47 protein-coding genes (2 of these 47 running past the window's edge) are annotated in these 57671 nt (G+C 70.5%); 20 read left to right on the forward strand and 27 right to left on the reverse strand.

Annotated elements, in window-relative coordinates; translation table 11 throughout:
- Both ACQP2E_RS22600 and ACQP2E_RS22605 read right to left on the reverse strand, forming a co-directional pair.
- Nucleotides 1–50: the beginning of a response regulator transcription factor gene (locus ACQP2E_RS22600; RefSeq protein ID WP_433824926.1), read on the reverse strand. The gene continues 700 nt to the left of window position 1, outside the view; 50 of the gene's 750 nt are visible here — the first part of the coding sequence; its start codon is at nt 48–50; its stop codon lies beyond the left edge, outside the window.
- A 41-nt stretch (nt 51–91) separates the two neighbouring features.
- The gene (locus tag ACQP2E_RS22605) at nt 92–1423 is read right to left on the reverse strand and encodes an efflux RND transporter periplasmic adaptor subunit (RefSeq protein ID WP_433824927.1); all 1332 of its coding nucleotides are present in this window, start codon (nt 1421–1423) and stop codon (nt 92–94) included.
- 184 nt (nt 1424–1607) lie between these two features.
- Between ACQP2E_RS22605 and ACQP2E_RS22610 the strand changes: the two genes are divergently transcribed.
- Nucleotides 1608–2255: a hypothetical protein gene (locus ACQP2E_RS22610; RefSeq protein WP_433824928.1), complete on the forward strand. Its 648-nt coding sequence runs from the start codon at nt 1608–1610 to the stop codon at nt 2253–2255.
- Between the two features lie 110 nt (nt 2256–2365).
- On the opposite strand, the gene ACQP2E_RS22615 is transcribed toward ACQP2E_RS22610, so the two are convergent.
- Nucleotides 2366–3247 carry an alpha/beta hydrolase family protein gene (locus tag ACQP2E_RS22615; RefSeq protein ID WP_433824929.1) on the reverse strand — a complete coding sequence of 294 codons (882 nt, stop codon included), beginning with the start codon at nt 3245–3247 and terminating at the stop codon, nt 2366–2368.
- 189 nt (nt 3248–3436) lie between these two features.
- Here ACQP2E_RS22615 and ACQP2E_RS22620 point away from each other — a divergent pair, with 189 nt between their 5' ends.
- Complete coding sequence (locus ACQP2E_RS22620; RefSeq protein ID WP_433824930.1) at nt 3437–6076, forward strand: LuxR C-terminal-related transcriptional regulator; 2640 nt, start codon at nt 3437–3439, stop codon at nt 6074–6076.
- On the opposite strand, the gene ACQP2E_RS22625 is transcribed toward ACQP2E_RS22620, so the two are convergent.
- From ACQP2E_RS22625 to ACQP2E_RS22635, 3 genes are all read right to left on the reverse strand, one after another.
- Nucleotides 6071–6487 (reverse strand): hypothetical protein, encoded by a 417-nt coding sequence (locus ACQP2E_RS22625; protein WP_433824931.1) that lies wholly within the window; start codon nt 6485–6487, stop codon nt 6071–6073. The genes ACQP2E_RS22620 and ACQP2E_RS22625 overlap by 6 nt on opposite strands.
- A gap of 81 nt (nt 6488–6568) precedes the next feature.
- A complete protein-coding gene (locus ACQP2E_RS22630; protein WP_433824932.1) occupies nt 6569–7129 on the reverse strand; it encodes a histidine phosphatase family protein in 561 nt (186 codons plus the stop codon).
- 84 nt (nt 7130–7213) lie between these two features.
- Nucleotides 7214–7522, reverse strand: coding sequence for a hypothetical protein (locus ACQP2E_RS22635; protein WP_433824933.1), 309 nt, complete (start codon nt 7520–7522; stop codon nt 7214–7216).
- A 637-nt stretch (nt 7523–8159) separates the two neighbouring features.
- Here ACQP2E_RS22635 and erm point away from each other — a divergent pair.
- A complete protein-coding gene (erm, locus tag ACQP2E_RS22640) occupies nt 8160–9137 on the forward strand; it encodes an ErmE/ErmH/ErmO/ErmR family 23S rRNA (adenine(2058)-N(6))-methyltransferase (RefSeq protein WP_433824934.1) in 978 nt (325 codons plus the stop codon).
- An 87-nt stretch (nt 9138–9224) separates the two neighbouring features.
- On the opposite strand, the gene ACQP2E_RS22645 is transcribed toward erm, so the two are convergent.
- Both ACQP2E_RS22645 and ACQP2E_RS22650 read right to left on the reverse strand, forming a co-directional pair.
- Nucleotides 9225–9815: a class I SAM-dependent methyltransferase gene (locus ACQP2E_RS22645; protein WP_433824935.1), complete on the reverse strand. Its 591-nt coding sequence runs from the start codon at nt 9813–9815 to the stop codon at nt 9225–9227.
- Nucleotides 9816–9854: 39 nt separating this feature from the next.
- Nucleotides 9855–10409 carry a cysteine hydrolase family protein gene (locus ACQP2E_RS22650; RefSeq protein WP_433824936.1) on the reverse strand — a complete coding sequence of 185 codons (555 nt, stop codon included), beginning with the start codon at nt 10407–10409 and terminating at the stop codon, nt 9855–9857.
- A 77-nt stretch (nt 10410–10486) separates the two neighbouring features.
- Here ACQP2E_RS22650 and ACQP2E_RS22655 point away from each other — a divergent pair, with 77 nt between their 5' ends.
- A complete protein-coding gene (locus ACQP2E_RS22655; RefSeq protein ID WP_433824937.1) occupies nt 10487–11455 on the forward strand; it encodes a LacI family DNA-binding transcriptional regulator in 969 nt (322 codons plus the stop codon).
- A gap of 375 nt (nt 11456–11830) precedes the next feature.
- Here ACQP2E_RS22655 and ACQP2E_RS22660 read toward each other — a convergent pair whose 3' ends face one another.
- Nucleotides 11831–12436 carry a GNAT family N-acetyltransferase gene (locus tag ACQP2E_RS22660; protein ID WP_433824938.1) on the reverse strand — a complete coding sequence of 202 codons (606 nt, stop codon included), beginning with the start codon at nt 12434–12436 and terminating at the stop codon, nt 11831–11833.
- A gap of 325 nt (nt 12437–12761) precedes the next feature.
- Here ACQP2E_RS22660 and ACQP2E_RS22665 point away from each other — a divergent pair, with 325 nt between their 5' ends.
- Nucleotides 12762–13031, forward strand: coding sequence for a DMT family transporter (locus tag ACQP2E_RS22665; RefSeq protein ID WP_433834014.1), 270 nt, complete (start codon nt 12762–12764; stop codon nt 13029–13031).
- On the forward strand, nt 13028–13573 hold the full coding sequence (locus ACQP2E_RS22670) for a TetR/AcrR family transcriptional regulator (RefSeq protein WP_433824939.1): 546 nt from the start codon (nt 13028–13030) through the stop codon (nt 13571–13573). Before ACQP2E_RS22665 ends, ACQP2E_RS22670 begins: the two co-directional genes overlap by 4 nt.
- Here the strand turns inward: ACQP2E_RS22670 and ACQP2E_RS22675 are convergent.
- The gene (locus ACQP2E_RS22675) at nt 13559–14149 is read right to left on the reverse strand and encodes a TetR/AcrR family transcriptional regulator (protein ID WP_433824940.1); all 591 of its coding nucleotides are present in this window, start codon (nt 14147–14149) and stop codon (nt 13559–13561) included. The two genes, ACQP2E_RS22670 and ACQP2E_RS22675, sit on opposite strands and share 15 nt — an antisense overlap.
- 30 nt (nt 14150–14179) lie before the next feature.
- Here ACQP2E_RS22675 and ACQP2E_RS22680 point away from each other — a divergent pair, with 30 nt between their 5' ends.
- Nucleotides 14180–14632 carry a cupin domain-containing protein gene (locus tag ACQP2E_RS22680; protein ID WP_433824941.1) on the forward strand — a complete coding sequence of 151 codons (453 nt, stop codon included), beginning with the start codon at nt 14180–14182 and terminating at the stop codon, nt 14630–14632.
- Here the strand turns inward: ACQP2E_RS22680 and ACQP2E_RS22685 are convergent.
- Nucleotides 14595–15182, reverse strand: coding sequence for a putative glycolipid-binding domain-containing protein (locus ACQP2E_RS22685; RefSeq protein ID WP_433824942.1), 588 nt, complete (start codon nt 15180–15182; stop codon nt 14595–14597). The two genes, ACQP2E_RS22680 and ACQP2E_RS22685, sit on opposite strands and share 38 nt — an antisense overlap.
- A gap of 107 nt (nt 15183–15289) precedes the next feature.
- Between ACQP2E_RS22685 and ACQP2E_RS22690 the strand changes: the two genes are divergently transcribed.
- Entirely contained in the window at nt 15290–16249 is a 960-nt protein-coding gene (locus tag ACQP2E_RS22690; RefSeq protein ID WP_433824943.1) for a serine hydrolase domain-containing protein, read from the forward strand.
- A 13-nt stretch (nt 16250–16262) separates the two neighbouring features.
- On the opposite strand, the gene ACQP2E_RS22695 is transcribed toward ACQP2E_RS22690, so the two are convergent.
- Nucleotides 16263–16601: a hypothetical protein gene (locus ACQP2E_RS22695; protein WP_433824944.1), complete on the reverse strand. Its 339-nt coding sequence runs from the start codon at nt 16599–16601 to the stop codon at nt 16263–16265.
- Nucleotides 16602–16621: 20 nt separating this feature from the next.
- Entirely contained in the window at nt 16622–21514 is a 4893-nt protein-coding gene (locus ACQP2E_RS22700) for a DUF6531 domain-containing protein (protein ID WP_433824945.1), read from the reverse strand.
- 131 nt (nt 21515–21645) lie between these two features.
- On the opposite strand from ACQP2E_RS22700, the gene ACQP2E_RS22705 reads away from it, so the two are divergent.
- Nucleotides 21646–21939, forward strand: coding sequence for a pyrophosphorylase (locus ACQP2E_RS22705; protein ID WP_433824946.1), 294 nt, complete (start codon nt 21646–21648; stop codon nt 21937–21939).
- A 52-nt stretch (nt 21940–21991) separates the two neighbouring features.
- Here ACQP2E_RS22705 and ACQP2E_RS22710 read toward each other — a convergent pair whose 3' ends face one another.
- From ACQP2E_RS22710 to ACQP2E_RS22720, 3 genes are read right to left on the reverse strand one after another with little or no spacing between them, the layout of a single operon-like run.
- Nucleotides 21992–22174, reverse strand: a complete 183-nt coding sequence (locus ACQP2E_RS22710; RefSeq protein WP_433824947.1) for a hypothetical protein — start codon at nt 22172–22174, stop codon at nt 21992–21994.
- Nucleotides 22171–26925, reverse strand: coding sequence for a DUF6531 domain-containing protein (locus ACQP2E_RS22715; protein ID WP_433824948.1), 4755 nt, complete (start codon nt 26923–26925; stop codon nt 22171–22173). The genes ACQP2E_RS22710 and ACQP2E_RS22715 overlap by 4 nt, the downstream gene beginning before the upstream one ends.
- Before the next feature lies 1 nt (nt 26926).
- Nucleotides 26927–27376, reverse strand: a complete 450-nt coding sequence (locus ACQP2E_RS22720; protein WP_433824949.1) for a hypothetical protein — start codon at nt 27374–27376, stop codon at nt 26927–26929.
- A 154-nt stretch (nt 27377–27530) separates the two neighbouring features.
- Between ACQP2E_RS22720 and ACQP2E_RS22725 the strand changes: the two genes are divergently transcribed.
- The 4 genes from ACQP2E_RS22725 to ACQP2E_RS22740 are packed head-to-tail and all read left to right on the forward strand — an operon-like array spanning nt 27531 to nt 30873.
- Nucleotides 27531–27815 carry a pyrophosphorylase gene (locus tag ACQP2E_RS22725; RefSeq protein WP_433824950.1) on the forward strand — a complete coding sequence of 95 codons (285 nt, stop codon included), beginning with the start codon at nt 27531–27533 and terminating at the stop codon, nt 27813–27815.
- 28 nt (nt 27816–27843) lie between these two features.
- A complete protein-coding gene (locus tag ACQP2E_RS22730; protein WP_433824951.1) occupies nt 27844–29496 on the forward strand; it encodes a protein kinase domain-containing protein in 1653 nt (550 codons plus the stop codon).
- Between the two features lie 2 nt (nt 29497–29498).
- The gene (locus ACQP2E_RS22735) at nt 29499–30029 is read left to right on the forward strand and encodes a DUF6529 family protein (protein ID WP_433824952.1); all 531 of its coding nucleotides are present in this window, start codon (nt 29499–29501) and stop codon (nt 30027–30029) included.
- A gap of 19 nt (nt 30030–30048) precedes the next feature.
- Nucleotides 30049–30873, forward strand: a complete 825-nt coding sequence (locus ACQP2E_RS22740) for a hypothetical protein (protein WP_433824953.1) — start codon at nt 30049–30051, stop codon at nt 30871–30873.
- Nucleotides 30874–30978: 105 nt separating this feature from the next.
- Here the strand turns inward: ACQP2E_RS22740 and ACQP2E_RS22745 are convergent, their stop codons facing one another.
- Both ACQP2E_RS22745 and ACQP2E_RS22750 read right to left on the reverse strand, forming a co-directional pair.
- On the reverse strand, nt 30979–31593 hold the full coding sequence (locus ACQP2E_RS22745) for an FMN reductase (protein ID WP_433824954.1): 615 nt from the start codon (nt 31591–31593) through the stop codon (nt 30979–30981).
- The gene (locus ACQP2E_RS22750) at nt 31590–32696 is read right to left on the reverse strand and encodes an LLM class flavin-dependent oxidoreductase (RefSeq protein ID WP_433824955.1); all 1107 of its coding nucleotides are present in this window, start codon (nt 32694–32696) and stop codon (nt 31590–31592) included. Before ACQP2E_RS22750 ends, ACQP2E_RS22745 begins: the two co-directional genes overlap by 4 nt.
- Before the next feature lie 177 nt (nt 32697–32873).
- Between ACQP2E_RS22750 and ACQP2E_RS22755 the strand changes: the two genes are divergently transcribed.
- Complete coding sequence (locus ACQP2E_RS22755; RefSeq protein ID WP_433824956.1) at nt 32874–33134, forward strand: hypothetical protein; 261 nt, start codon at nt 32874–32876, stop codon at nt 33132–33134.
- A gap of 978 nt (nt 33135–34112) precedes the next feature.
- Here ACQP2E_RS22755 and ACQP2E_RS22760 read toward each other — a convergent pair.
- Nucleotides 34113–35846, reverse strand: coding sequence for an ABC transporter ATP-binding protein (locus ACQP2E_RS22760; RefSeq protein WP_433824957.1), 1734 nt, complete (start codon nt 35844–35846; stop codon nt 34113–34115).
- Between the two features lie 52 nt (nt 35847–35898).
- On the opposite strand from ACQP2E_RS22760, the gene ACQP2E_RS22765 reads away from it, so the two are divergent.
- Both ACQP2E_RS22765 and ACQP2E_RS22770 read left to right on the forward strand, forming a co-directional pair.
- Nucleotides 35899–36468 (forward strand): TetR/AcrR family transcriptional regulator, encoded by a 570-nt coding sequence (locus tag ACQP2E_RS22765; protein WP_433824958.1) that lies wholly within the window; start codon nt 35899–35901, stop codon nt 36466–36468.
- Nucleotides 36469–36517: 49 nt separating this feature from the next.
- A complete protein-coding gene (locus ACQP2E_RS22770; RefSeq protein WP_433824959.1) occupies nt 36518–40735 on the forward strand; it encodes an FtsK/SpoIIIE domain-containing protein in 4218 nt (1405 codons plus the stop codon).
- A 494-nt stretch (nt 40736–41229) separates the two neighbouring features.
- On the opposite strand, the gene ACQP2E_RS22775 is transcribed toward ACQP2E_RS22770, so the two are convergent.
- The 7 genes from ACQP2E_RS22775 to pgi all read right to left on the reverse strand — a co-directional run bounded on the left by ACQP2E_RS22775 (nt 41230) and on the right by pgi (nt 50492).
- Nucleotides 41230–42243, reverse strand: coding sequence for an alpha/beta hydrolase (locus ACQP2E_RS22775; RefSeq protein ID WP_433824960.1), 1014 nt, complete (start codon nt 42241–42243; stop codon nt 41230–41232).
- Between the two features lie 5 nt (nt 42244–42248).
- Nucleotides 42249–44024, reverse strand: coding sequence for a CHAT domain-containing protein (locus tag ACQP2E_RS22780; RefSeq protein ID WP_433824961.1), 1776 nt, complete (start codon nt 44022–44024; stop codon nt 42249–42251).
- 4 nt (nt 44025–44028) lie between these two features.
- Nucleotides 44029–44919: an adhesin gene (locus ACQP2E_RS22785; RefSeq protein WP_433824962.1), complete on the reverse strand. Its 891-nt coding sequence runs from the start codon at nt 44917–44919 to the stop codon at nt 44029–44031.
- Nucleotides 44920–44944: 25 nt separating this feature from the next.
- Complete coding sequence (locus ACQP2E_RS22790) at nt 44945–46180, reverse strand: hypothetical protein (protein WP_433824963.1); 1236 nt, start codon at nt 46178–46180, stop codon at nt 44945–44947.
- Nucleotides 46181–46349: 169 nt separating this feature from the next.
- A complete protein-coding gene (locus ACQP2E_RS22795) occupies nt 46350–47684 on the reverse strand; it encodes a carbohydrate-binding protein (protein WP_433824964.1) in 1335 nt (444 codons plus the stop codon).
- 60 nt (nt 47685–47744) lie between these two features.
- Complete coding sequence (locus ACQP2E_RS22800) at nt 47745–48815, reverse strand: winged helix DNA-binding domain-containing protein (protein WP_433824965.1); 1071 nt, start codon at nt 48813–48815, stop codon at nt 47745–47747.
- Between the two features lie 48 nt (nt 48816–48863).
- Nucleotides 48864–50492, reverse strand: a complete 1629-nt coding sequence (gene pgi, locus ACQP2E_RS22805) for a glucose-6-phosphate isomerase (protein ID WP_433824966.1) — start codon at nt 50490–50492, stop codon at nt 48864–48866.
- A gap of 141 nt (nt 50493–50633) precedes the next feature.
- On the opposite strand from pgi, the gene ACQP2E_RS22810 reads away from it, so the two are divergent.
- From ACQP2E_RS22810 to ACQP2E_RS22825, 4 genes are all read left to right on the forward strand, one after another.
- Nucleotides 50634–52616: a glycosyltransferase family 39 protein gene (locus tag ACQP2E_RS22810; RefSeq protein ID WP_433824967.1), complete on the forward strand. Its 1983-nt coding sequence runs from the start codon at nt 50634–50636 to the stop codon at nt 52614–52616.
- 27 nt (nt 52617–52643) lie between these two features.
- Complete coding sequence (locus ACQP2E_RS22815; protein WP_433824968.1) at nt 52644–53360, forward strand: PH domain-containing protein; 717 nt, start codon at nt 52644–52646, stop codon at nt 53358–53360.
- Nucleotides 53361–53559: 199 nt separating this feature from the next.
- The gene (locus tag ACQP2E_RS22820) at nt 53560–54792 is read left to right on the forward strand and encodes an SWIM zinc finger family protein (protein ID WP_433824969.1); all 1233 of its coding nucleotides are present in this window, start codon (nt 53560–53562) and stop codon (nt 54790–54792) included.
- Entirely contained in the window at nt 54789–57545 is a 2757-nt protein-coding gene (locus ACQP2E_RS22825) for a DUF6493 family protein (protein ID WP_433824970.1), read from the forward strand. Before ACQP2E_RS22820 ends, ACQP2E_RS22825 begins: the two co-directional genes overlap by 4 nt.
- 42 nt (nt 57546–57587) lie before the next feature.
- Here ACQP2E_RS22825 and ACQP2E_RS22830 read toward each other — a convergent pair whose 3' ends face one another.
- Nucleotides 57588–57671: the 3' portion of a LacI family DNA-binding transcriptional regulator gene (locus ACQP2E_RS22830; protein WP_433824971.1), read on the reverse strand. The gene runs 942 nt beyond the window's last position; the window shows 84 of its 1026 coding nt (coding positions 943–1026); the start codon falls outside the window, past its right edge; the stop codon is at nt 57588–57590.

The following is a 57671-nucleotide window of genomic DNA, read 5'->3' on the forward strand; positions in this document are numbered from 1 at the left end:
CGCGCCGCGGGGTCACTGACAGTGGCGGAAACACGGGTCTCGGAGAGCACGGGAAAGAATTAGCAACCGAGTCTTTGAGCCAGCTATGAACTCACCATGACTTGGCGACCACGTCGCCCTCGGCCAGGCCTGACGTGATCTCGGTGTATTGATCGCCACGAAGGCCCAGCTTCACCTGCGTCTGGACGCCGTCCTTCGAGACGGTTCCGATGGATCCGCTGACGTCGTGCACCGCGGTGCTGGGCACCCGCAGCACGTCCTCCTTGCTGCCGGTCGTCACCCGGACGTTCGCGCTCTGCCCCACCAGCAACTCCTCGGGGGCGTCGTTGAAGCTGAGCACCACGCCGAACCGGGTCAGCGTGCCGTCGCTGGTGCCGACCGGGTCGACCTGCACCACTGTCGCGTCGAAGTTCTGCCCGGCCTTGTCGGCGAGCGTGATCACGGCCTTCTGGCTGACGTCGAGATGGTCCGCGTCGGCCTCCGGGAAGTCGGCGCTGATCTGCATGTCGTACACGTCGGCCAGGCTGATGAACGCCGAGCCGGAGCTGACCTGGCTGCCCACCTTGCCGCTCACCGAGAGGATCTTGCCGGCGATCGGCGCGGTGATGGTGGCGCCCTCCAGGGCCTCCTCGGCCTCCTCCAGGTTCACCTCGGCCTGGTTCACCCGCTGCTCAGCGGTGAGGATCGCGTCCCCGCTGGAGCTGCTGCCGCCCTGCTGGCCGCCGCTGCTGCCGCTCCCGCTGCCACTTCCGCTCCCGGAGCTGCTGCCGCAGCTTCCGGACGAGCCTCCGGACGAGCCTCCGGTGGTCCCGCCGCTGCCTCCGGGGACCTTGGTGGTGGGAGACGTCGCTGCCTTCGAGGTACGCGTGGACGACGGCGCAGCGGTGGCCGTAGCCGTGGCCGTGGCCGAGGCGGTGGCCGTCGGAGAGGCCGTGGCCGACGCGGTGGGCGACGCCGACGCCGACGCCGATGCGGCCGTGGTGTACGCGGCGGCCACGTCACACCCGGTGGTCTCGGTCGACGTGGTCGCCGACGCGTTCTCCTCGGCCTCGTCGAGGTTGTCCTGCGCCTCGTCGAGGGCGTCCGCGGCGTCATCGACCGCCTCGGCCGCGTCCGTGTCGTCGACGGTCGCGAGGACCTGTCCCGCGGTCACCGTCGAGCCGGACCGCACCTTGATGGTCTCGACAGTGCCCTTGACCGAAAATGACAAGCTGCGCGTCTGCGCCGCCTGCAGCGTGCCGGTCGTGGCGACCTCGGTGGTCACCGCGCCCTTGTCGACCGTGGCGGTCTCGGCCGCCTTCGTCTTGTCGTCCGCGGCGCCCGCCGTCAGCGCACGCACCACGCCGAAGGCGATCAACGCGAGCACGACGGCCGCCACGAGGAGCCAGATCAATCGCCGGCGACCGGCCAGTGCAACACCCATGGCCGAGGAGTCTGGCGAGTCCAACTCGCCGGGGCCTCGGTCCCGCCTCGGAGTTCGCTAGGAGCTCGACCGGCGGCTCTTAGGTAATTCCTAGGGTCGTCCGACGTTGCGCACAGCTCGGGCCGCTTTCCTCTGATCCGGGCTTCCCCTCACATTCTCGCCTTGCATCGACAGGAGACTCAACGTGCCGGTAGTCAGTTCGAAGACGCGCCGCCGGGCGGGCGCTCTGCTCGTGGCTTCCGTGGCCGTGCTGTTCACGGCGGCCTGCGGTGGCGGCTCGGACGACAGCAGCAGCACGAGTGGCACCAGCAGCGAGCAGGGCGGCGGCAACTCGGCGTTCGCCGCGTACATCAGCTGCCTGAACGAGAACGGCGTGCCCATCACGATGCCGTCCGGCGGCGCCGGCATGGGCAACGGCGGCACCCGGCCGTCCGGAGCACCCGGCGGCGTCATGCCGTCCGGCGGTCCCGGCGGCGGTGGCCAGCCCGGCGCGATGCCGTCCGGCCAGCCCCGGCCCTCCGGCAGCGCCGGCCAGCGCGGCGGAGGCGGCTTCCCCGGTGGCGGCGGCATGTTCCAGCAGCCCGACGGCGTCGACGACGCGACCTGGGAAAAGGCACAGACCGCGTGCGCCTCGGTACGCCCCAGCATGGGCGCGGGCCGCGGCAACGGCGGCGGCAACAACGCCGGCGGTGGCGCGGACGCGGCGTACACGAACTGCCTCAAGGAGAACGGCGTCACCGACACCGCCAACCTCGACGAGTCCGACGCCACCACGAAGAAGGCCGTGGCGACCTGCTCGGTGCTGAAGCCGGCCGCAACCGCAACCTCGTAAGCGCAGAAAGCTCCGTGCCGGCGTCGCGCTGCCCCCCGTTGTAGCGACGCCCGGCACGGCCAGTGCGGGCCGGCGGTCGGTTGACCGCCGGCCCACACCGTTTCCGCGGGTCAGATCAGCGGGCAGCTGCTCCGGTAGTCCGAGATGGAGACGCTGCTCGGGCCGGGGCAGATGAACTGGTCGTACCGGGTGTCGTTGTCGACGAAGCGCTTCAGCCAGGACACCGCCTGCACCGCTGTCCACGTGTCGGTGCTCTGCGGGAAGAAGTGACTGGCGTTGTTGAGCTCCACGTACGACTTCTCGGCCGACGCCGGGATGCTGTTGTAGAACGGGATCGAGTGTGACGACACCGGCGCGATCGTGTCCGACTCGCCGCCGATGATCAGGGTCGGCACCTGGAGCTCGGACCAGGTCTTGTCGGTGTTCCACGGCGCGAGCGGGATGGCCGCCTGCAGGGACGGCCGGTCGCTCGCCGCTTCCAGGCTGCCGCCGCCGCCCATCGAGTGCCCGGCCACCGCGAGCCGGCTCGCGTCGATGCGGGTACGCACCGAGCTGGACCGGGTCAGGTAATCCAGCGCCGCCAGGAGCTGGGTGCCCCGCGACGCCGGCTGGTCAGCAGTGGAGTTCGTCTCGATGCCGATCACCACGAAGCCGTGCGAGGCCAGGCGCGGGCCGAGCCAGGAGATGCTGGACCAGTACGCGGTGAAGCCCGGCGAGATCGCGATCGCCCCGAACGTGCCGGAGCTGGTCGACGTCGGGTAGTAGATCTCGCCGCCGCCGAACCCGCTGACCGCGAGCCGGGAGACCGAGGTCTGCGAGACGGCGAACGGGCCACGGGAGGCCTGCAGCGCGCTGAGCGTCGGGGCCGGACCCCGCTCATAGGGATTGTCGGCGGCCTGCGCGGCGGTCACGCCCACCCCTGCGGTCAGGGCGAGGGTGGCGGCGACGGTGAGCAGGAAGCGTCGGGTGCGAGAGGGAACGGATGACTTCACGTCGATTCTCCTTTGACGGGGGAATGGATCGACGAGCGTCAGTCTCAGCTGGTGCGGGACGGTCAGGCATCGGCGAAATCACCGGTGTTGTCATCAGTCGGCAATGTCCCGGAAATTTCATCAACCGAAATGGCCCTTTCGCGAAGCCGTCCGGCAGGCCAAACTCGCCCCATGTTTGCTGCACCGTTAGTGCAAAAACTTCCGCCGTCCGTCGCGCGTCTGCTCGCCGGCGCCGAGGCCGGCCACCGCGGCGCGCTCGTCGTCCAGGGCCTCCCCGGCGCGGGCCGCACCACGCTCGCCCGCGCGGCGGCGGCCTCGGCCCACGACTGGACCGTTCTGTCCGCCTCCGGCCACGGCGACGAGTCCGATATCGCGTTCGCCGGCCTGCAACGCCTCCTGACCGGCGATCTCGGACGCGCGCTCAGCGCGGCGTCACCGCAGGTGGAGCGCCTTGCGCTCGGCCTTTCCCTGCAAACCAGCCTGGGTACGCTCACCGCACAGCGACCGCTGCTCGTCGTGATCGACGACGCGCACCTGATGGACGAGCCGTCCTGGCACGCGGTGCTGTTCGTGGCGCGGCGGCTCACTCGGTTCGCACTGCTGGCGACCATGCCGGCCGGCGCCGATCCCGATGGGCTGCCGGTGTTCCCGCTCGACCCGCTCCCCCGGGACACCGCCCGGGACCTGCTGGCCCGGCACGCGCCGGACCTGGCCCGGGAGGTCGCCGACGCGGTGATCGACCTGGCCGGCGGCAACCCGGCCGCGCTGATCGAACTGGCCGGGGCACTGTCGCCGGAGCAGCGCCGGGGGTACGCGCCGCTGCCGCGGACGCTGCCGCCGGCCAGTCCGCTGCTGCGCCGGCACCGCGCGATCCTGGAGTCGTTGCCGGCCGTCACCCGGGATCTGCTGCTGCTCGCGGCGGCCCGGCCGGCCGTGCCGCTGCCCGATCTCCTGGCCGCCCCCTTCTCGCCGGCCCCTGCCTCCCTCGACGACCTCGCGCCTGCCGAACGGGCTGGGTTGATCGTCATCGACGGCACGGCTGTCCGGTTTGGATCACCACTGGCGCGCGATTGCGCGTACTCGGGAGATGTGGTGAGCCGCAGGCGGGCCGCTCACCTCGCGCTGGCGCGGGTTCTGGAGGCGGGCGGGGACCGGCTGGCGGCGCTGCTGCACCGGGCCGCGGCCGCGACCGGGCCGGACCCCGCGCTGGCGCGTGACCTGACCTGGGCCGCGCGCACCGCCGAGCCGGAGGCCGCCGCCGAGGCGCGCCGATGGGCCGCCGAGCTGTACCGGGACCCGGGTGATCGTGGTGAGGCGCTGCTCGACGCGGCCCGGTTCGCCTGGCTGACCGGGCGGCCGCACGACGCCGGGCTGATGATCCGCAGGATCCCGCGGGCGGCCGGCCCGGCCCGGGTACGCGCCCGCGGCCTGACCGCCGAGATGGGTCTGCCGGACGGCCGGCCCGGCGCCCGTGACCTACTGCTCGACGTCGCCACCGAGCTGGCCGACAGCGACACCCCGACCGCCCTGGAAGCGCTCGCCCTGGCCGGCGAGGCCGCCGCCCGCCCCGGCGAACAGGGCCGGTACGCCGGCGTCGCCCGCCGCGTCACCGCACGTCAGCGCGGCGACGAGCCGCCCGCCGTCACCCTGTCGTTCCATCACGTCGCCGGACTGGCCCGGATGGCCGACGGGGACGAGCCGGCCGCGTTCGCCAGGTTCCGCCGGGCGCTCGACGCGGCCGACCGGGTCACCGACCCCGGAACCCTGGTCCGGGCCGCCACGGCCGGCATCCTGGTCGGCGACGTCCGCCGGGCCGCCGCCGTCGCAGGGCGCGCCGCCGTCCTGGCCCGCGAGTCGGGCGCGACCGTCCTGGTCCCGCAGGCCCTGGAGATGGCCGCCACCGCCGAGCTGGCCTCGGGCGCGTACGCGTCCGCGCACACCGCCGCCCTCGACGGCGCCGCCATGGCCCGCGCCACCGGGCAGCCGGCCCTGGCCGCCGTGCACAGCGCGGTGCTCGCCGTGCTGGCCGCGCTCGTCGGCGACCGGGAGACCGCGCTGACCCGGATCGCTGCGGCCGGTGGCGGACCGTCCCGGGCGCTCTGCGACTGGGCGCTCGCCCTGCTGGACCTGGTGGGCGGGCGCGCTCCCGCCGCCGCCGAGCGGCTGGGCCGGGTGGTCACCGCCTCACCGGGGTACGGGTCGGCGTTGCTGCAGGTGGCGGTCGTCCCGCATCTGCTGGAGGCGGGCGCGGGTTCTCCCGGTTCGGCCGCCCAGGCGGGCGCCGGGTCGCTGGGGCTCGATGCGGTGGCGGCCGGTTTCGACAGGTGGGCCGGGCGCACCGGGCAGCCCGTCTGGCTGGCGCTGCGGGATCGCTGCCGGGCGCTGCGGGCCGACGACGCCGAGGCGGCCGAGACACATTTCCGGGAAGCGTTGCGGCACACCGGCGAGGCCGGGTTCCCCCGGGCGCACACCGAGCTGTTGTACGGAAAGCTGCTGCGCCGGCGGCGGCGGCACGTCGAGGCGCGTACCCATCTGCGGCGGGCGGCGGAGACGTTCCGGATGCTCGACGCGGAACCGTGGGCGGCGCAGAGCGTTCGCGAGCTGCGCGCCGCCGGTGAACGCGTCGAATCCCGGAAGATGTCCCTGGACGGCCTGGAGCTGACCGCGCAGCAGGAACGGATCGCGGCGCTGGTCGCGGGCGGCGCCACCAACCGGGAGGTGGCGCAGGAGCTGCACCTGAGCCCGCGGACCGTCGACCATCACCTGCGCAACGTCTTCGCCCGGCTGGGCGTGCGGTCGCGCACCGAGATGGCCCGGAAGCTTTTATAGAATGGCTTCGATGTGATCCCAGCGCTCGGCCAGCTGGCGGCGGCGCACCGCAACCAGGTGGCCGGCCAGGATCGCCGGGTGGCCGCCGCGCACGCAGACGTCAGCCCCGGCGGTGAGCACGCCGGAGACCAGCTCCACCGCGGCCCAGTCGTCGATCAGCGCGACGATCCGGGTCTCGGACGGCAGCACCGCGCGGGCCACCCGCACGTCGTGCACGGTGGCGCCGCTGAGCACCACCAGTTCGTCGGGCCGCACCTCATCGAGGCCGGCCGCCAGCCGCATCGACCAGCCCGACGGCAGGTGCGCCGGAAGGCTCGCCACCCGGCTCCGCTGCCCGAGCACAACAACGACCGGGTGCGGCGCCGGGGCCGGCGCGGATTCTGGGTTGAGCTGCGTGAGCATGGTGGTCATCCCCTCATTGGGTCCCTCGTGTAAGTCCACGATTGGCCCCGCGCCTGTGGGTCACCATGTGCCGTGCCTGTGTGTTGGATGTCAGGCGTTCCAGGTGCTGATCACCGGATCCACCGTGTGCTCGAATCCCAGGGTGGAAAGGGTGCCGGTGTCCAGTTTCAGCACGCCGCCGGCGCTCGGCGGCAGGCCGACCCAGCGCGCACCGGTCACCCGCAGGGTGTGCCCGTGCGCGACCAGGGCGACATCTCCTTGGTACTCCTTCGCTTTCGCCAGAACACGATCGATTCTGGTCTTCATCTGCTCCGGGGACTCACCGCCCGGGCAGCCGTCGGTCCAGAGCGACCAGCCCGGCCGGGTCTCGTGGATCTGCTTGGTGGTGATGCCCTCGTACTCGCCGTAGTTCCACTCGGCCAGGTCCTCGGTCACCTCGGTCACCGTGAGACCGGCCAGCTCGGCGGTCCGCAGCGCCCGCTTGCGCGGGCTCGACAGCACCGCGGCGAAAGTGCGGCCGGCCAAACGCGGGGCGACAGCCTGGGCCTGCCGCTCACCCTCGGCGGTCAATTCGAGATCCGTGTACGAGGTGTGGCGCCCGTTGGCACTCCACTCCGTCTGCCCGTGCCGGATCAGCACTATCTCCGCCATCGGCGCTCCTTGGTCGTCACCTGATCGTTGTACCCATGATCTTTGTACTCGGTGACGTTGGCCGATTCCCTCATTTGCCGGTCTTTATGACCAAGCTCCTGGCCGGTCGTCCCATCGCAGGATGAGCGGGTGGCGTTGCTCGTCACGGGCCGCCAGGTTCTCCAGTGCCCGAAGGTACTGCCGCTGGGAGATCTCCCCACTCAGGAGCTGGCCGGCCAGGATGCCCTCCAGAGTGGCCGGTCCGGCGGACGGCTCGGCATGGCTGCCGGGTGGCTTCACCGGCGCCGAACCGCGGAAGCGCTGCGGGGACCGCGGCTTCTCCGAGGAGAGCGGCCAGAGGGCGAGAACCGCGGCCAGGAGCAGGCCGACCACAGCCACGAACAGAACCATCATCACAACCACCCCCTGGGTGACATCTTCGCCACACGCACGGCTGATCACGAGTCGACCGGATGAAGTTTCGCCCGCGTCCCCAGCATGAGCAGGCCTTTTGATCGTGTCAGCGACCCGACTCAGTTCAGATGGCGCGAGATCGACCACGCAACGTTTACGACTGCTCAATGACCGTCGATGCCTCATAGGACTTTCGGCCCGGGGACCGGCGTCCTCAGGCACCGGTCTCCTCCTCGGGGCCTTCCTCCGCATCTGGGCCTTCCTCCGCATCTGGGCCTTCCTCCGCATCTGGGCCTTCCCTCGCGGAGTAGCCGGCTCGGATCCCTCGGCAGGACGCCGGGCGACGGCTTGCGGGGGCCGCCTTCGTGTCTCGCGGGCCCGGAAATTCGGGTGACCGCGTGGCCGGGGCGGATTACGGTTCGGGCCATGCTTACGACGCACGCTCTCCTCGCCGCGGTGCTGACGCCCGCGCGGGGACCGCTGCACGCGATCCGTCTGCGCGCCGGGCGTCCTGCCCTGGCCTGACGCCGATCTGATCAGTCGCTGATCGCCAGGGCCCGGAGTCCTCTTCCGATGCGGACGGGCCACGATGCCGCCTGTCCGTTGTCGCCGCACCACGCGGCAGACAGGACCAGCCATGGCGCACCGCAATACCCCACGCCCAGCAGGCCATTCCCGGCCGCACAAATCCTCAGCGCATCCACCGGCTCCGGGCGGACGCCAGCAGCCGGGTCCGGGTCCGGGTCCGGGTCCGGCTCCGGCTCCGGGTCCGGGTCCGGGTCCGGGTCCGGGTCCGGGTCCGGGTCCGGGTCCGGCTGGAGCTCGACAAGCTGTTCCCGCCGCGGCGGGGCATTCGCGGCGGGAGCATGCGCGGGCCCGGCGCGTCTACGGGCAGAACTTTCTCGCTGACCCGGCCGTCGCCAGGCGCCTCGCCGGCATCGCCGTCGCCGACCCGGAGATGCTCGTTTACGAAGCGGGAGCCGGACGCGGCTCGCTCACCAGGGAACTCCTGGGGCGTTGCCGGCGCGTGGTCGCGTACGAAATCGATCCTGATCTGGCGGGCGCCCTGCCGGTGGATCGGCGCCTGACCGTGCGCACCGATGATTTTCTGGCGGCGAAGCCGCCGGTGGAGAGCTTCGCGGTGGCGGGCAACATTCCTTACGGGCTGACGTCTCCGGTGATCAACTGGTGCCTGCGATCGCCAGGGCTGCGGCGGGCGACGCTGCTGACCCAGTGGGAGTACGCCCGCAAGCGGGCCGGCGACTACGGCCGCTGGAGCCGGCTGACCGTGCTGACCTGGCCGGAGTTCAGCTGGAGCCTCGCCGGGCGGGTACCGGCCCGGGCGTTCCGCCCGGTACCCCGCGTCGACGGCGGGATCCTGGTGATCAAGAGGCGGCGTGTGCCGCTGGTCGGGCCGGACCGCCGCCGCTCGTATCAGCGCCTGGTCGAGCTGGGTTTCACGGGTACGGGTGGATCGCTGTTCGCCACCCTGTCCCGGGAGCATGGCCGGCAGAGGGTGTCCGCCGCGTTCCGGGCGTGTCGCCTGAATCCGGATATGCCGGTCGGAGAGGTCTGGCCGGAGCAGTGGCTGACCCTGTTCCGGTTGCTGACCTGACCCGGCAATCTCGCCAACCCGAGCCGGCCCCGTTCCAAACCCGGCCTTGCCCAAGGCCGGCGCAACCCGGGGCCGGCGCAACCCGGGTTACTCCGGGCGGAGCACGGCGACCAGGAAGTCTGCGTCCGGGGTCCGTGGCCTCAGGTCCCAGGTGCTCAGCAGCAGGTCGGGCCGCAGACCCACGCCGGACGCGTCCGTCAGGAAGTCGTCGAACTCGTAGCCTCGGCCGGCACCGAAGCCCACGACCGCGCGGCCTCCGCCGGCGAGGTGCTCGCGGAAGCGGCCGAGGATCTTCGCTCGGCTGGACGGGCCGGCGAACGTCATCACGTTTCCGGCGCACACCACGACGTCGAAGGTCTCGCCCAGCGACAGCTCCGACAGGTCACCCACCTGCCACCGCACGCCCGGGTGGTTTCGCCGTGCCTCCTCGATCAGCTCCGGGTCGAGGTCGACGCCGGTGACGGTGTGCCCGCTCGCGGCGAGGCGGCCACCGACCCGGCCGGTGCCGCAGCCGGCGTCGAGGATCCGAGCACCCCGGGGCACCATGGCGTCGATCATGCGGGCCTCACCGGCCAGATCGTCACCGCGGGCGGCCATCTCCCGGAAGCGGTCGATGTACCACTGGGAGTGGCTCGGGTTTTCGGCGATCTTGCGAAGCCACAGGTTGTCGGTGCTCATCCGGCAACCTTACGAACCCCTGCCCGGGCCCGCGCACGATCACCCCGTGAAGGAGACCTTCGCCGTCTCCTCGGTCCCGGCGGTACGCCCCGGCGCGCTCTGCCACTGCCAATACAGATTCGTGTGGGCGATGACCTGCTCGGGGGCGGGAGCACCGTACGCAGAAAGGTCCTCGGTGGTGTGCGCATCGGTGACCAGGGTGACGTCGTAACCCCGGACGAACCCGCCGTGCAGGGTCGACCTGATGCACGCGTCGGTCTGCGCCCCGGTGACCACGAGCCGGCCCACCTTGCGCTCGGCCAGCTGCTCCTCAAGGTCGGTGGCCTCGAAGGAGTCGCCGTAGTTCTTGTGGATGAGCGGCTCGCCGTCGCGGCGTTTCAGCTCCGGAACGTACTGCCAGGCCTCGCTGTCGCGGGTGAGGCCGTCGTCGGAGTGCTGCACCCAGATCACCGGCACATCCTCGAGACGCGCCCGGTCGAGCAGCGCGTTGATGTTCGTGATGACCTCGTCACGGTTCGGCGAACCGGCCACCACACCGTTCTGCACGTCGATGATCAGCAACGCGGTGTGAGGCCGATCGGTCAATGTCGTCATGCTCCGCACAGTAGACCGACCCCCTGACAAAAACTCGGCGGCGGAAATTGTCGTACCCGGGGAGGAAGATGCGGAGCATGACAGCGAATCCCGCCCTCGCCGATGTGGCCCGCCGCGCCGGCGTCTCCACCGCGACCGCCTCCCGGGTGCTCTCCGGGCGGGGCCCCTCCTCCCCGGCCAGCCGCGACGCGGTCCGCCAGGCGGCCATCGACCTGGGTTACGTGCCGCACCCGGTCGCCCGCAGGCTGGCCCGGCAGTCCGGCACCCGCATCGTGTTCGCGGTCCGTGACGAGCGGGCCGACATCCTGCGCGACCCGTTCGTCAGCAGAGCGGCCGCCGCCATGGCCGCCGCGACCGAGCCGGAGGGCCTCGGCATGGCCCTGCTCCGGCTCCCGCTGCACGCCACCGCCGAGCTCGAGCGCTTGGCCGCCGACCGCAGCGTGGCCGCGCTGGTGCTGGCCGGCCACGACCGTGACCTGATGCGCGGCCTGCCCGCCGGCCTGCGGGGCCGCACCGGCATGATCGGCGCGGGCGGCAGCGACGTCGACAGCGCCGCCGGTGTCGGGGCGCTGCTCCAGCACCTCCATCGCACCGGTCGCCGCCGCATCGCCCTGGTCGCGGGTCCGCGCTGGCTGGCCGCGTCCCGCGCGCCGCTGGCGGCTTACACACGGTTGATGCGCGAGGCCGGCCTTCCGGCGCGGGTGGTGCACGGCGACTTCACGACGGTACGGGGCAGGGCGGCCGCCCGCGAGATCCGCCGGCGGTGGCCCGGCACCGACGCGATCGCCACCGTCAGCGACGCCATGGCGCTCGGGGTGTTGCAGGCGCTGACGGCCGACGGTGTCCGAGTGCCGGACGACGTCGCCGTGACCGGGTTCGATGACAGCCCTCTCGCCGACGTTGTGCACCCGGGCCTCACCTCGGCCACCCATCCGGTCGAGCTGATCGCGATCTCGGCAGTCCAGGCAGCGCTGGGCGTTCCGGCAACGGGCCGCCTCTTCCCCAGCCGCCCGGTGCTGCGGAGATCCTGCGGCAGCTCACCGTAACCGTGGCGGCTCCCGGAGCAGGCCGGCCGTGGTGGAAGACCGCCCGATCAGCGAGCCGTCTGCCGCAGGTGACCGTTCTGCCGCATGGGCCCGAGCCGCGCGGCGCCGGAGAACGCCACGGGATTCCTCAGAAACGAGCCCGACCTGGGACGCGCCGACCTGGGACGGCCCGACGTGGCCTGGCCCCGCTTAGCCTGGCCCCGCTTAGCCTGGCCCCGACTTGGCCCGGCCCCGCTTAGCTTGGCGCCGCCTGGCTTGGCTTGGCCCGGCTTGGCCCGGCTTGGCGCCGCCCGGCTTGGCCCCGCCCGGCTTGGCCCCGCTTGGCTTGGCCCCTCCTGGCCCGGCTTGGCTTGGCCCTGAGCCCGGGCCTACCGCCTAGGAGGTGGTGCTGGTTCTGATGCCTAGATAGGTGATCGGTCCCGGGTCGGGGACCGGGAGTTCGGAGAAGCCGAGCCTGTCGTAAAAGGCTCTGGCCTTGACGTTCTCGGTCAGCATGCCGACGTGGACGCCCGGTGACGGCACTACGGACAGGAACCGCTCGATGAGGCGGCGGCCGTGGCCCTGGCGCTGATGAGGCGGCAGCAGGTCGATGTGCAGGTGCGCCGGAAAGCCGTCCAACCCTGCGACGATCATGCGCTCGGGGTTGTGGTGCAGGGCGTGCATGTCCTGTTCGGCAGTGCGCGGCGGAGGCGGCGGGACCGGGTAACGGCCGGCCAGGAGCGGGATCCACTCGGCTCGATAGCGGTGGGCGAACTCGGTCGTGTCGGCGGTTCCGACGACATAGCCGACCGCGTCGCCGTCGTCGTCCAGCACGAACGCCAGCTCCGGCGCGAGGTGGACGTAAGGGGCGGCGAACAGGTCGCCCATCAGGGCATCGGTCGAGTAGTGACCGCGGGCATCCTCGCCGGCGGCCGCGGTGCGGACACAGATGTCGTAGAGCGCGGGCAGGTCAGCGGGCTGATAGGCACGGAGCTCAGGCACGGCTGGACCCTAGAACGTGGAAGCGGTTCCACCGCAAGGATCACGCGACCACACTGCTCCGGCGCTCCGGGCCGAACCCGGGCACCCGATCTCGGCGCGGGCCACCTGAAGACGGGGTCCAGTCGGAACTGCACTGCCCACCCGGCCGTCGAACCCTGTTCGTGACAGCTCCAACGCCGTTTACGCGTACCCAAAAGAAGCGCCTGGCAGGCGCCGCGCTTGTTCTTGTACGATCGTACAAGTACGAACGTACAAGAGAGGTCCACCCGTGCCCTACTTCTATCTGTTCACCGCCATCGCGGCGGAGCTCATCGGCACCAGCCTCATGAAGGCGACCGAGGGCTTCACCCGCCTGTGGCCCACCGCTGCGTGCCTAGCCGCCTACGGAGCGTCATTCGTGCTGCTCTCGCAAGCCGTCAAGGGCATTCCGGTCGGGATGGCCTATGCGATCTGGTCCGGGGTCGGGACGGCGGCGATCGTGGCGATCGGCGCGGTGTATCTCGGCGAACCGGTCACAGCGGCTAAAGTGGCCGGAATTTCGCTGATCATCGCCGGAGTCGTGATGCTGAATCTGAACAGCGGGACGGCGCATTGACCGGGCGCCGCACCCGCGATCCGGAAGCCCGGCGCGCCGCGCTCGCCGCCGCCACCATGGAGGTGATCGCGGAGGCCGGCGTCGGGCGCACCACGCACCGCGCGGTCGCCGCCAAAGCCGACCTGCCGCTGGGCGCGACCACCTACTATTTCCCGACTTTGGATGATCTGATCGCGGCCGGGCTCCGGCACGCGGTCGCGACGCTGCAGACCGATTTGCATCAGTGGCAGGACCGGCTCCGGGACGCGCCCGACATGGCCGTGGCGCTCACCGAGCTGGTCAGCGACTACCTCACCGACCGCCGGCAGGTGCGCCTGGAGTACGAACTGTGTGTCGCCGCAGCCCGGGATGCGGCCCTGCGGCCCCTCGCCGACGTCTGGATGCGCGGACTGCCGGAGATCCTGGAGCCTTACGTCGGTGCGGACGCCGGCCGGGACATCTGCGCGCTGATCGACGGCATCATCCTGCTGGCGCTGACCACCGAGACCGATGTCGACGAGCCCGGACTGACGTCGGCGATCCGGCGGCTAGCCCGCGACTAGCGCGCGGACGCCGTTCACGTACTGCGTCCGGTCCATGTTCCCGATCAGGATGCGCTGCAGGATGTAACCCTGGATCAGCCCGAACAGCGCGCCGCCCACACCGACCGGATCGGCCTCGGCGGAAAGCTGCCCGCCGGCCTGGGCGCGCTCCGCGATGTGCACGGCCCGTGACCGGACTCGCCCATAGATCTCAGCGACAATTGCGGCCACTTCCGGATCGTGCACGGCCTCGCCCCAGACCTGCACGGCGATCCGCACCGGCCCGCCGCCGTCGATCGACCGGTCGACGAGCGCGAGAACCCGGTCGACGATCTCCGGCACCGGCGGCATCGGATCCGCTTCGAGGACAGCGTCGAGTACCGAGGTCACCTCGCCGATCTTCTCGCCGGCGATCGCAGTGATCAGCTCGTTCTTGCTCTTGAAGTACCGGTAGAAGGCGCCGACCGAGAGGTCTGCCTCCTTGATCACGTCCTGCATCGAGGACTGGTGGAAACCCTTGCGGACGAAGCACCGCACTGCGGCATCGATGATCTGCTGGCGGCGGGCGGCGAGATGAGCTTCGGAAACGCGGGGCACACGCCCATCGTAAGTTTAGGATCAGCCCCCATGACGAACAGGCCGCCGCTGGCGGAGCAGCTGGACATGGAGCCGCACCCCGAGGGTGGCTGGTTCCGCGAGACGTGGAAGTCGCCGATCACGTTCGAACCGGACGGTTACGACGGCCCGCGCGCCTCGGCGACCGCGATCTACTTCGCGCTGCATCCGGGCGAGGAGTCCGCCTGGCACGTGGTGCGCTCGGACGAGTTGTGGTTCTGGCACTCCGGCGGCCCGATCGAGCTGCGACTGGGCAATCCCGGTCAGGAGACGTCGGTCCTGCTGGGTGCGGACATCGCCGCCGGTCAACGTCCGCAGGTGCTGGTCCCGGCCGGCGTCTGGCAGACCGCACGCCCGGCCGGCGATGAACCGGCGCTGGTGAGCTGCGTGGTCGCGCCCGGTTTCGAATACGCCGACTGGCGGCTGCTCACCGAACCTGACGCAGCTGACCCGGCTGATAGGTGACCATGCCGGAGTCGTCCAGCTCATAGGTCCCGGCCGGCCCGTCGCCGGTCACCCGCAACCTGTTCGCGCTGACCAGGTGGCATGTGATCGGTCCCGTGGAGATCGCCAACGACGGCACCGCCACCCGGATCGCGGTCACCTTCACCGGCCCCGACTCGATGGTCAGCCCCAGGTGCCGCACCGCCCAGAACAGGAAGATCGGCGACCCGGCCAGCAAGATCAATGCGGACGGCTCCAGCTCGGCGGGTGGCGGGCCGGCTTCGCCGAGCCCTTCCGCGGTGGTCACCCATCCGTCGCCGGTGCGGCGCATTTCGAGGGTACGCGTCCAGCCGGCGCCCCTGCAGCTCGCGGCAAATTCGGTCACAGCCGAGTCGTCGTCGAGGCCGGCCCGCCAGTCGAGGGTGTACGGGTCAGCGCCGGTGACCACGGCGGTGCCGCCCGCACCGGCCGTCCCGGGGAACACCAGTTCGGTGCCGACCGCGCTCGTACGCTGCCAGGCCACCGGGCCGGTCAACGCGATCCCCGGCGCACGGGTACCGATTGTGGTCAAGACGCCTCCTTTGCCGCGTCTCATCCTGGCATCCCGTAAACGCCGTTACCACCCATTCGTCCGTACGCGGTGATCGTGGCCTTGTGCGGATTACCCATCATGGGGCTATGACCGATCTTGAGCAGACCGTGGCGAAGCTCGCGACCGGCCGGAACGGCGTCGTGGTCGCCACGATCACCGGCGACCGGGTCGAGGTACGCGGAACGGCCGGCCTGGACGCGTCCACCCGGTTCGAGATCGGCTCGGTCACCAAGGTCTTCACCGCTCTGACCCTGGCCCGCCTCGCCGTCGCGGGCGTCGTCGCGCTCGACGAGCCGCTGAGTGATCTCGGTTTCACGGTGCCGTCACGCGGCGGTGTGCCGATCACGCTGCGGCACCTGGCGACGCATACGTCGGGGCTGCCGCGGCTGCCCACCGGGATGCTGCTGGGCGCTCTGCTGCATCCGTCAAAGCCTGATCCGTACGCTGGCTGCTCGTCTTCGATGTTGGAGAAAGCCCTGGAACGCACGCGGTTGAGCGCGGTGCCGGGGCGCAGGTTCCGGTATTCGAACTTCGGGGCCGGGCTGCTCGGGCTGGCGCTGTCGCGCCGGGCCGGCCTAAATTACGAGGCGCTGGTGGCACGGGAGATCAGCGGCGTCCTGGGGTTGACGGCCACGTCGGTGGCCGGTGGCGTCACCCAGGGCTATCGGAAGGTGGGCCGGCCTGTCCCACCGTGGGATCTCGCTGACCTGGCGGGCGCCGGGGGTCTTCGTTCCACGGTCGCTGACCTGGCTGCCTTCGTGCGGGCACAGTGGGATCCGGAGAGTGAGCTGGCGCCGGCGGTGCAGGTGGCGCTCGGAGTGCAACACCGCGTCAACCCGTTCCTGACCGCGCGGCTCGGGTGGTTCTCTCGGCGGGTGAAGGGCGGGCCCGCGCAGTTCTTCCACAACGGCAGCACTGGTGGGTTTGGTGCGTTCGCGGGGTTTGATCGGGAGCGGAGGGTGGGGGTGGTCGCGTTGAGTGACACGCGAAGGTCGGTGGACGGGGCTGCTTTCGAGCTGCTGACCGCCCTCCAGTCGCATCGCTAGCGTCAGGTTGACCTTACCTGCGCCGTTCCTGCTCAATCTGCGCCCGGATCTCCGGTGGGATGTCCCTGGAGAGCGGGCGCACGGGCCTATCGTCCGGTGGCGGCCCCCAGGGAGTGGGCAACAGCCCCTCGCGCTGCATCTGCCGTGTGGTGCGGGTGTTGAGAAACTCCGGCGGTATCTCATCGAGCGAGATCGACTCGCCCGTGGACCTCCGCTTGGCCGCCAGAATCGTCATCAACGGGCGTTGCTTGCTTGGCCCCCGCTCAGCCCACTCCGAAAGTGGCATGTCGATGTCGGCCCACGGATGACTGATGGTGACCGTGATGTCGTCGAAGTCGGACACATCGATCATGATTTCTCCGCTCAGCTCCTCTAGAAGGGGTTCGGTCTGGTCCACACGTGATAATCGGCGAGATTGCCCGGATAGAACAGTTGCTCCCCTTCCAATTGGGATAATTCATAGTCCGGGTTGACCAAGCGGTCCCGCGGGATACGGAAGAGGCTGAGGTCTGGCGCCCGACGGTGGTCCATCCCATGTCCTCCATTGATGATGCTGCTCAGATCGGGATCTGTCGTGGCAGCCGCGGCGAAGGGATCGGTGGTGACACTCACGAACGGGCTGTGGGTCTTGAAACCGTCGGCATGATCGACGGCCATCTCGTCAAGGAGCCCGGGGTTGTGCTCGAACTCCCACTCATAGATCTTCTGCGTTGCCGGTGACTCTCGGGATAGGTTGGATCTCAGGCTTTCGGGGTCGGCGGCGTCGTGGAATCGATAGGCATCGACAAGGTCATCACCTGGTGGGCCGCCTCCCACACTGGCACCAGGCGCCGGAATTGCACCGCCGCTGAGCAAATCGGTGGCCATCGCCCGAGGATTGAAGACTCCTCCGCCGGTGAGGCCGCGCTCAACACCACCGCCGACCACAGATTCGGCACCGTTGACGACCAATTCGCGGACCAGCGGATTGCTTGCAGCCACCCGGGCAGATCCGGCCAGCGCAGCCGCCGATCCAGCGCCCAACCCGCCCGCCACGCCGCCGATCAACGCTGTCTTGCCCACCTCCGCCCAGTTGACCTCGCCTTTGCTGAATTTCTGCACCCCCGCGCTGAGACCGCCGGCAAACAGTCCATTCGCGGCTGCCATCAACGCAAACCCCGCCGGCCCACCCACCCCGGTGAACATCAGCGCCACCCCGCCGACGACCATCGCGCCCGCGGCCAGGTACTCCCAGTTCTCCCCCACCCAATCGGCCGCGTCCTCGAAGAACCCGCTGCCCATCCCGTCGCGATAGGCAGCCATCTCCGCATCGGTGATCGGCCGCAAACCCGACGGATCCGCCCGCCCCAGCGGATCGTTGCCGGCGTAGTGGTACGGATTTCCCGACCACGCGGTCCCCGGCACCGGCGGCAGCGGATCCGGGCTCAGGAACGCCCGCGACGACGGGTCGTAAACCCGGTTGCGCAGCCAGGTCAGCCCGGCGAACTCCAGCTCACCGTGAAACCCGATCCCCGGCTCCACCAGCGCCGGCGCACCCCACTCATCGCGAGCCGGACCCGGCGCTCCCCACTCATCGCGAGCCGGACCCGGCCCTCCCCACTCATCGCGAGCCGGAACCGCCCCACCCCACTCGTCGCGAGCCAGACCCGGCGTTCCCTGCCAATCGGGTTCCAGCCGCGTCGATCCGGCCTGCCACGGCACGCCCGGCCCGGCCACCGCCCTGCCGCCCAGCCAGCACGGCGCACCGTCCCAGAGCACCGCCTGCCCGTCCACCTCGGCAAGCTCACCGGTCGCGTCCACCCGGACCGAAACCCGCCGATCGCCCACGGTCACCGCGGTGAGACGCCCAAACCCATCCCATTCGTACGATCGTGCAGGGTCCCGAAGTCGCCTCCCGGATCCGTCGTATTCAGCGTCGTCGAGCTGTCCCGCGGCGTCGTAGCCGTAAGCCGCTGATCCATCCCGGACAAGCCGACCGGCGGCGTCGTATGCGAGCTCCCTCTCACCCGCCGCAACCAGCTGACCAGCCGCGTCGTATTCGAAGGGCTTCTCCCCCACCGCCGTGATCCGGCCGCCGGCGTCGCGGGTCAGCCTCGTCGCGCGGTCCCCGAACGCATAGCCGACGAGTCGCCCGTCCGCGTAATCCCAGGTGGCGCGTCTGCCGTCGGCCGCGTCGACGCTGACGATTCGTCCCAGGGCGTCCCGTGTGACAGCGAGATGACCGAGCAGCGGGCTTGTCACACCGGACAAAAGCCCGCCGTCGTCATAGCTGTAGGACGTGGTGGAACCGTCCGGCAGGATCAGCGCGGTCCGTTCACCGTCCGGGCCGTAGTCGCGGCCCAGAACGAGCCCGTCGCGGTCGCGGGCGACGAGACGGCCGGCCTGGTCCCAGACGAGGCGTTGCCGGTGCGGCCCGTCGTCGATGGCGACCGGGCGGCCGAGCGTGTCCCGCCGGAGAGTCACGGTCGAGCCGTCACCCGCCGCCATCGTGACGACCCGCCCGGAGACGTCGTGACGCCAGGTGACCCTACGCCCGACACCGTCGGTACGGCTGATCAGGCGACCCGCGGCGTCCCAGCTGAACGTGGTGATCCGGCCCAGCGGATCCGTCTCCGCGACGACCCGGCCCATCTCGTCGTGACGGCGGGTGACCACGCCGCCGAGCGGATCGGTGATCGTGGTGAGCCAGCCGCGCGGGTGGTACTCGTAGGTGGTGCGATGACCCAGCGGGTCGACAGCGACCACCACCCGGCCGGCGAGGTCCCGCTCGTAGCGGCGGGTCCCGCCCATCGGATCGGTCACCGCCACCAGGCGCCCGACCGCGTCGTAGGCGTACGAGGTGCCGTCCCGCTCCACCAGTCGCCCGGCGCCGTCGTATCGGAAAGTGACGAACTGACCGGAAGGCCCAGCGCCCTCCGTGCCGTTGCCGGCAGGCACATCGGCGCGCGACGGGGCAGCTCCGGCGGCGATCATCGCGCCGTCCGCGTCGTAGCGGAACTCGATCCGCCGGCCCGCCCCGTCGGCCCGGGCCACCCTCCGGCCCGCCGCGTCGTATTCGAAAACGGTCACCCGGCCGCCCGGGGAAACGAGCCGGCGGATCCGGCCGGCCGGGGTGTACTCGACCCGCGTCACCCCGCCGACCGGGTCGGTGATCGAGATCCGGCGGCCGCACCTGTCGTACCCGGCTCTTGCCTCCGTGCCGTCCGGGCGCAGGTGGGCGACCGTGCGGCCGAGCTGGTCGTAGGCGAACGTGCTGCCGGTCAGGCCGTCACTCAGCCCCGCGATCCGGCCGGTCGCATCGACGGTCACGGTGCGGTGGACGCCGGCCGGGTCGACGGTGCCGATCGGATTGCCCTCGGCGTCGTACTCGCGCAGCCAGGTCGCGCCGGCCGGGTCGGTCGTGCCGGTCAGCCGGGACAGCGCGTCGTAGGTGAAGTCCCACTTCGCGCCGTCCGGGGCGATCAACCGGATCAGATTGCCGGTGTCGTCGTAGCGGCGGCCGGTGATCTCGCCGAGCGGGCCGGCCGTCTGCTCGACCGCGCCGTGCTCGCCGTAGCTGGTCTCGCGACGCGCGCCGGTCGGATCAGTAACGGACATGATCCGGCCGCCGGGCGAATAGGCGTAGCGCCACACCCCGCCGCCGGGGTCCTCCCGCTCGACCAGGCGGCCATTGCCGTCGTACCGGAAAAGGGTCTGACGACCGAGTGGGGTGACCGTCGCGACCAGCCTGCCTTCGTCGTCGCGGCGCAGGAGCGCGGTGTTGCCGATCGCGTCGGTCGCCGAGATCAGGTCGCCGGCCCGGTCGAAGCCGAAGGTGATCGTGACCCCGTCAGGATCGGTCACCTGGTGGATGAGGCCGTCGCGCACGTCGAACCGGGTCACCCCGCCCTCGGCATCGATGATCTCGGCCGGCGTCCGCTCGTCCCCGAGGTATCGATATCGGACGGCCGCGTCGCCCGCTGCAACTTCGAGGACGCGTCCGGCATCGTCGTAGCGGTAGTCGACGACCTCGCCTGCCGGCTGGCTTCGGCGCAGCAGCCGGCCACGGTCATCCCAGCGCGAGGTGGTCACCGCGCCCTTGCGGTCGGTCACCGTGACCGGATTTCCCCACTCGTCATAGGTACGGCTCAACCGCTCCCCATGACCGTCGGTGACCGACAACAACCGGCCATACTGATCATGCACATAGGTGTTGGTGACCCCGGTGAAATCCCCGTCGCCGACGACCGTGACCCGGCCGGGCAAATAGACGTACCGGGTACGGCGACCGAAGGACGACACCTGCTCGATCACCCGGCCACTGGTGTCGTAGCTGTTCCGCGCCTCAGCCACCCCATCGGCATCGATCACCGCCAGGACCCGGGCATACTCATCCACCTCGTAACGGTGGTCACCACCCGCGACCAGAACACCGTCCGCATAGGCGAAGCCCACCTCGCCGACAGCCGTGATCCGATCGCCGGTCCAGGCGACCGCAACCGTACGGCCACCACGGCCCGTGACGCTGGACAGCACGCCATCGGCGTAGCCGAACATGAGCGTGTCCGCTTCCAGCAGCCGCCCCACCACGTCGAAAATCCACACCCGGCCGTCGAACCAGCGCAACTCCAACCCGCCGTCATCCCGCGGCGCCACCTCGGCCGCGATCCCGACCACCCGGCCATAACCCGCGCCCTGCCGGGGAAACACCGCCCGCTGCCCGTCCGGACCGGCGTAAGCCGCGCCCTCGGACGACGCCCGCAGCCGGCAATCCGCCCACGACGACCAGCCCGGCCCGAAGGCCCCGGCATCCGTCGAACGACTGTTGTAGATCCGGCGCCACTGACGAGAATCGGTCACCGCGATCAGGAAATTGCCGGTGGCCGTATTCACCGGATCATCGGCGAAACCACTGGTCGGCGGGAAGCCGTACCCGATGGGGTCGTCGAAAGTCACCGACGAGCGACCACCGCCCAGGCCCGCAGCCCGCAGGGATGCGCTGATCGCCGCATCCGGGAGGGTCGCGAGATCGCCATTGCCGCCGGCCCCGCGGAAGGCCTGGGAAATCTGTGCCACCCATTGGGAGTCGACGTCGTTCAGATCCAGGTATTGACCCAGAGCATTGATCAGCGACGTCGCGTCGAGCCGGCCCCAGCCGGTGCCGTCCTGAAATTCGCCGTAGGCGGCCCGCAGCCTGGCAAGACGCCCGCGCAGCTCGTCGTCGGCCGCGCGATTGCCACGGACGAACGCGTCCAGATCATCCGGCCGAGCCGAACTCGTCGCCACCTCACACCCGGCCAGACATATCGATCATCGCCATCCCCCGAATCTGGCAAGTGATTGCGATGATAGGCCGGATGTGCGGACAATGTCAGTCCGGAATGAGCTGCGTCGAATTCGATCAACGATTGCGGGGAATGGTCACGATGGCGGCACGGGTACTCTCGACCGATCAGGCGAAGACGTCGATTCAGCAGGTCCAATCGATCATCAACGGCGGTCTCACCGACCAGATCGCCCAGCTCGACGCCCAGGGAAAAATGCTCTCCAACCCGGACGTGTGGGACGGTCCGCTCGCGCAACAATTCCGCGACCAGACCTGGCCGGAGACGAAAGCGGCCCTCGACAAGGCGAAACAGGAATTGGATCAATTGCGCGACCAGCTGCAGAAGATCGCCCAGAATATCATGACCGCAGGCGGCGGTTACTGATCGCTATCGGCCATAATGAAAAGCCGGGATCGCCTGTCGCGACCCCGGCCTTTCACTGCGGCCGGAAATAGATGATCTCCCAGTAATCCTTGCCGTCGGCATGGCGGCCCCGATTCAGCCGGATGTCCTCGTCCGCCGGAGTCAGGCCGGCCCGGTCCTTCCACGCCTCGAACTGCCGGATCGCGTCCTCCCGCGTCCGGGCCAAGGCCACCCGTTCCCAGTTCTCGCCGCTCATGGCCGGTAATACATTTCGGTCACCTCAGCAGCTGTCTCGGCTGCCGCCTCATCGTGGACGTCACCACCGCGGAACCATGTCCTGAGGTGGTAGAGCTCGTGGGAGATCGTCATCGCCGCCGTCAGCTCGTCCTGAAGCGCGGACGGTTGCAACTCCACGATGAACCTACCGTCCGGCCCGCGAACCGGCGTCTCCGTGTACGGCGGCCGGGACTCCATCCGGAAGACCGTGCTTCCGTAACCGTATTCGAAGTAGCCCGGGTCGCCCTCGCGGCGCAGACGGATGTCGATGCTGCGGGTGTCGAGGTTCTGCCGTTCGGCGGCGGCACGCGCGTCGTCAACACTGAGCACCGGTTCGCGACGGTTCAGTTCCGGATGACTGGGGGAGTCGGTGCTCGAATGGATGCGCACCTCGTCCAGCGGATCGGCCTGCCGGGTGGTCGCGCCCAGCCCGCCCGCCGGGGCCGGGGCTGCGCCGCCGGTGAGCAGGTCGGTGGCGATGGCTCGCGGGTTGAAGACGTCGCCGCCGGTCAGGCCGCGTTCGAAGCCTCCGCTCACCAGCGTCTCCGCGCCGTTGAGCACCAGCTCCCGGGCGAACGGATTTGTCGCGGCCAGGCGGGCGGTACTGCCCAGAGCCGCCACGGTGCCGGCGCCCGCCGCGCCTGTCACCGCGCCGACCAGGGCGTCCTTGCCGACCTGGCCCCAGTCGACCTCGCCGGTGGTGAATTTTTGGATGCCCGCGCTGGCGCCACCGGCGATCAGGCCTCCGGACGCCGCCATCAGCGCGATCCCGGCCGGTCCACCAACGCCGGTGAACATCAGCGCCACGCCGCCGACGATCATGGCGCCGGCCGCGAGGTACTCCCAGTTCTCACCGACCCAGTCGGCCGCGTCCTCGAAGGCGCCACTGCTCATCTCATCGCGATAGGCAGCCAGCTCACTGTCCGTTATCGGTCGCAGGCCGAGCGGGTCCGCGTGGCCGAGCGGGTCGTTGCCGGCGTAGTGGTACGGATTGCCCGACCATGCGGTCCCCGGCACGGCGGGCAGCGGGTCGGGGCTCAGGAAGGCGCGCGACGACGGGTCGTAGACGCGGTTGCGCAGCCAGGTCAGCCCGGCGAACTCCAGCTCGCCGCCGAACCCGAGACCCGGATCGGTCAGCGCCGGCGCACCCCATTCGTCGCGGCCGTCGCCGACGGTTCCCTGCCAGTCCGGCGTGAGCTGCGACGATCCGGCCTGCCAGGGCATTCCGTGGGCAGCTATCGGGGTGTTCCCGATCAGACACGGCCGCCCGTCCCAGAGCACGGCCTGACCGTCCACCTCGGCCAGTTCGCCCAGCGGATCGGTGCGCACGCTCATCACGCGGCCGCCGGCCGAGACCGCCTTCAGCCTCCCGAACCCATCCCATTCGTACGCTCGAACGGCATCTCGAAGCCGCCGGCCGGATCCGTCGTACTCGTGGTCGGATTCGGACAACTGGCCGGCCGCGTCGTAGCTGAAACTCCGCTCGCCGTCGCGGACCAGCCGGCCGGCCGGGTCGTACTCCAGCGTCTTGGCACCCACGGCGACGAGTTGCCCGGCCGCGTCGTACCCGTAGGCGCGCGTCCCGTCCCCAGTGATCCGGCCGCCCGCATCCCGGGTCAGCCGCGCGGCACGGCCGCCGAACGCATATCCGGCGAGGTGGCCGTCGCCGGCGTACTCCCAGGTGGCACGGCGTCCGTCGGCACCGTCGACCGCGACGATTCGTCCCAGCGCGTCCCGTGTGACAGCGAGATGACCGGTCAGCGGGCTTGTCATGCCGGACAAAAGCCCGCCGCCGTCGTAGGTGTAGGACGTCGAGGAGCCATCCGGCATGGTCAGTGCGGTGCGCTCACCGTCCGGGCCGTACCGGCGCCGCATCGTGAGGCCGCCGCGACGCCGTTCGACCAGGCGGCCGGCCCGGTCCCAGCTGAGCGTCACCTCGAGGTCGCCCTCGCGCACCGCGACCGGCCGGCCGAGCAGGTCCCGGCGGAACGTGATCCGGGAACCGTCCCCGGCCTCGATCGAGACAACCCGCCCCGATGCGTCGTACGCCCAGCGCACGGCCCGCCCGGCCCCGTCGACCCGTCCGATCACCCGGCCGGCCTGGTCATAGCTGAACCGGGTCTGCCGGCCCAGCGGGTCGGTCGTCTCGACCACCCGCCCGGCCTCGTCGTGGCGGTAGCTCGTGGTCGCGCCGAGCGGATCGGTGATCCGGGTGAGCCAGCCGCGCGGGTGATATTCGTACGTGCTGCGGTGGCCGAGCGGGTCGACGGCGGCCACGACCCGGCCGGCCGGGTCGCGCTCGAAACGGCGGGTGCCGCCGGCCGGGCCGGTGATCGCGACGACGCGACCGGCGGCGTCACGGGTGTGGTGGATGCCGTCCCGGGAGGCGAGCCGGCCCGCCTCGTCGTACGTCATCCGGGCCGGCCCGGCGGTGATCATCGCGCCGTCGGCGTCGTAGGAGTATTCGGTGCGGCGGCCCGCGCCGTCGACACGGGCGATGGTGCGCCCCGCGGCGTCGTGTTCGAAAACGGTCGACCGGCCACCAGGTGTGATCATCCGGCGGACCCGGCCGGCCGGGGTGTACTCGATCCGGGCCCGGCCGCCCTCCGGGTTCTCGATCAGGGTGCGGCGGCCGCAGCGGTCGTACCCGGCGCGGGCGGCGGTGCCGTCCGGGCGCAGGTGGGCGAGGGTGCGGCCGAGCCGGTCGTACTCGAACGCGCTGCCGGTGACGCCGTCGCCGAGCCCGGTGATCCGGCCCTCGCGGTTGATCGTGGCGGTGTGCCGGGTGCCGACCGGGTCGATCGCGGCGACCAGGTTGCCCTCGGCGTCGTACTCGCGCAGCCAGGTCGCGCCGGCCGGGTCGGTGGTGCTGGTCAGCCGGGACAGCGCGTCGTAGGTGAAGTCCCACTTGGCGCCGTCGGAAACGGTCAGCCGGGCGAGGTTGCCGACGTCGTCCCAGCGCAGCGTCACCACGTTGCCGAGCGAGTCGATCTTCGTTTCGGGTTCGCCGTGGTCGCCGTACCGGGTCTGTTGCTGAGCGCCGGCCGGATCAGTGACGGACAGGATGCGGCCGGCCGGCGAATAGGCGTAGCGCCAGACACCGCCGCCGGGGTCCTCCCGCTCGACCAGGCGGCCATTGCCGTCGTACCGGAAAAGGGTCTGCCGACCGAGTGGGGTGACCGTCGCGACCAGCCTGCCTTCGTCGTCGCGGCGCAGGAGCGCGGTGTTGCCGAGGCCGTCGGTGATCGCGGTGACCTCACCCGCGGTGTCGAAGCCGAACGTGAGGCTGACGCCGTCAGGATCGGTCACCCGGTGGACCAGGCCGTCGCGCACGTCGAGGCGGGTGATGCCGCCTTCCGGGTCGACGATCTCCTCCGGGATCCGCTCCTCGCCGGGGTATCGATATCGGACAGTCGCATCGCCGGCGGCGACTTCGAGGACGCGTCCGGCATCGTCGTAGCGGTAGTCGAAGGTCTCGCCGCCGGGCAGCATCCGGCGCAACGGCCGGCCGTGGTCGTCCCACAGAGCGGTGCTGACGGCGCCCTTGCGGTCGGTCACCGTGACCGGATTTCCCCACTCGTCATAGGTACGGCTCAACCGCTCCCCATGACCGTCGGTGACCGACAACAACCGGCCATACTGATCATGCACATAGGTGTTGGTGACCCCGGTGAAATCCCCGTCACCGACGACCGTGACCCGGCCGGGCAAATAGGCGTACCGGGTACGGCGACCGAAGGACGACACCTGCTCGATCACCCGGCCACTGGTGTCGTAGCTGTTCCGCGCCTCAGCCACCCCATCGGCATCGATCACCGCCAGGACCCGGGCATGCTCATCCACCTCGTAACGGTGGTCACCGCCCACGACCAGAACACCGTCCGCATAGGCGAAGCCCACCTCGCCGACAGCCGTGATCCGATCGCCGGTCCAGGCGACCGCAACCGTACGGCCACCACGGCCCGTGACGCTGGACAGCACGCCATCGGCGTAGCCGAACATGAGCGTGTCCGCTTCCAGCAGCCGCCCCACCACGTCGAAAATCCACACCCGGCCGTCGAACCAGCGCAACTCCAACCCGCCGTCATCCAGCAGCGCCACCTCGGCCGCGATCCCGACCACCCGGCCATAACCCGCGCCCTGCCGGGGAAACACCGCCCGCTGCCCGTCCGGACCGGCGTAAGCCGCGCCCTCGGACGACGCCCGCAGCCGGCAGTCCGCCCACGACGACCAGCCCGGCCCGAACGCGCCCACCTCGCCCGAGCGGCTGTTGTAGACCCGTCGCCACTGACGAGAATCGGTCACCGCGATCAGGAAATTGCCGGTAGCCGTATTCACCGGATCATCGGCGAAACCACTGGTCGGCGGGAAGCCGTACCCGATGGGATCGTCGAAAGTCACCGACGAGCGACCACCGCCCAGGCCCGCAGCCCGCAGGGATGCGCTGATCGCCGCATCCGGCAACGTAGCGAGATCGCCGTCGCCGCCCGCCGCGCGGAACGCCTGGGAAATCTGCGCGACCCACCGGGCGTCGACCTCGTTGAGGTCGAGATATTGGCCAAACGCATTTATCAACGACGTTGCGTCAAGCCTGCCCCAGCGATTTCCGTCCTGAAATTCGCCGTAGGCGGCCCGCAGCCTGGCAAGACGCCCGCGCAGTTCGTCGTCGGCCGCGCGATTGCCGCGGACGAACGCGTCCAGATCATCCGGTCGTGCCGAACTCGTCGCCATGTCATTCCCGCGCGGCCACGGCCGGGGGCGGCGCCGTGTAGACCGGAGGGGTGATCGGTTCCGGCACCGGCGGAAGGTCGTCCTCGCCGAACAGGAAGTCGCCGATCTTGTTGAGGACGCTTTCCTCGTCCTGCTGGCGCTGCCATTCGCGCGCTTTCTCCCGGCGGGCCTGCTCCTCGCGGGCCAGCCGGGCCAGCTCGTCCACCTGGCTCGCCGCCTGCCGCATCGCGGCGGCGAGGCGCTGCGCGTCGGTGACGCAAATGCCCATCCGGGTGGCGAACTGACGTGCGTAAACACCGCGCCACTCCTGCGTTGCGACGGTGGCGGCCGAGGTGCGCCGGGGAATCACCCCCTCACAGTCGTCGGCGCCGTCGCGGAGCTGGGCAGCGAGCCGGGTGGCCGCGTCCCAGTCGAACGGGACGTCCTCGGAAATCCCCCGTAGATCGACCATCGCCATCCTCTGCGTTTGACACGTCGTTGAACCGAACTCGACGGTGCGCGGTTTTCAGGTATGGAAGCAGCGGGCCGAGGCCCGGTCGACACGTTTCATGGCGATGATAAGCCGCCGGCGCGAGCAATGGCGGCCCGGGAAAGGGAGTGGACAGATGGCGGCACGCGTACTCTCGACGGATCAGGCGAAGACTTCCATCCAGCAGGTCCAATCGATCATCAACGGCGGCCTCACCGATCAGATCGCTCAGCTCGACGCACAGGGAAAGATGCTCTCCAACCCCGACGTGTGGGACGGACCGCTCGCGCAGCAATTCCGCGACCAGACCTGGCCGGAGACGAAAGCGGCCCTCGACAAGGCGAAACAGGAATTGGATCAATTGCGCGACCAGCTGCAGAAGATCGCCCAGAACATCATGACCGCCGGCGGCGGATACTGACGGATCGAGCTTGAGGAGGGCACGGGGCATGGCCGATCAAGAACCTCTCGGCCGGGAATACCTCCTGCACGAGGAGATCGGGCGGGGCGCCGTGGCGGTGGTGCGCCGGGCCACCCGCCGGACCGGCGGCGGCGAGGCGCTCGCCGCGAAGTTGCTGCGCCCGGAGTACGCGTCCGACCGTCGCGTCCGTGAGCTGTTCCTCCGTGAGGAGGCCGCGCTGCGCGACCTGGACCATCCGAACATCGTGGGCCTGCGTGACCTGGTCGTCGAGGGTGAGACCCTCGCTCTGATCATGGATCTCGTGGACGGCCCGAACCTGCGCCGGTACCTGGAGTTCCGCGGTGGCCGCCTCCCGGCCGCCGAGGTCGCGGCGATCGCCAGGCAGGCCGCCGCCGCGCTCGCCGCCGCCCACGCACAGGGTGTGGTGCACCTCGACCTGAAACCGGAGAACATCCTGGTCGTGCCGGGTGCCGGGCCTCCGCGGGTGCGGATCACCGACTTCGGGGTGGCGGTGCTGCTGCACGACGCCGAGCGGCCGGCGCCGGGCGGCACCCCGGGATACACCGCGCCGGAGATCTTCATGGGCGGGCCGCCGACCGCGGCGGCCGATGTGTGGTCGCTCGGGGTGCTGATCGCCGAGTTGTCGACCGGGAGCCCGTCATTCGATCCCGGTCTCCTGCCGCCGCAGCTGGCGGCGGTCACCCGGGACTGCCTGGCGAGCGATCCGCGCCAGCGGCCGCCGGCCCGGCGGGTGGCGGCCTACCTGCGCAACTCTGGGACCGAGCCCACGCCTGCTTCCTCTCCGCCGCCGGCGTTCTCGCCGCAGGCTTTTCCTCCGGCGGCTCTTTCGCCGCCGGCTCTTTCGCCGCCGGCAACTTCTTTGCCGCCGGCGGCTTTTTCGCCGCCGCCTGCGGCCGGGCTCAACGACACCCGGCTGCGGCCCGGTGTCACGCCGCCGGCTCCTCCCCCGCCGCCCGAGCCGGTCGCGCCGCCCTCCCGCTGGCGGCGCGGGCCGCTGATCACGCTCGGTGCCGTCGCCCTGATCGCGGCGACCCTCGCCGGGATCAACGCGGCCGCCTCGGCCGGCGAGCGCGGCAGCCAGGCCATTCAGCAGATCAGCGTCCCACCCAAGATCACCCCGCAGACCACTGACGCCACCGTCGAGCCGACCGCCGGGATCACCACCACGCCGGTTGCCGAGCGGCTGCGGGTCACCCTGGCCGGGCGGGTCGAGGACGGTGCCGGGACTCTCGCCATCTCGATCCGGGACGGCAGGGCGATCGCGTACATCTGCGACGGCCAGCGGGTCGAGTCGTGGCTGCAGGGCACCGCGAAAGCCGGCAAGCTCGCGCTCAAGGGCAAGGACGGCAGCGCCATCGCCGGCACCTTCGACGCGAAGTCGGCCAAGGGCGAGGTCACCGTCGCGGGCGACACGCACGCGTTCACGGTCGGCACGGTGAAGAAGGGCTCCGGCCTGTATCGCACCGCCGCCCGGGTTCGCGGCGCGGAGATCGAAGGCTCGTGGATCGTGCTGGACGACGGCAGCCAGGTGGGTGTGCTGAGCAGAGATGGCGTGCCGGGGCCGGCACCGTCGCTCGACGTCACCGGCGGCACGGTCACCATCGACGGCTCGACGCTCGGAACCACGTCGATCGACGTCGACTCCGGGGAGGGATTCTGACCGTGGAAGCCGGCACGATGCGGCGGCCCCGCGTCTGGCTGCCCGTGGTGGCCGGCGTCGGGGTCGCTGTCGCGCTCGGCGTCTACGGCCGCCTGCACGACCCGGCCGGCACGTCCGGCATCGGCGGCGCGCTGAGCCTGCAGTCCGGCAAGGTGTGGCTGGCCACCGCGGTCCTTCTCTTCGCCGTGGTCCAGCTCATCTCCGCGCTGTCGATGTACGGAAACCTGCCCTCCGCACCGTGGATCACCGCCGTGCACCGGTGGAGCGGCCGGGTCGCGGTACTGCTGTCACTGCCGATCGCGGTGCACTGCCTCTACGCGCTCGGCTTCAGCTCGGCCAGCCCGCGCGCGCTGGTCCACTCGGTGCTGGGCTGCGTGTTCTACGGCGCGTTCGTCACGAAGATGCTGCTGATCAGCCGGCCCGGCGACACCCGCGCCTGGGTGCTACCGCTCGCGGGCGGGCTGCTGCTGACCGCCGTCGCAGGCCTGTGGCTGACATCGTCGCTGTGGTTCTTCGCCACCGTCGGCGTCTAGCCTCGTTGATCACCACGTGGTGACGGATTGGAAATTGATTCCCTGCCTGCTCTCGCTGCGGGGTGAACTCGATCGGCTCGCTCCTGGGCGGGACAAGAGGACGGACGGGGCTGTCGGCGACGCCGGGCACTCGTCGTCGAGTGATCACACGCCGGATGAGGACTCGGCTGTTCTGCGGGACCGGGACTCCGACCGGGTGAACGAGGTGCACGCCATCGACGTGGACTCGACCGGGCCGTGGCCTGACGGGTGGTCGATGGAACGTGTGGTGGAGACCGTCGTGGGACGGCACCGGGCCGGGCACGACGACCGGCTGCAGAACGTCATCTACCGGCGGCGGATCTGGTCGCGGAGCTGGGGCTGGGGTGAACGGGCCTACACCGGGCCCAGTCCGCACACCGAGCACGCGCACTTCTCCGCCCGGTACACGACCGCCGCGGAGAACGACACCGGCCCGTGGGGTCTGCTGACCCACAGGGCCGAGAAGCAGGAGGACACGACGATGACCAAGGCCGAGTTCCTGGCGCTGCTGCGCGATCGGGACGTGCGGGCGGCGCTCTGCTCGGCGGTGCTCACCACCGACGACGTGATCACCGCGCCGCCGGGGATGAAGGAGAAGGACGGGTCGCCGAACACGCACTGGTCGGCCACGTCGTATCTGCAGCAGACGTACGGCGCGGCCCGCGCCGCGAGCAGGGACAGCGGAATCCGGATCGGTGACTCGGACATCGAGCTGGTGGCCGTGCTGAGGGCCGCTCTCGGCGACCGCGCCCCGGAGGTCGGCCGCCTGCTGAGCGAGCCGGGCATCACAGCGCCGGTGCAGTTCACCGGCACCCTCAGCTGACGAGCGCAGCCATGCACCGATAGCGAAACGGGCGCAGCGGCCTGGTGTGGCAACCAGGCCGCTGCGGACTCTCGGAGCACGTGCGGTAACGCGTACTGAAAAGGGTCAGAGGTTTTTGAGCAGGTCCTCGAAGTTGCTGGTCAGCGCGAACGGGTCGGTGACCACCGCGGGCTCGCGACGTTCGACCTCGCGGGCGAGTTCGGCGGCGGCGCGCTCGATGCGGCCGCGCAGAGGGCCCTCGACGGAGTTGGCGCCCCAGTCGTCGCTCGCCGCGAAGACGCCGGTCGGCAGGATCGAGGCGCGCAGGTACGCGAACAGCGGGCGAAGTCCGTGTTCGATCACCAGCGAGTGGCGGGCGGTGCCGGCCGTCGCGGCGAGCAGGACCGGCTTGTCGACCAGGGCGTCCTTGTCGAGGACGTCGAAGAACGACTTGAACAGTCCGCTGTAGCCGGCGCTGAACACCGGCGTCACCACGATCAGGGCGTCGGCGGCGGTGACCGCTTCCTGGGCCTGCTTCAGCTCGGTCTTGGCGAAACCGGTCAGCATGTTGTCGGTGATCTCGTGGGCCAGGTCGCGGAGCTCGATCACCTGGACGTCGAGGTTCACTCCGAGCCGGCCGGCGGCGCCGACCGCCGCCGCGGACAGCTGGTCCGCGAGCAGGCGGGTCGACGACGGCTGGCTGAGTCCGGAACTGATCACGACGAGCTTGCGGGGTTTCATGCCTGGACCTCTTCCTTGATCTCGCTCTGGGACAGCTTGGCCGCGAGCAGCGAGGCGTGCGTCGGCGCGTCCGGCACGTGCGCCGGCTTGAGGGCGGCGAACTCCTTGCGAAGCACCGGCACGACCTCGGAGCCGAGCAGGTCGAGCTGCTCCAGGACCATCTTGAGCGGCAGGCCGGCGTGGTCCATCAGGAACAGCTGGCGCTGGTAGTCGCCGACGTACTCCCGGAAGCCGAGCGTCTTGTCGATGACCTGCTGCGGGCTGCCGACGGTCAGCGGCGTCTGGGAGGTGAAGTCCTCCAGCGACGGGCCGTGGCCGTAGACCGGCGCGTTGTCGAAGTAGGGTCGGAACTGCTTGACCGCTTCCTGGCTGTTCTTGTTCATGAAGACCTGGCCGCCGAGGCCGACGATGGCCTGGTCGGCGGAGCCGTGGCCGTAGTGCTCGAAGCGCTGGCGGTAGAGCTGGACCATGCGCTGGGTGTGCGACGCCGGCCAGAAGATGTGGTTCGCGAAGAAGCCATCACCGTAGTAGGCGGCCTGCTCGGCGATCTCCGGGCTGCGGATCGAGCCGTGCCAGACGAACGGCGGCACCTCGTCGAGCGGACGCGGCGTCGCGGTGAAGCTCTGCAGCGGCGTACGGAACTTGCCCTGCCAGTCGACGGTGTGCTCGCGCCACAGCTTGTGCAGCAGCGAGTAATTCTCGATGGCGAGGGGGATACCGGCGCGGATGTCCTTGCCGAACCAGGGGTAGACCGGCCCGGTGTTGCCACGGCCCAGCGTGAGGTCGACGCGGCCGTCGGCGAGGTGCTGCAGCATCGCGAAGTCCTCGGCGATCTTCACCGGGTCGTTCGTGGTGATCAGCGTCGTCGCCGTGCTGAGCTGCAGAGTCTTGGTCTGCGCGGCGATGTAGGCGAGCGTCGTGGTCGGCGAGGACGAGAAGAACGGCTCGTTGTGGTGCTCACCGAGCGCGAACACGTCCAGTCCCACCTCCTCCGCGTGCTTCGCGATCGTGACGATGTTCTTGATGCGCTCGGCCTCGGTCGGGGTGTGACCGGTGGTGGGGTCGGTGGTGATGTCTGAAACTGAGAAGATTCCGAACTGCATGACCCGCTCCTGGTGCTCTCCGGCCGGGGCTTTCATCGTCCCGATCTGACCTGCACAACTTCCTTGACGCCGAAACTATTTCAGATTCAAACAACTTCCGCTGCGGCGGGGGTCACACTCCCGGAGGGGCGCGCGGCGGGCATCGATGACTATCACGTCGGAACTAGGCTGATTGGCATGGATGAACGGCAGCGGTTCGTGCGGCGGACCATGAGCGGGGTCTCGTGGAGCGCCGCCGGGGCGGGCGCCGTGGTCACCGTCGTCACCGCCATCCTGACTGTCGAGGCCATTACCAACGGCGACGACGCGGCCTCCGCCATGCGGGTCGGCGCGACGCTCGGGTTCCATGTCGCTCTCGGCCTGACACCGGTATTTCTGGCGGTCGGCCTGGCGGCCGGGCTCACCTGGGCGTGGGTCGCCGCCGCCGGTGACTCTTGATCGCCGGCCGGCTGTCGGCGCTGACCCTGCTGGTCGATTCGGGCAACACGGCGATCAGCACGGATCCGGCGCCGTTGGTTGTCGCGGGGAGTCCGGTGTACGAGCGGCGGTTTCGGCATCTCTGTTTGCGGCGAGGTGTCCTGTGCTCCGCCGAGAGCTTGCATGCTGGCCTCGGATAAAGGCGGATTTATCAGGATTTATGAGTTGGATGGCCGATCTCGAGCGGCTTCCCGCCCCGCGGCGTTCCCGCCCCGCGGCGTTCCCGCCCCTGAGAGCAAGGCTCCCGACTGCACGCCCGCCGGAGCAGGGCCCCCGATCCCCCGCCCGCACAACCACACCGCCGGGGCCCAGTGTGTCGACCTGTGGTTCCGCGTGTTGATTCGCGGTTCGATCCGCACCCCATGTCGGCACGCACACCGACGAAACGGCTGCTCGTGTGGACTTCAGGTGCGAATCGCACCCTAATTCAACACGCATCGGGGGTGCTGCGGGGCCGCCCGGCGGAGCGCAGCGATTCGCGGTTCACCGGGGGCTTGTTTCGTTGCTCTGCGTGTCGTGCCGCGGGCATCACGGCCCGATCTTGGTAACGGGCAGAGCCTGGAGGCACCAGAATCCTCCACACATGCGTGATTGGCCCAAATCGCCGTGACAGTAAGTGACCCTCCGCACCAGAACTCTCCAAGATTGCGGACGGCCGGCTGTTGCTACCCGGCCGGCAGCGGGCGCCGGCTTGCGGGCGCCGGCTTGCGGGCGCCGGCTTGCGGGCGCCGGCCTGTTCAGCCGGCAGGGTCAGCGCTGTCTCGCGGCCCCGAGGCAACGCTGACAACCAACCGGACCAGACCGGCCCTGCCGCAGGGCGCAAGGGCCGTGCGGCCGCGGCCGCGTGGCTCGGAGCCCACGGTGAGCCCTCACCCTGCCCCTCCGGAGCCGAACATGATCAACCGGTTGCCCGATACGCACCAACCAAACTAGACAAAGTCAGGCCGGCACCGAGGCCGCGATCCGCAGGGCTTCGACGAGGCGGCGGTAGAGGTCGTCGGTGGCGTACAGCTCGGTGTGGGTGCCGGTGGCTCGGATCCGGCCGGCCTCCATCACCACGATGCGGTCGGCGTCCAGGACGGTGGACAGGCGGTGGGCGATCGTCACCACCGCGCCGGTGGTGGCGCGGGCGCGTACGCAGTCCTGGACCGCTGCCTCGGTCAGGCCGTCCACCTGGGCGGTGGCCTCGTCCAGCAGCAGCACGTCGGGGGTGCGGAGCAGGGCGCGGGCCAGGGCTATCCGCTGGCGCTGGCCGCCCGACAGATCCGTGGAGCTGAGCGACGTCTGCACGCCGTCCGGGAGCTCGCCGATCTTGTCGTCCAGACGGACCGCGCGCAGCACCGACTGCAGCTCGGCGTCGGTGGCGTCCGGGTGGGTGTAGCGCAGGTTCTCGGCGATCGTGCCGGGGACCACCGGGGTCTCCTGCTCCACATAGGCCAGCCGGGCGCGGACCTGCTGATGCGAGAACGAGGCGTACGGCCGGCCGTCCAGCAGGATCTCGCCGTTCACCGGTTCGAGGAAGCGCAGCAGCAGGGAGAACAGGGTGGTCTTGCCGGCGCCGGACGGGCCGACGATCGCCAGGTGCCCACGGCTCGGGATCTCCAGGTCGATGTCCGTCACCGCCTGCGGGGCGTCCGGCCCGTAACTCGCCGACACGTTCCGCAGCTCGATGACGGGGCCGTTTTCGCGTACCCGGGAAAGAGCCGGCGGCGAGTCGCTCTGCTCGGCCACGATGTCGTTCAGTTCGTTGATGCGGCCTGCGGCCGCGATCCCGGCCTGCAGCGCCGTCAGGTTCTGGGTGAGCTCGCTGATCGGGCCCATCAGCTGGAAGACGTAGAGCAGGAAGGCGACGAGCGCGGACACCTGCAGCAGACCTTCGCTGGCGCGCCAGGCGCCGACCGCGAGGATCAGGATGACCGCGAAGTTGATGCCGGACCAGGAGATCGTCCAGACAGCGGCGGAGATCTTCGCGGCGCGGAAGCTGTGCTCGGCAGCGTCCTGGGCGTTGCCGATGATCCGGTCGCTCTGCCGCTGTTCGGCGCGGCTTGCCTTGACCGTGCGGATCGCGCGCAGGGCGCCTTCGAGGTTCGCGCCGAGCTGGCCGACCGACTCCTGCGCGGCGGTCTGCGCCGCACCGATCCGCGGCAGCAACCGCGTCATCAGGATCGCGACCACGATCACCGCGGCCAGGGTGCATCCGAGCAGGGTCAGATCAAGAACACCCATGAGTACGATCGTGCCCACCAGCCCGACACTCGCGTTGATCAGGCCGACGATGCTGCCGGACGCCTCGTGCAGCAGGCCGGTGTCCGAGGTGACCCGGGTGACGAGCTCGCCTGTCGACCGTCGCTGGATGTCGTGGATGCGGGCCTGGAAATACCGCTTGATGATCGACGTGCGGGCGTCGAGCACGATGCGCTGCGCGAGCCGGCCCATCAGGATCCACTGCCAGAGGGTGATCACCGAACCGGCGATCACCAGGGCGAGCAGGGTGCCGACCGGGGCGCGCAGGTCGAGGCCACCGCCGAACGAGTCGAGCACCCACTTGGTGACCAGCGGGGTGGCGAGCCCGGCCGCGTTGCCGATCAGTCCGAGGACCAGCCCGAGCAGCATGGTGCGGCGGTGCGGGCGCAGGTAGGCGAGCAGCGTACGCAGTCTGGTGGGTTCCGGCATGCCCACAGTGGAACATTGATGTTCCGAAATAGGCAAGTGCTAATCTGCCGGGGTGACAGACACCGTCTCGGGTTCCCGCGCGCGCACGCGGCAGGCGATCCTCGACGCCGCCATCGGCGTCTTCGCGCGCAACCCGGCAGCACCGCTCGGCGACGTGGCAGTGGCCGCCGGGGTGGGGCGGACGACGTTGCACCGCTACTACGCCGATCGCGCCGAGCTGCTCACCGCCCTGCGGGTGGAGGCCGGCGAACGACTCGAAGCGGCACGGCTGCGCGCCCGCATCAACGACGGCACCGGCGCTGACGCGGTGCGGCGCCTGGGACAGGAATACTTCGACCTCGGCGACATCCTGTCGCTGCTCTTCAACGAGCAGGTGTCGTTCGAGGCCGAGACGACGACCGGTGGCGGCGGCTGCGACCCGGAGTTCACGGCGATGGTCCTGCGCGGGCATGCCGACGGCACGATCGATCCGTCACTCCCGGCGGACTGGGTGCAGAGCGTGCTGTGGGCGCAGCTGTACGCGGGGTGGGGTTACCTCGCCGAGCAGCGAGTTTCCCGGCACGAGGCGTTGCGCCTGATCCTGCACAGCCTCGGCGGCGCCCTGCGCTCAACATCCACCTGAATGGATATCTCCGGCTAGCCTGGTCCTCACGGACGAGGGCGGGGTGGTCGTGCACATCATCTTTGCGCCGGGTGATCAACCGGATCCTGCGGGTGTCGAGGTCGCGGTTCGCCCACGCAGCCGGGACGCCACCCTCGCCGACCTCTTTCGTACGCTCGGAGCACCCGACCCCGGGCTCGCGGTGATCGACGGGCGGCCGGTGGAGACGGTGACGCCGATCGCCGAGTCGGGGCTGCACGAGGGCGCTGTGCTCGGCCCGGCCTCCGGGCACCTCGCGCGGCAGGCGCCGCCGGCGCTGTTCGAAGCGGTCACCGTCGCGGGACTGACCGCCGGCCGGGTGTTTCCGCTGCCGCCCGGTCAGTGGCTGGTGGGCCGTGGCCCGCAGGCCGCGATCCGCCTGGAGGACGAGACCGTCTCGCGGGAACACTGTGTGCTCACCGCCGGGCCGGACGGGGTCGGTGTCGTTGATCTGGGTGCGGCCAACGGCGTACAGGTCAACGGGGTGCGGGTGAGCGAGCCCGCCTCGCTCTCGCCCGGTGACGTCGTCGAGGTCGGGGCCGTGGCGCTCGCGGTGCGCCGGGCCGGCGACGCGGACCGGCCGGCCGGGCTGGACCTGCGGCGGCATCTGGGCCGGGGCGGGACCGTGTCGTTCAACCGGCCGCCGCGCACCGCACCGCCACCGCTGCCCGCCGAGACGACGGCGCCGGCCGAGCCGAAGGAGCCGTCGAAGGCGCACTTCAGCGTGGCGTCGACGCTCGGGCCGCTGGTCATCGCGGTGCTGATGGTGGCGATCACCCGCGATCTGCGGTTCGGGCTGTTCGCGCTGCTGTCGCCGCTGATCGGGATCGGCACCTATCTGGAGTCGCGGCGCCGCAACCGCAAGGAGTCCGCCGAGGGGAAGAAGAAGTTCGCCGAAGGCCTCGACGAGCTCGACGCCCGGATGGCGGACGCCGGGGCGGCCGAACGCGACCGGCTGCGGCACATCCTGGCCGACCCGGCGGAGACGCTGCGCCGCGCCGAACTGCCCAGCACCCGGCTGTGGGAACGACGCCCGCACCACGAGGACTACCTGCTGCTCACCGCCGGTATCGCCGCGCTGACCTGGAAACCCCCGGTACGCGCCGAGGGCGGCCCGATGCCGGAGGCGGTCACCGCACGGATCGACGCGGTACGCCTGCCGGCCGCCCCGGTCGAGGTCAGGCTGAACAGTGGCGGGGTGGTCGGCATCGCCGGTGACCGGGCCGCCGCCCTCGCCGTGGCCCGCAGCCTGCTCTGCCAGGCGGCCGTCCACCACGGGCCGGCCGACCTGACGATCGGTGTCTTCGTCGACGACGGCCGCGAACCCGGGTGGGACTGGTGCAAGTGGCTGCCGCACACCCGGCTCGGCGACGACAGCGGGCAGTGGCTGTCGCACCGGCGGGACCGCAGCGACGCCATGCTCCGGCAGCTGGCCGCCGGCGGCGCGGCCGGGACCGCCCTGGTCGTGCTCGACTCGGACGTGCTGACCGAAGGGGTGCACGCGCCGGCCCGGGACCTGCTGAACGCGGCCAGGGCCCGCAAGACCAGCGTCTTCGGGCAGGCCGATCCCCCGGTGCCGGTCGCCGGGATCGTGCTCGCGTCCACACCGGACCGGCTGCCGGCCGCCTGCGACACGGTCATCGAGATCCTCGGCCCGGACGGTGACGCCACGGTACGCCGGCCCGCCGACGGCACCGCCGTGGAGAACGTGCTGCTCGCCGGGCTGTCCACCGCCGAAGCCCGCACGTGTGCCCGGCACCTGGCCCGGTTCGACGACCCGGAGCTGCGGCGTACCGGCGCCGGCATCCCGGACGGCGTACGCCTGCTGCCGATGCTCGGGCTGGCCGGCATCGACGCGACGGCGATCCGGGACCGCTGGCAGCGCGCCGACCCGCTCGCCCTCGCCGCGCCGCTCGGCATGACCGACCGCGGCGTGTTCACCCTCGACCTGATCCGGGACGGGCCGCACGGCCTGATCGGCGGCACCACCGGCTCCGGCAAGAGCGAACTGCTGCGCAGCCTGGTCGCCGCGCTCGCCACCAACGCCGACCCGCAGCACCTCACGTTCGTACTGATGGACTACAAGGGCGGCGCGGCGTTCGACGAGTGCTCCCGCCTGCCGCACACCGTTGGCCTCGTCACCGACCTCGACGAACAGCTCGGCGAGCGCGCCCTGCGCGCGCTGGAGGCGGAACTCCGGCGCCGCGAACGCCGGCTGCGGGAGGTGCGCGCCGACAACCTCATCGAGTACGTCCGCAGCGGCGCCGCCGGCACCGAGCCGATGCCCCGGCTGGTCGTGGTGATCGACGAGTTCGCCACGATGGCCAAGGAGCTGCCGGACTTCCTCACCGCCCTGGTCGGGATCGCGCAACGCGGGCGAACCCTCGGCGTGCACCTGATCCTCGCCACCCAGCGGCCGTCCGGCGCGGTCAACGACAACATCAGGACCAACACCAACCTGCGGGTGGCGCTGCGCGTGCAGGACGCCGCCGACTCGGTCGACGTCATCGGGGTACGCGACGCCGCCGAACTGAGCCGTCTGCTGCCCGGGCGGGCGTACGTGCGGCTCGGGCCCGGTGAGGTCGTGCCGATCCAGACGGCGCTTGTCACCACGGCCTCCGGTGGTGGGGACGACTCGCCCGTGTCGGTGGAGCCTTTCGTGTTCGGGGAGACTGCTGGCACGCGTACCCCTGGGGTGTCCGGAACGGACGCGGCCGCAGGCGCGGCTGCGGGATCGAGCCGCACGGACCTGGCGCGGCTGGTCGACGCCGTCGCCGAGGCGGCGAACGGGATGCCGGCGCCGCATCGCCCCTGGCCGGAACCGCTCGGCGACGACCTCGACCTGGCCACCCTGGTGCCGTCGGACGTCCAGGCGGTGGTGGCACTCGCCGATGATCCGGACAATCAGCGGCAGCATCCGGTCGGCTGGGATCCGGCGGCGGGGAATCTGCTGCTGTTCGGGATCACCGGCAGCGGCACCACGACGACGCTGATCTCGCTGGCGCTCAGCCTGGCGGTGGCGCGGGCGCCGGACGAGCTGGAGATCTACGCGGTGGATTACGGAACCGGGGATCTCGCGGTTCTGGACGCGCTTCCGCACGCCGGGGCGTTGATCGCCGCTGACGACCGGGAACGGCAGGTGCGGCTCGTCCGGCATCTGCGCGGTGAGCTGGATCTGCGGCGCTCCGGTGGGCCGCCGCGACGGCCGCTGCTCGTGCTGATCGACAATCTGAGCGCGATGCGCGCCGAGTTCGACGATGTCGACGGGCTCGCCGTGATGGATCTGGTCACCCGGCTGTACGCGGACGGGACGGCGGCGGGGATCTGGTTCGCGGTCACGGCGGATCGGTTCAGCAGCGTGCCGGCGGCGTGGACGTCGGTCACCACGCAGCGCTGGCTGTACCGGCTGCCGGATCCCTATGACTATGTGCAGGCCGGGCTGACACGCAAAGATGTGCCGGCTCGGGTGCCGGGGCGGTTCGTGGCGTTGCCGTCCGGGTTGCAGGCGCAGGTGGGCAAGCCGTCGCCGACATCCGCCGCGATGGTCGCTCTGGTGACGGCGAAATATCCGGACGGGCCTCGGGTCGCGGCGCGGATCGGGGTGCTGCCGTCGTCGGTGGCGGCCGGTGATCTGCCTTCTCCGGTGGTTGACGGCGAGCCGTGGCGGTTGCCGATCGGGGTACGGGAGTCGGATCTGGGTACGGCGTCGTTGGTGCTCTACGAAGGTGATCATGCGTTGATCGCGGGGCCGGCGCGGTGCGGGAAGAGCACGGCGCTGCTGGCGCTGGCCGGGGTACTGCGCGGGCGGGCGTTCGTGGCCGGGATCGGCGGACGGCGGTCGCCGTTGCGGGAGTGCGGGTCGCTGGATGCGTTCGCGCTGGGTGGGGGCTCAGCGGCTTCGCTGCTGGCCTCGTTGCGGAGTGTTTCCGGGCCGGCGGTTCTGCTTGTCGACGACGCGGAAGGTCTTGACGACGCCGACGGAGCGCTGGCCGGACTGCTCGGGGCCGGGCTCCCGGATCTGCATTTCGTGGTGGCGGGGCGGGCTGACGCGCTGCGAAGTTTGTACGGGCACTGGACCCAAACGGTTCGCCGGTCGAAAGCAGGGTTGCTGCTGCGGCCCAACGTCGACCTGGACGGTGATCTGCTCGGGGTCACGTTGCCGCGGCGGGCGCCGGTGCGGATCGGGGTGGGCCGGGGATATCTGGTGCACAACGGGGAGTGGGACATCGCGCAGGTCGCCCAGTGGTGAAACGGGCCGGGGCGCCCCGCGGATTCGTGAGCTCGCGCCGCCACTCGACACCGGGACTCCGCCTTCGCCCGGCCGGGGCTGAGCCGGCCGGGCCCGGGCCGGGCTGGGCCGGCTGGTGCTCAGGGCTGTGACGCCGGGCGCGAGGCAGCGCTGACCGCCAGCCGGACCAGCCGCGGGGTGGGACAAGGTCGCAAGGAACGCCGCCGTGTGTCCAGGTCCAGGTCGTGGGTCCGGATCCTGGCCGTGGTGGAAATCGCACCGACCGCCGACCGCCGACCGCGCCCGAGCCCGGTGACCCAGGCCCGGCGGCCCGGGCGCGGGCGCGGCATCTCGTCGCGTAGGCCAACGAACCGGTCCGGGGGAATATTCGTCTTGAGCGCCACACCCATTGCGGGTGTGGCTACACCCGCAATGGGTGTGGAGCCTTTTGAGACAACACCGCCCGGCCAGACGTGGCCCTTCAACCACCGAAAATGGACAAAGCCGCAGGCAGGTCAGCGTTGCAGGCGGTGGGCGAGCCATTCGACGGCCAGGGGGTACCGGTAGTCGATGCCGCCGTGGGCGGCGGGGAAGAGCTCGAAGTTGACGCGGTCAGCTGGGAGGCCGATGCGGTTCAGGCCGTCCTTGAAGGCTTCCGCTCCGAGGTCGAGGAACCATTCGTCACGGGTGCCGGCGTCGATCCAGACCGCGCGCAGCGACCGCAACTCGTCGGCGTACCGGTCGATCATCCGGATCGGGTCCCAGGCCAGCCAGCGGTCCCACAGCTCCGGGATGAGCTGGCCCGAGCGCGGGTCGAACGGCAGGCGGGGTGTGCCGTCCGGGTCGGCGGAGAACGCCGCGGTGCAGCCCAGCAGCAGGGTGAGCGACATGTCGTGTTCTTTGGTCAGCGCGATCCGGGAACGGAAGTCGTCCCACCATTTGAGGATGTCATTGTCGTATTCGCGCAGCGCCCGGGCGCTCTTGGCGAATTCGTTGAGGTAGCAGTACTCGTAGAGCGCGTCCCCGGCATGGGTGGCGAGCGCGCCGAACAGGTCGGGTCGCAGCATCGGCGTGATCATCGCGCCGAAACCGCCGGACGACTTACCGGAGATGGCCCGGGACTCGCGGTCGGGAATCGTCCGGAAATGGGCGTCGACCCACGGGACCACCTCGTCGCAGAGGTACGAGTGGTACTTCCCGGTGCCGGGCGAGTCGACGAATTGGGAGCCGCCGTACGCCGTCCACGCGTCGACGTAGACGATGACGCAGCCCGGCGCTCTCCCCTGGGCGAACACCTGGTCGGCGGTCACGATGAAAGGCTGCCGGAAGGCCTGGCGATTGCCCCACATCGTGACCTGGCCCGAATACCCCTGGATAACATAAATTGTCGGGAAATTTCCGCCTTCGTCGTAACCTGGCGGTGTGTAAACCCAGAGCGGGCGGACATGCGGGTCGCCGAGCGGGTTGTCCCTCAGCAGAACCGAGTCGATGGTCTCCTGATGCAGAGTTCCGGCAAGTTCACTGAACATATTCATCATTCTCCCCGGTTCAGCAGGATCGCATCGTAGGTCAGGCCCTTCAGCGCGGCGGTGCCCTTCCCCTCCTCGAAGGCGTCCGGTACCGCGAGCCCCGCACCCAGCGCGTCATAGAACCCCCGGGTGAACTCGATCGCCGCCGGATCGGACAGCGGGCCGTCGGACGCGATCGTGTACTCGGTGCCGATCGCGCTGATCCGTCCGACCGACAACGAATAGCAGGCGTTGAGCACCGCAACCTTGATTTTGCGGCGAGCGAGGAGCTCGGCAAGCGCCGTGCTGGACGGCTGGAAGAGCTGACCGGCGTCGTCCTCGAAGACCAGGCCCTGCCGCGTGCCGTGACCGGAGAAGTGGACGATGTCGAACTGTTTGCCGAGCAGGGCCCGGCGCAAATCGTCGATCGTGACAGCGTTGAGCGTCTCGATGTCGATCCGGTCGCGCTCCGCCGACAGCTTGATCGACTGTCGCAGCGTACGGTCTTCGGCGCCGGTACGCAGCGGCACACTGCCGCGAGGGTTCGCGCACGCCAGCAAAATCCGCATCCGCGGTGCTGCTTCGGCGGCCGAGGCCGGGGCGGTGTTGAACGCGTTCGTCACGGTGCTCCCGTTCACTATCGTGGCATTCGCGCCGATGTTGTTGAAGACAGGGCCCTGGAAAACCGGGCCACTGAAAACCGTCCGGCCGCCGGTTCCGGGTGCGGGCGGCAGACGCCAGGCCGAAACCGCCTCGCTCGCATCCATTGTCTCGGCCAGCAATCGCATCCCGGTCGGCACCGGAGGCAGGTGGCCCAGGTACCGACGATCCCACCGGCCGTTGTCCAGTGTCGTCACGTTGCGCCAGGCGATCTCCCGCTCGCCGGGCTCGGGCGCGACCAGAACATGGGTGATCTCGCGGTCGCCCCGCGGCGCGCAGATCGTCGCCGCCACCCTGGCGACGAGCGGCTCCGGCAGCGGCTCGGGCGACGCCAGAGTGATCCGGGTACGGAAGACGCCGGACTGGTAACGCCGGGACGCCTCGGCGAAGAGCTGGGCCGCCCACGCCGCGAACGGGTCGGCGCCCACCTCGTAACTCACCCCCCGCAGCGGGGTCGGCGTGGACCGCCCCGGGGTGGCGAGCCGCCGGTACTGGGCGGCCACATCGTTGAGCATGGCGACGAAGGGCGCGGGTGGCGCGTACGGTTCCAGCCCGACGGTCAGCAGGAACGGCTGCGGCAGGTCGGCGACGCTCTGCCAGAGCGGGTCCCAGCTGGACGCGCCGCTTGCGAGGCGGGACACCGCCAGGTAGTACGCGACCCCGGCGTCCCGCCGGGCCGGCTGGCCGGAACGGATCTGCTTGCGCACCTCGACCAGCCCGGACGGGTGCGGCCGGAACGGGTCCAGCAACCCCTGGATCTCGGCGGCAGACCCGACCGGCGTAGCCCGTACGTGTGCCGGCAGCGTGCCGAGCCGGTCGCGCAACCGCAGCGCCGCGGCGATCGCGGCGTCCTCGGCCGGAGCGTGCACCCGGCCGAGCAGCACGCACCGCAGCTTCTCACCGGGCCGGTGCAAGTACCGCAGCTCCAGCCGGGTGCCGCCGGACGGATCCCACTGGCCGGCGAGCCATCCCGCGTCAGCGATGGCCGCGTCGGCGCGGGATGGCTCGCCGGTGCCGTTAGAGGAATCGGTTCCGGTGACGGAATCCCGGCCCGGCACCGGCTCGACCAACAGCGCGACCCACGCGTGGACCCCGTGCGGCCCGGCGGCGGTCAGCACTCCCGCCGCGTGCCGATCCCCCATCGTCTCAGTGTCCTACCGTCGGGTGCCCTTGCTGGTGTGCCCCGGCGTGTGCACCACCGGCCGGGCCCATCGCGGAGGCCGAGTCCGCGCCGGACAGGTGCTCGACCGGGACGTCGTACCCGAAGGTGGCGGCCAGCGGCACCTCGATGTCGCCGACCGCCGCGTCCACGCCCTCCCGCACGGCCGAGTGCACGGCCTCGCGCGTGGCCCGGACCCGCTCGGTACGCAGCATCTGGTTGATGATCCCGGTACGCCCGAGCATCCCGCCGACCAGGTCCTTGACGAACTGGGCGATCAGCGCGTAGCCACGGCGGTCACGCCACATCGTCCAGCCGACGTAGAGCGACGTGCCGAACGCGAACACCGAGATGTACGCGACGTACGTGCGCTCCGTGATGATCAGCCGGTTGTTCACCGACTCCGGTAGCATGTCGCTGCGAATCCGGCGGGCCGACACACCCACCGGGATCTGCCGGCGGGCCAGCGAGCGATAGATCGCGGCGTACGACGACTCGGCCGCCGCGGCCTTGCCCTCGATCAGCGTCTTCCACTCGGCGACCGGCTCCGGGATCTTGGCCATCAGCAGTACGAGCCAGAAAACCACGAACCCGAGGAGGGAGCCGAGCCCGAGAAGGCCCGAGAAGGCGGCCAGCAGCCCGGTGCCGCCCGATCCGCTGCTGCCCAGCAGGGTGAGCAGGAAGAGCAGGAAGAACGCGAAGTACACCAGGAAACCGGCGATCGCGGCGTACACCGCCAGGCGGACCAGCGCCATGAACGAGACCGACTCGTCGAGCGCCAGCTCCATCCTGGTGAACCTGAGGTTCTGCGTACGGTAGGCGATGTCCTCATCGGCGGGACCGGCCGCGGCCCACCCGCCGCCCATCGGGTTTGACATGGTCAACACTCCTAGTCGTTTGTCGCTAGTAACCGAGCGCGATCTCGATGGCGCCGCCCTCGCCGATCCCGGCGACACCGCTGATGTCGATCGGCACGGTGCCGGTCTCGGTCTTCTCCGCACCGCTGAACTCGGTGTAGGTGATCGTGTAGTCCGCCGACCCCGACGTGCTGGTCACGAATCGAGCCTGGCTCTCTCCCGGCTCCGCCGAGACCTGGACCTGGGGGTACGCCGTGACAGCCCAGCTGGTGGTCTGGCTCCACGACATCGACGGGGCCTGCAGCGGGCACGACGTCCCGAACGAGAAGCCCGACGGGTTCACACAGTTGGCGTCCAGGTACTGCTGGGTGGCCGACTGGACGGCTTCCTGCCCGCCCGCGGCGATCTCCAGCTGCCCGAAATCGATCACGGCGTTGACACCCTGGCTCCCGGACTCGTACGCCGCCGCCCGGGTGGCTCCGGCGAAGAGCGCGTTGCCACTGGTGGTCGCCGTGTGGATGCCCGGGAACGCGAGGGTGCCCTGCGCCACCGATCCGGCGTCGACCGCGACCCCGTTCACCGCGAGATCCATCCCGCCGGGGATGTCCACGGTGAGGAACACGAAGGGCAGATACAGACGGTACGGCGTATCGTCGTCCTCGGTTCTGATCACCGCGAAGGCCTGCGTCATGGACTGCTCGCCGAGTTGGTACCGGGCCGTCACCAGGGTGTACGGCTCGCCGGCCGTGAACTCCTCCTCGTTGGTGACGGTGAGGTCGGCAGGCCGGTTCGCCTTGTCCGCCAGCACCTCCGGCACCAGCAGTGGCGCACCGTCGAGGGAGTACATCCCGTTGGTGGAGACGAGCGCCAGCGCGGCGGCCGTGTCTCCGTCGCTGAGGTGGTCGAAGTAGTCCTGCACGGTTCCGCGGGGAGTCGGCGCATCCGGGCCGAACACCACGAACGCCACCACCGCGAGCACCGCTGCCGCACCGGCGGCGCCGATCTTCTGCCAGGTCCGGCGGCTCAGCGCCGGGCGGGCCGTGACCGACGCGGGCGGGAACCGGTGGGTGAACCCGGCGTCGTCAACCGCAAACCCCGGCGACCCGGCCAAGGTGGACGCGCCACGCTGCAGCGGGATGGCCGATCCGGACACGCCTCGTTGCAGCGGGATGGCCGCGCGGGCCAGCGGCGAGCCGCAGTGCGCGCAGTTGCCGGAGGGGCCGGGGGTGATCTGCCCACATCGTCCACAGAGCGTTGGCGTACCCGTCGTCGACACGTTCATCCGTCCACCGATCCTCACGATGAGGCACTCAGGCTACTGACGGATCGACATACGTACCGCCCCTCCTGGGGTGAATGCCGTTTCGGCGGCGGACGCTGTCCGAAGTGAGGACTCTGTGGACGAAGCCTGCGCCCGCCCGGGGACGGTCCGGGCGGGCGCAGCAGCCGGATCAGCGGCCCTGCAGGGCCTTCACGGTGTCGCCGAAGGTCCAGCCCTTCGAGCCGTCCCAGTTGATCGACCAGGTCATCAGGCCCTTGATGCCGGGGACGCTGTTGTACGCCTGGGTCACCAGCGCCGGCGTCATGTAGCCACCGCCGGCACCGGACTGGGCCGGCAGACCCGGGACCTGCTTGTCGTACGGGATCTTGATGGTGGTGCCCTGGATCGTCAGGCCGTTGTTCAGGCACTGGGTCTGCACGGTGAAGCCCTGCACGGTTCCGGCGGCGTACGAGTCACCGGCACACCCGTACATCGACCCGTTGTAGTACTGCATGTTCAGCCACCAGAGACGGCCGTTGTCCAGGTACTTCTTGATGATCGGCAGGTAGGAGCCCCAGATCGAGCCGTACACCACGCTGCCGCCGGTGACGTACGCCGTCTCCGGGGCCATCGTGAGGCCGAAGTTCGACGGCATCGCGGCGAGCACCCCGTCGATGATCCGGATCAGGTTGGCCTGCGATGCGGACAGCGTGGTGATGCTGCCGCTGCCGCTGAGGCCGGTCTCGATGTCGATGTCGATGCCGTCGAAGTTGCCGGCTTTCAGGATCGGCACGATCGTGGCGACGAATCTGTCGGCGACGGCGCTGGAGCTCAGGTCGATGCCGGCGGCGGCACCGCCGATCGACATCAGCACGGTGGCGCCGGCGGCTTTCGCGGCGCAGATCTCGGCGGGCGTCGGCACCTTCACGCCGGCGTCCATGCCGTTCTCCCAGAGGACCGTGCCGTCCGAGCGGATCACCGGGAAGGCGGCCATCAGCACGTTGTAACCGTGCGCGGTGATCCGGCTGTCGTTGATCGGGATCCAGCCGAGGCCGGGATGCACGCCGTTGGAGGCGCCGTCCCAGTTCTCCCAGTAACCCTGAAGGACCTTCCCGGCCGGCCGGCCCTTGATCGCACAGGCGGGCTGCGAGGTGGACGGCGAAGCCGAAGGCGACACCGACACCGAGGGCGACGACGAGGGCGACACCGAGGGCGATGCCGACGGCGAGGACGGAACAGAAGGCGACGGCGACGAGGAGCCCGAGCACGCTCCAAGGTCCTTCCACAGCGTCGGCGCGGCAACCGGGTTCCAGCCCGTCCCCGCCCATGCCGTATGCGTCACCAGCGCCTGGTAGAGCCGAGACTGATGGGGCACCTGCTGTCCGGCCGTGTAGGAAGCCCCCTCGGCCCACACCGTGGAGGAGCAGGCCACAGCGGCCTGACCTGCGGGGGAATGGATCATCACAGCACCGAGGGCCACCACCACCCCGGCAACCAGCGCGACCAGACCGCGACGAACACCCATAACGGCTCCCTGACACATGCGGACGTGTGCCACACATAGTGGCGTTCACATCCGTAAATATCAAGGGTTCTTAACTATTAACGGCAGCCCGAGATAACCCGCGTACCCCTCCAGCGCCGGCCGGAATTCGTCGAGATCAAAATCCACCAGCTTCTGTACGCTCACCGACACCGATTTCTTGCCCAGTGTCCGTTTCCACAGCCCGGCAACCCGCCCGTCCGCCACCAGGGTCGACTGGAACACCCCGTTGTTGCCGGGCACGACTTTCGCCAGCTGCTCCGCCGTCGCCATCAACGACCGGTCCTTGTAACCGAGCATGAACTCGTCGAACCCCGGCAGAACCCACCGCCCGCCGGCCGGGCCGGCGGTTTCCAAGGCCTCCGGCGTCACCCACATCTCGGCACCGCCGACGTCGACGGCGACCAGGCCCGCGCCGGCGATCCCGAGCCGCGCGTCACGGACGCCCAGGCTGGTCCACCCCGCGAAGTCCAGCACCCTCGCCGGACCGTGCGACCGGAAGTATCGCGAGGCCAGCAGCGCCAGGGCCGCCTCCCGTGACGACGGGGTGAACCGGGACGGCACCCAATCGTCGAGCAGCACGAACGTCTGCTCGGCCCCGGCGTTGGGTGCGATGGCTGTCAGTGAGCGCTGGGACGCGTACCAAAGGAGGTGGTAACCGCGTTGGCCGCTCACGTCGATGCCGCCCTCGGTGAGCGCGGCCAGGCACCCGGATCGCGGGAGGCGGCCGCCGGCGCTCGTCAGAGCGGCGGCGAGCAGGTCCATCGCGAGGTTCGCGGTCTTCTCGTCGAGGCCGAGCTGTGCCCAGCGGCTGGCGACACCGGTGAGCTGGCGGACGCCGGTGAGGGCGAGCATCCAGTGCGCGTCGGCGGACGGGATGAGGTGGACGGTGCCGCGCATCGGCCAGGTGCGCACGACGTGGCGCTCCTCGGTCGCGGCGACGATTTCGGTCAGCGAAAGGCCGGTCCGCACGCCGAGTGACCAGAGCACGCTGTTGAGGTCCTGCGCCTGCATGGCGCCGAACCACTCGACGACACCGCTGACCGATCTGTCCTGCCGATCGGCCAGCATCAGATTACGAAGGCGCAGGCTCAGTGCCGCGGATGCATCCACGACACCGAGCCTAAAGACCGCCTACGACACTTTGTGAAGAGGCGCTGTTCAGCGACCGCGAGCCGCGCGGTACCGCTTGATCAGCACGTTGGTCGACGAGTCGGCGTCGTCGGCCGGCGCTTGCGCCGAGGTCAGCTTCGGCGCGAGCTGGTTGGCCATCACCTTGCCGAGCTCGACACCCCACTGGTCGAAGGAGTTGATCTCCCAGATGATGCCCTGGGTGAACGTGATGTGCTCGTAGAGCGCCACCAGCTGCCCGAACGTCGCCGGCGTGAGCTTCTCCGCCAGGATCGTGGTGGTCGGGTGGTTGCCCTGCATCACCCGGTGCGGCGCCACCTTCTCCGGAGAACCCTCGGCCTTGACCTGCTCCAGGGTCTTGCCGAACGCGAGCGCGCCCGTCTGCGCCAGGAAGTTCGACATGAAGAGGTCGTGCATCTCGCCGATGTCGTGGTTCGGCACGCTGAAGCCGATGAAGTCCGCCGGGATCAGCTTGGTTCCCTGGTGGATCAGCTGGTAGAACGCGTGCTGGCCGTTGGTGCCGGGCTCGCCCCAGAAGACCTCGCCGGTCTGAAAGCTCACCGGGTCGCCGTTGAGGCGTACCGACTTGCCGTTGCTCTCCATGGTGAGCTGCTGGAGGTACGCGGCGAACCGGTGCAGGTACTGCGCGTACGGAAGGACCGCATGCGACTGGGCACCGAGGAACGTGTCGTACCAGACGTTGATCAGGCCGAGCAGGGCCGGGACGTTGCGCTCGATCGGCGTGGTCCGGAAGTGCTCGTCGACGGCGTGGTACCCGCCGAGCATCTCGGCGAAGTTCTCCTTGCCGATGGTGATGAGCACGCTCAGGCCGACGGCGGACGGTAGTGAGTAGCGGCCGCCGACCCAGTCCCAGAAGCCGAACATGTTGTCGGTGTCGATACCGAAATCAGCCACTTTTTCGGCATTTGTCGACACAGCCACGAAGTGCTTGGCGACAGCGGAGTCGTCTCCCAGGGCGGACAAAAGCCACTTTCGGGCCTCGCGCGCATTGGTGAGCGTCTCCTGCGTGGTGAACGTTTTGGAGACAATGATGAACAACGTCGATGCCGGGTCGAGATCGACCGTTTTTTCGTACAAATCCGTCGGGTCGATGTTAGAGACGAAACGGGCGCTGATATCCCTTTGCGAATACTCTTTCAGCGCTTCATACGCCATAACCGGGCCGAGATCCGACCCACCGATCCCGATGTTCACGATCGTGGTGATCCGTTTGCCGGTGTGCCCGGTCCACTCCCCCGAGCGAACCTTGTCGGCGAACGCGCCCATCCGGTCCAGCACCCCGTGCACGTCGGCGACCACGTCCTGGCCGTCCACCACGAGCGACGCCGACCGCGGCAGGCGCAGCGCGGTGTGCAGCACCGCCCGGTCCTCGGTCACGTTGATGTGCTCACCGGCGAACATCGCGGCGATCTTCTCGCTCAGCTTGGCGCGCTGGGCAACCGCGAACAGCGCGGTCAGCACCTCGTCGGTGACCAGGTTCTTGCTGTAGTCGACGTACAGATCGGCCACCTCGGCGGCGTAGCGCTCGCCGCGCTGCGGGTCGCTGCCGAACAGGTCGCGGAGGTGCACCGCTGAGAATTTCTCCGCGAGCCCCTGGAGGCTCTGCCACTCGGCGCTGTCGGAAACGTGTTCGCTCATCTCTCCCACTCCGGCCGTTTTAACTAGCACAACTCGGCCATCGTGGCACGGACTTCCGGCCGACGCTGGCGTTGTCCGCTCATAGAGGACCCACAGATTGATCACATAGCCGTCGTAGAACTGATCGCGACGTTTGCCGGTATGACGACGACCCCGCTCCGGCGCACCGGCTTGGCGCTCCTGCTGGCCGCCACGGCAGCGCTCTACCTGTGCGACCTGAGCGCCTCAGGCTGGGGAAACAGCTTCTACGCGGCCGCCGCCCAGGCCGGCGCGCAGGACTGGAAGGCGTGGCTGTTCGGCTCGCTCGACGCCGGCAACGCGATCACCGTCGACAAGCCGCCCGCCGCCCTGTGGGTGATGGGACTCTCCGCCCGGATCTTCGGGGTGAACAGCTGGGCGATCCTCGCGCCGCAGGCTCTGATGGGCGTGGCCAGCGTCGCGCTGCTCGTCGCGGCGGTGCGGCGCTGGTTCGGGTACGCCGCCGGCATGCTCGCCGGCGCCGCCCTCGCTGTCACTCCGGTGGCCGTGCTGATGTTCCGGTACGACAACCCGGACGCGCTGCTGGTGCTGCTGATGACCGCGGCCGCGTACACGACGGTCCGGGCCACCGAGCGGGCGTCAGCCAGGTGGCTGGCGCTCACCGGCGTGCTGCTCGGATTCGGCTTCCTCACCAAGATGATGCAGGCGTTCCTGGTGCTGCCCGCGTTCGCCCTGGTGTACCTGGTGGCCGCGCCCGCCACGCTGGGCAGGCGGATCAGGCATCTGCTGCTGGCCGGCGTCACTCTCGTCGTCTCCGCCGGCTGGTATGTCGTCCTCGTCTCGCTCTGGCCGGCATCCTCCCGGCCCTACATCGCCGGCTCGACGAACAACTCCCTCTGGGAGCTGGCTCTCGGATACAACGGCCTGGGCCGCATCCTCGGCGGCTCCGGCAACGGCGGCGGAGGAGGCGCCTCGTTCGGCGGGTCGACCGGCATCGGACGACTCTTCGGCGCATCGATGGGCACCGAGATCACCTGGCTGCTGCCGGCCGCGCTGATCGCCCTCGTCACCGTCCTGGCCGCCACCTGGACGGCGCCGCGCACCGACCGGGCCCGCGCCGGCATGCTCCTCTGGGGCGGCTGGCTGCTGGTCACCGGCATCACGTTCTCCTACATGAGCGGGACAATTCACCCGTACTACACCGTCGCTCTCGCTCCGGCGATCGCCGCGGTCACCGCGATCGGCGCCCGGGTGCTCTGGCTCTACCGGACTCAGCTCTGGGGACGCCTCCTTCTCGCGACGATGGTTCTGACCACCACGGGCTGGGGGTTCGTCCTGCTGGGGCGTACCGGATGGATGCCCGCACTGCGCTGGGCCGCGCTCGCGGCCGGTCTGATCGCCGCGCTCGCGCTGGCCGCCCCTCTCGCGCACCTCCGCCGCCTGACGGTGGTCGCCGCCATCGCCGGCCTGCTCTCCACCGGCCTCGGAACCGCGGCTTACGCCGCAGCCACCGTCACGGTCGCCCACACCGGCTCCCTCCCCGCTTCCGGCCCCTCCACCCTGGGTACGCACGAAGGGCGCCCCAACCGCACCGGCGGGGCCGATCAGGAGTCCAGCGACTCCGCCCCTCCCGCCGGCGCAGCCGGCTCCGGCTCCGGCGCCACCTCAGGCTCAACCCCCGGCTCCCCCTCAGCACCCACGGACGGCGGAGCCGGCGGCGGGCAGGGCACCGGCAGCGCTGCCGGCGTTGCAGGCGGCGGCCTCGCAGGCGGCGGGCCGGGCGGGATGGGTGGCTCCAGTGCCAACGCCGAGCTGAACACCCTGCTCGAAGCCAGCACAACCCGCTGGTCGGCAGCCGTCTCCGGCGCCACCTCCGCCGCCGAGCTGGAGCTCGCCACCGGCACCGCGGTGATCGCCCTGGGCGGCTGGGACGGCAGCGACCCGGCACCCACCCTCGAAGAGTTCCAGCTCTACGTGGCCCTCGGCGAGATCCACTACTACATCTCCGGCGGCGGCATGGGCGGTGGCCGCGGCGACACCACCACCACCACCGAATCCAGCGAGATCGCCACCTGGGTCTCGCAGAACTACCCGGCCACCACGGTGGGCGGCACCACCGTCTACGACCTGACCACTCACGGCTGACCGACCGGGATTACCTACACTCCGGCCATGATGCGCACACTGTCCGGGCTGATCGCGCGCCACCGCCGGCCGATTCTGATCGTCGCGGCGGCGCTGGTGGCGGCCACCCTGCTGGCCCGGGTCCTCGGCGCCGATCCGGACACCCTGACGCCGTGGCTGTTCCTGCCGTTCCTGGCCGCCGACCTGCTCTACCTGCTGATCCTCGCGGCGCCCTCGACCCGGCACCACCCGGACGCGTTCGAGGTGGACGGTGCCGGATTCCACACCCCGCGCAGCGGAAACATCACCCTGGCCGGAGTGGCCCACCTGTGCCTGCTGGGCGCGCTGGCCCTGTACCCGTCCGGAACCAGCCCGATGGGTATCCCGTTGGTGTGGGCGCCGGCGATCGGAGTGGCGGCGCTGGCCCTGTACCCCCGAGCCCTGTGGCACGGCGTCCGCCTGACGATCACCCCGGACGGACTCCGCAACGACAAATACGCCGGAACCGTAACGATCCCCTGGCAATCGATAACCGAGATCAACCCCACCGACAGCACCGGCCTGCGCCTGCGCCTCTCGCTGACCAGCCTCGACCAGATCACGGTCACCGGCTGGACAACAAGCCGCCGCACCCTGGAGTTCGACGGCGCCGGCCTCCCCTTCGTAGCCGCCACGATCCGCCACTACCTGGCCAACCCCGCCGACCGCCTCCACATAGGCACCCCCGAAGAACACCGCCGCCTCCACCCCGCCCCGCCGGCCTGACCCCCGTCGAGCGGGGCTTTCGGTGAGGGCGGGCGCCCGCGGGGTGACCATGCACCGGTAGCGAGAGGCGCGCAGCGGCCTTGCGTCGCATGTGGTCGCGGGGTAGTCCGGGGGGCGTAGCCCGGCTCCAGCCCCGTGGCTCGTACCATGAAAAAGGTTGGGTGAGAAAGTGTCGTACCCGTTGCCTAGGTTCTCGGGCATGGTTTCCGCGGTGTACTCGTACCTCGGCTCGTCGGCGCTGGACGACGGCCTCACCCTCCAGACCTCCGGCGGTCCGGCGGCGCACCCCCGTTTCTTCACCGGTTTCCTCACTGACCCGGGCGCTGCGGCGACCGGCCTGCTCGCCGTCGCGGAGGTCGCCCGGAGCCGGTATTTCCGGCCGGTCAGTCCGGCCAGTCTCGATCCGGTGGTGACCGCCGGGGTGGACCGGCTGCGGTTCGAGTCGTTCTCCGGGTGCTGCGGTGTCTACGCGCGCCTCGACGTGCTGCCCGCCGGGCTGGACGGTGAGATCGTCGCGCACGGCACCACCAATGTGGACGTCAACCTGCCTCTGCAGCGCGCGCTGACCAGGGTCGGCCGGGCGGATCCGCTGCACGTCGCCGTCGGTCCGGACGATCTGACGGTGACCACGTTCGACGGTCCGCTGGTCGAGCGCAAGGTGCCGCTGCCGTCGCGCTGGCTGCGCGGGTTCGCCGAGGCGCAGGTGCTGACGGTTCCGGCGGGCCGCACGCTGCGCCTGACCTCCCGGCCTGCGCCGGGCGCGGTCTGCCTGCCGGGCGCCGGTCGCCTGGTGGCGATCAAACCCTTCCTTCGGTACGCGACAGCGCTCGTCGTTCACGGTCCCTCCGTCGTGTCCGGGAGTGGCCCGGTCGCCAGCACCTGGGAGCTGAGCCTGCCCGGGCTGCGGTTGTCGCTGACGTTGTCACCGGAGCCCTACCGCGGGTTCTCCGGTGAGGGCGCCGTCCTGGCGTCGCTGGCCAGCGACGAGGCGGCCGACGACGCCGACCTGATCAGCGCGCTGCTCTCGTGGGACCCGGCCATCGACGTGGACGCGCTGGCGAGCTCGTCCGGGCTGGACGCCGGGCGGGTGCGTGACGCGCTGACCCAGCTCGGCACGGCCGGCCGGGTGGGTTACGACGTCGCCGAGGCGAGCTACTTCCACCGCACATTGCCGTACTCGGCGGAGGCCGTGGCGACGATGAACCCCCGCCTGGCCGGTGCCCGGGCGCTGGCCGGCGCGGGCGCGGTCACCGCCGGGGCGGACGTGTCGGTGGTCCGCAGCGGCGACGAGATCTATCACGTGCGGCACGAGTCGTTCTCCTGCACCTGTGCCTGGTGGGCGAAACATCGAGGCGAACGCGGGCCGTGCACACACGCCCTGGCCGTTCGCATGGTCCTCGCCCCCGCGGCCGCGCAGGAGGTGCCGGCGTGAGCCTGAGCTGGGCGGAGATCGACACGCTGGCCCGGCGCAACGACCGGGCCGGGATGATCCGGCTGCTGTCCACGGCGACGGCGGCCGAGCGCAGGGCCGCCTTCGCCGGCGTCGTGGCCGGTGTCAAGGCGCTGGAGCGCGACCCTGACATGGACGCCCGGACGGTCTACGCCCTCGCTGTGGTCGGCACCGCACCGACCGCGGCGAAAGCGCTGCCGTCGCTGCGCCGCGCCGCGCTCAGCACGTGGAACTGGGAGTCCGCCGACATCTTCCTGGCCCTGGCCGCCGCGCTGGAGCTGCCGTGGATCGGCGAGCTGGGCGTCCGGCTGGCGGAGCGCCTGCCGGCCCGCGATCCGTGGCCGGACGACTGGTTCTTCGCGGCCGCCCTGATGCGGGCCGGCGGGGTGACGCCGCCGGTCACCGAGGGTGTGGTGCGCAGCTGGGTGCGGGCGTTCGTCCGGCCGTGGCGACCGGGCAAGGCGGTGCCGCCGCTTGTCGTGCGGCTCCGCCAGGACCCGTGGCGTGACGTGCTGCTCCCGGCCGTCTTCGAGATCGACACGATCGGCGCGGACTTCGGCGGGACCGCTGGGTTCGGCGAGCAACCACGGTTCCCGGCCGCAGTCGTGGCGCTGGCCGGCGAGGGTGTCCTGGAGCGCAAGACGATCCTGGGCGCGGTGGCCGACAGGTTCCTGCGCGGCGGGCGTTCTCCCGATCTGCGGCCGTTCGTGCTGCTCCATGAGGCGCTGGCGCCTACGGTCGACGAGCTGTCGACCCATGTTCTGGACTACGCGCAGCTGCTCGCCGGCGGTCCCGGGACCGTCGCGACACTGGCTCAGCGCAGTCTGCGAACCGTCGACGACGCGGGCCGCCTGGAACTGGACACCCTGCTGGCCGCTAGTGCCGAGGCTCTGCTCCGAGTGGAGAAAACGCTGGTCAAGGCACAGCTGTCGTGGCTGGACACGGTGGTGCGGCGCGACCCCTCCCGGTCGGCTTCGGTCGTGCTGGTGATCGCCGGCGGGTTCGGGCACAGCGCACTGGATGTGCAGGAGCGGGCTCTAAATCTCGTGGTGAAGCATCGGGGGGTGCTCGGGGCGGGCGAGCTGGCCGAGGTCGCGCGGGAGGCCGCGGCACTCGGCGGAAATCTGCCGGAGAGGGCGGTTTCCGCCGGGGTTGGTGTGCTCGATGCCGGGCCGGCGGCGGTTGTCGCGCCGGCGATGGTTGTTGCTCCGGCGGCGGTTGTCGCGGAAATGCCGGCGCCGGTGGCTGATGCGGCTGAGCTGGCGGAGGAGCTGTCCGCTCTGGTCCACGAGCCGACGGCGGTCGGGTGGGAGCGGGTGATCGCCGGGCTGGTGTCGCTCTACGCCGCCGGCGACCGGGAGTCGCTGGCTGCCATGTTGTTGCCAGTGGTCGAGCGTTACTCCGGGTGGTTCGACCCGGATCAGTGGAACGCCGGTTCGCCCTTCGTCAGCCTCGGATTGGCGATCCGGTTCGCCACCTGCCCGGCTGGTCACAGCTCCGACAAAACACACCGGGCCGACAAAACACACCGGGCCGACAAAACGAATGGGGCCGACGAAACGAATGGGGCCGCGCTCGGCGTGGCGATGCGGTCTCTCGCCGCGGCCGTCCGGATCGCCTGGCAGGAAGGCCGGCGGGGAACCGGCTCACCGTTCTCGATGCTGCCCGACGGGGTTCTCGCACTGCGGGCCGCCGAGGTCGCGGTCCACCTGACCGGCACGATGGTTCCGATGACCGTCGCCACCCCGACCCATGTGAACGGCAGCATCGACGCCGGCACCCTGCTGAAACGCTTGCAAAGGGCCGAGGCGGAAGGCTGGCAGCCCTGGCCGTTCGACTTCGAGCAGGCGCTGCTCCGCGTGCCCCGCAACCCCGGTGACCTGGTCACCGCCCGTGCCGCGCGGCTGAGTTCGCCGGCCGGCCGGCAGTACGCCCAGTGGCTCGCTGTCGGCGGCCTGCCCGACCCGGTCAGCGAACCGTTCACGCAGCCCGGCGAGCGGGGCCGGGACGGCGGCTGGACCTGGGACGTGCCGGTGCCCCGGCGGGTGGTGGCCAGCCTGCGCCCGGCCCGCGACGGCGGCCTGCGACTGGAACGCCAGCTGCTGACCCTGACACCGGTGAAGCATCCGGTCTACATGCCCGGCGACTTCGACGGCAACGAGGACGTCCTCGCGATGGTGCTCCCCCACCACCGCGAGGTCGCCGCGGCCTGGGCGCTCGGCGACATCGCGTCGCTGGCCGACCAGAACCAGCGCGACACCGCCCGCCACCTGCTCCCCCTGCTCGCCGACGGCACCGGACCGGCCGGCCCGGCTCTGGCGTACGCCGTCGCCTACGCCCTGGCCGCCAAACACGAACCGGACCGTGCGGCAGCGGTCGACACCGTGCTGGCGTTGTCCTCGGGCGTGACGTTCGCGGGCCTGCTCGGCGCCGCCCTCGCCGACCTGGGCAGCGACGGAACCATCAAACTGACCCGGGTACTACCGGCCTTCACCGACCTGCACCGGGCCGGCGCGTCGGTGGCGGTCTGGGAACTGCTGGTGGCGGCGTTGCCCCCGCTGCTGACCACGACCGCACGAACTGTGCCCGACCTGCTGGAGATCGCCAGCCAGGTGGCCGTCGCGCTGGGCCTGAAGGGTGACCTGGTGCCGGGCCTGAGCGAGGTGGCCGCCCGCCCCGGCTCAACCCGCGTGGTGAAGGAGGCCCAGCGCCTGCACACGATCCTCACCCCGTGACCAGGGTCCGCCCGCCTCACTGCACAGCAGTCGACCCACCCGTCAGCGCAGCGGGGCTGTTGACTCGCGGGTCACGAGGCGTACCGGGAGGGTTTCCACGCCTGAGGCTCGGGTGCCGTCCATGGC

This window comes from Actinoplanes sp. CA-015351 (assembly GCF_050955685.1).
In the GTDB taxonomy this organism is placed as follows: Bacteria; Actinomycetota; Actinomycetes; order Mycobacteriales; family Micromonosporaceae; genus Actinoplanes.

Excerpts from the sequence above, each read along its gene's own strand:
- ACQP2E_RS22715 (WP_433824948.1), bottom strand. The coding sequence starts at position 26,925 with ATGGCGACGAGTTCGGCACGACCGGATGATCTGGACGCGTTCGTCCGC.
- ACQP2E_RS22795 (WP_433824964.1), bottom strand. The coding sequence starts at position 47,684 with ATGGGTGTTCGTCGCGGTCTGGTCGCGCTGGTTGCCGGGGTGGTGGTG.
- ACQP2E_RS22790 (WP_433824963.1), bottom strand. The coding sequence starts at position 46,180 with ATGAACGTGTCGACGACGGGTACGCCAACGCTCTGTGGACGATGTGGG.
- ACQP2E_RS22645 (WP_433824935.1), bottom strand. The coding sequence starts at position 9,815 with ATGAGCACCGACAACCTGTGGCTTCGCAAGATCGCCGAAAACCCGAGC.
- pgi (WP_433824966.1), bottom strand. The coding sequence starts at position 50,492 with ATGAGCGAACACGTTTCCGACAGCGCCGAGTGGCAGAGCCTCCAGGGG.
- ACQP2E_RS22625 (WP_433824931.1), bottom strand. The coding sequence starts at position 6,487 with ATGACCACCATGCTCACGCAGCTCAACCCAGAATCCGCGCCGGCCCCG.
- ACQP2E_RS22775 (WP_433824960.1), bottom strand. The coding sequence starts at position 42,243 with ATGTTCAGTGAACTTGCCGGAACTCTGCATCAGGAGACCATCGACTCG.
- ACQP2E_RS22755 (WP_433824956.1), top strand. The coding sequence starts at position 32,874 with ATGGATGAACGGCAGCGGTTCGTGCGGCGGACCATGAGCGGGGTCTCG.
- ACQP2E_RS22810 (WP_433824967.1), top strand. The coding sequence starts at position 50,634 with ATGACGACGACCCCGCTCCGGCGCACCGGCTTGGCGCTCCTGCTGGCC.
- ACQP2E_RS22750 (WP_433824955.1), bottom strand. The coding sequence starts at position 32,696 with ATGCAGTTCGGAATCTTCTCAGTTTCAGACATCACCACCGACCCCACC.
- ACQP2E_RS22710 (WP_433824947.1), bottom strand. The coding sequence starts at position 22,174 with ATGAGCGGCGAGAACTGGGAACGGGTGGCCTTGGCCCGGACGCGGGAG.
- ACQP2E_RS22665 (WP_433834014.1), top strand. The coding sequence starts at position 12,762 with ATGAAGGCGACCGAGGGCTTCACCCGCCTGTGGCCCACCGCTGCGTGC.
- ACQP2E_RS22820 (WP_433824969.1), top strand. The coding sequence starts at position 53,560 with ATGGTTTCCGCGGTGTACTCGTACCTCGGCTCGTCGGCGCTGGACGAC.
- ACQP2E_RS22695 (WP_433824944.1), bottom strand. The coding sequence starts at position 16,601 with ATGATCGATGTGTCCGACTTCGACGACATCACGGTCACCATCAGTCAT.
- ACQP2E_RS22690 (WP_433824943.1), top strand. The coding sequence starts at position 15,290 with ATGACCGATCTTGAGCAGACCGTGGCGAAGCTCGCGACCGGCCGGAAC.
- ACQP2E_RS22760 (WP_433824957.1), bottom strand. The coding sequence starts at position 35,846 with ATGCCGGAACCCACCAGACTGCGTACGCTGCTCGCCTACCTGCGCCCG.
- ACQP2E_RS22780 (WP_433824961.1), bottom strand. The coding sequence starts at position 44,024 with ATGGGGGATCGGCACGCGGCGGGAGTGCTGACCGCCGCCGGGCCGCAC.
- ACQP2E_RS22650 (WP_433824936.1), bottom strand. The coding sequence starts at position 10,409 with ATGACGACATTGACCGATCGGCCTCACACCGCGTTGCTGATCATCGAC.
- ACQP2E_RS22705 (WP_433824946.1), top strand. The coding sequence starts at position 21,646 with ATGGTCACGATGGCGGCACGGGTACTCTCGACCGATCAGGCGAAGACG.
- ACQP2E_RS22655 (WP_433824937.1), top strand. The coding sequence starts at position 10,487 with ATGACAGCGAATCCCGCCCTCGCCGATGTGGCCCGCCGCGCCGGCGTC.
- ACQP2E_RS22720 (WP_433824949.1), bottom strand. The coding sequence starts at position 27,376 with ATGGTCGATCTACGGGGGATTTCCGAGGACGTCCCGTTCGACTGGGAC.
- ACQP2E_RS22605 (WP_433824927.1), bottom strand. The coding sequence starts at position 1,423 with ATGGGTGTTGCACTGGCCGGTCGCCGGCGATTGATCTGGCTCCTCGTG.
- ACQP2E_RS22680 (WP_433824941.1), top strand. The coding sequence starts at position 14,180 with ATGACGAACAGGCCGCCGCTGGCGGAGCAGCTGGACATGGAGCCGCAC.
- ACQP2E_RS22785 (WP_433824962.1), bottom strand. The coding sequence starts at position 44,919 with ATGTCAAACCCGATGGGCGGCGGGTGGGCCGCGGCCGGTCCCGCCGAT.
- ACQP2E_RS22635 (WP_433824933.1), bottom strand. The coding sequence starts at position 7,522 with ATGATGGTTCTGTTCGTGGCTGTGGTCGGCCTGCTCCTGGCCGCGGTT.
- ACQP2E_RS22730 (WP_433824951.1), top strand. The coding sequence starts at position 27,844 with ATGGCCGATCAAGAACCTCTCGGCCGGGAATACCTCCTGCACGAGGAG.
- ACQP2E_RS22745 (WP_433824954.1), bottom strand. The coding sequence starts at position 31,593 with ATGAAACCCCGCAAGCTCGTCGTGATCAGTTCCGGACTCAGCCAGCCG.
- ACQP2E_RS22630 (WP_433824932.1), bottom strand. The coding sequence starts at position 7,129 with ATGGCGGAGATAGTGCTGATCCGGCACGGGCAGACGGAGTGGAGTGCC.
- ACQP2E_RS22725 (WP_433824950.1), top strand. The coding sequence starts at position 27,531 with ATGGCGGCACGCGTACTCTCGACGGATCAGGCGAAGACTTCCATCCAG.
- ACQP2E_RS22815 (WP_433824968.1), top strand. The coding sequence starts at position 52,644 with ATGATGCGCACACTGTCCGGGCTGATCGCGCGCCACCGCCGGCCGATT.
- erm (WP_433824934.1), top strand. The coding sequence starts at position 8,160 with ATGGCGCACCGCAATACCCCACGCCCAGCAGGCCATTCCCGGCCGCAC.